The following is a 57,671-nucleotide window of genomic DNA, read 5'->3' as shown; positions in this document are numbered from 1 at the left end:
GCCACCAAAGTCATGCTGGCCGTCCATACAGAGGGACGGGCAGTCTGCGGATTGTTTACCCGCGACATCGCCGAGACCAAGGCAATGCAGGTCAATCAATACGCCAGGGAGAGCCAGCATCCGCTACTCTGTGAGATCGAGAAGGACGGTTAAACGCCGACCACTTGGGTATGAGGTGAAGCTATGTTAAACCGTGAGCTCGAAGTCACCCTCAATCTTGCCTTCAAGGAGGCACGTTCGAAGCGTCATGAGTTCATGACGGTCGAGCATCTCCTGCTGGCTCTATTGGATAACGAGGCTGCAGCGACTGTCTTGCGTGCCTGCGGCGCAAACCTCGATAAGCTCAAGCATGATCTGCAGGAGTTTATCGACTCCACCACACCGCTGATCCCCGTCCATGACGAGGACCGCGAGACCCAGCCTACGCTAGGGTTCCAGCGCGTTCTGCAACGCGCAGTTTTCCATGTGCAAAGCTCCGGCAAGCGTGAAGTCACCGGCGCCAATGTGCTGGTTGCAATTTTCAGTGAGCAGGAAAGCCAGGCCGTATTTTTGCTCAAGCAGCAAAGCGTGGCCCGGATTGATGTCGTCAACTACATTGCCCACGGGATCTCCAAAGTCCCAGGGCATGGCGAACACCCTTCTGAAGGTGAGCAAGATATGCAGGACGACGAGGGCGGTGAAGCATCTTCCTCAGGCAATCCTCTGGATGCCTATGCCAGCAATCTGAACGAGCTGGCGCGTCAGGGGCGTATCGATCCACTGGTCGGCCGCGAAAGCGAAGTCGAGCGTGTGGCTCAGATCCTGGCTCGTCGTCGCAAGAACAACCCCCTGCTGGTCGGTGAGGCGGGCGTAGGCAAGACCGCCATCGCTGAAGGCCTGGCCAAGCGCATCGTCGACAATCAGGTGCCTGACCTGCTTGCCAACAGCGTCGTGTATTCGCTTGATCTCGGTGCACTGCTGGCCGGTACTAAGTACCGCGGCGACTTCGAGAAGCGTTTCAAGGCGTTGCTCAATGAGCTGCGCAAACGTCCGCAGGCGATCCTTTTCATTGACGAGATTCACACCATCATCGGCGCCGGTGCAGCATCCGGTGGCGTGATGGATGCGTCGAATCTGCTCAAACCATTGCTGTCTTCCGGTGATATTCGCTGCATCGGTTCGACGACGTTCCAGGAATTTCGCGGAATTTTCGAAAAAGACCGTGCCTTGGCACGTCGCTTTCAGAAAGTCGATGTGTCGGAGCCCTCGGTCGAAGACACCATCGGCATCCTGCGTGGCCTGAAAAGCCGCTTCGAGCAACATCACAGCATCGAATATAGCGATGAGGCCCTGCGCGCTGCTGCAGAACTTGCGTCGCGCTACATCAATGACCGTCATATGCCTGATAAGGCAATCGATGTAATCGATGAGGCCGGTGCCTATCAGCGCCTGCAGCCGGTCGAGCAGCGCGTCAAGCGCATTGATGTGCCGCAGGTCGAAGACATCGTTGCGAAGATCGCGCGTATTCCCCCTAAGCACGTCAACAGTTCCGACAAGGAGCTGCTGCGTAACCTGGAGCGTGATCTCAAGCTCACCGTGTTTGGCCAGGATGCCGCGATTGACTCGCTGTCGACAGCGATCAAGCTCTCGCGAGCAGGTCTCAAGTCGCCAGACAAGCCGGTCGGCTCGTTCCTGTTCGCCGGCCCTACCGGTGTCGGCAAGACCGAAGCGGCGCGTCAGCTGGCCAAGGCTCTGGGTGTCGAACTGATACGTTTCGACATGTCCGAGTACATGGAGCGTCATACCGTGTCTCGTCTGATCGGTGCCCCTCCGGGGTATGTCGGGTTCGATCAGGGCGGCTTGCTGACAGAGGCCATCACTCGCCAGCCGCATTGCGTGCTGTTGCTCGATGAAATCGAAAAAGCGCACCCTGAGGTCTTCAACCTGCTGCTGCAGGTAATGGATCACGGTACGCTGACCGACAACAACGGGCGCAAGGCAGACTTCCGCAATGTGATCGTGATCATGACCACCAACGCCGGTGCCGAATCCGCTGCGCGGGCTTCGATTGGTTTCACGCATCAGGACCACTCGTCTGACGCGATGGAAGTGATCAAGAAGAGCTTCACGCCGGAATTTCGCAACCGTCTGGACACTATCATCCAGTTCGGTCGTCTGAGCCACGAAGTCATCAAGAGTGTGGTCGACAAGTTCCTCACCGAGCTTCAGGCGCAACTGGAAGACAAGCGCGTATTGCTCGAAGTCTCCGAAGCGGCGAGAAGCTGGCTGGCGCAGGGCGGTTACGACGCAGCGATGGGCGCGCGTCCGATGGCTCGTCTGATTCAGGACAAGATCAAGCGGCCTTTGGCTGAAGAGATCCTGTTCGGCGAATTGTCCGAGCACGGTGGTGTGGTGCATATCGACATCAGAGATGGCGAAATCACCTTCGACTTTGAAACTACGGCAGAGATGGCCTGACGTCGTTACCTGCTCCGTATCGTTGATTGATGCGGAGCAGGCGACCCAGGCGTCTGTTTCAGACAGACAAACAAAAACGCCCGGCTTATGCCGGGCGTTTTCGTCAATGCCTGATTAACGAGCGCGGTAGGTGATGCGCCCTTTGCTCAGGTCATAGGGCGTCAGTTCTACACGAACCTTGTCACCGGTCAGAATGCGGATGTAATTCTTGCGCATCTTGCCGGAGATATGCGCGGTTACGACGTGCCCGTTTTCCAACTCCACGCGGAACATGGTGTTGGGCAGGGTGTCGACGACAGTGCCTTCCATTTCGAAGCTGTCTTCTTTCGACATGCAGTAAAGCCCTCGGTATACAAATGAGTGGCCCGGTGCAAGTGGCGCCAGGCAAAAGCGGCGTGCATTGTGCCCGAAAAAACCTGTTTAAGCCAAGGGGTTCAATAAAGAGTGACCCATCTTTGATTGGTCAGCAGCTCGATAGGGCGATATTGGGTCTTGTAATTCATCTTTTTGCAGTTTTTTATCCAGTAACCGAGATACACCGCTTGCAGTTCAAGTCTGGCGGCTTCGGCTATCTGCCATAAAATGGCGTAGCGACCCAGGCTGCGGCGCTCTTCGTCAGGTTCGTAGAAGGTATAGACGGCAGAAAGCCCGTTGGGCAGCAGGTCTGTGACCGCAACGGCCAGCAAGCGCTGCTCGACGCGAAACTCGTAGAAGCGCGAAAAAGGCAGGTCTCGAATCAGAAATGTCGAAAATTGCTCGCGGCTGGGTGGGAACATGTCGCCGTCGGCGTGACGCTGCTCGATGTAGCGCTGATAAAGATCAAAGTATTCTTGAGTAAAAACCGGTTTGGCGCTGTGGACCTGAATGTCGGCATTACGTTTCAGGATGCGTTTTTGCTGCCTGTCTGGCACAAACAGCTTCACTGGAATGCGCGCAGGAACGCAGGCGCTGCAATTCTGGCAATGGGGGCGATAGAGATGATCGCCGCTGCGGCGAAACCCCATGTCGGACAGGTCAGCGTAGACCTGCACATCCATAGGCTGGCTGGGGTCCAGAAACAGGGTGGTCGCCTGCTCTTCGGGCAGATAACTGCAGGTGTGGGGTTGAGTGGCATAAAACTTCAGCCTTGCCAGCTCTGTCATGATCGCCGCCTAATGGTAAATCCATACCTGTGAGTGTATGCCAGCCTTTCAAACTCGCCTAGATAACCAGTCCGCGTCGGTCGGCTGGTCGAGGTGCTGCGCGAGGTAGTCTGCGAACTCCCTGCGTGGGATCGAGCGTGCGCCAAGGCTTTGCAGGTGCTGAGTCGGCATCTGGCAGTCGATCAGTACAAACCCCCAGTCAGTCAGGTGCTCTACCAGAGTGGCGAAGCCCACTTTCGAGGCATTGTCTGCGCGACTGAACATCGATTCTCCAAAAAACAGCCGCCCCATCGCCAAGCCGTACAGCCCCCCGACCAGTTCGCCCTGATCCCGGACTTCGACGCTGTGCGCGTACCCGCGACGATGCAGCTCAAGGTAGGCCTCCTGCATTGGGCCTGTGATCCAGGTTTCATTGGCGTAGCTGCGAGGCGCGGCGCACGCCTTGATCACGCTTGCGAAATCGTTGTCGAAGGTCACGCTGTAGCGAGACTGGCGCATCACTTTGGCGAGGCTGCGGGAGACGTGCAGCTCTTCAGGGAACAGCACCGTACGTGGGTCCGGCGACCACCACAAAATGGGCTGGCCGTCCTGAAACCAGGGGAAGCAGCCGTGCCGGTAGGCCTTGATCAGGCGGTCTGCCGATAAATCCCCGCCTGCGGCGAGCAGGCCGTCAGGTTCGCGAAGGGCTTTGTCCAGCGGAGGAAAATCGAGGCTGTTACGGTTTAACCAGGTCAGCATGGCATCACGACTTTGCGGAAGGGGAGGGCGCCCAGGCCTGTCGGTGCAACTCTAAGCGGCAGGCGTGGTCACAAGCGGTTGTCATTATGGCGCGTACGTAGCGCTTTCGGTAGGGCGCTGGCCCGACACAGGTGGCGCTATCGTGAAACTTGCAGGTTGTTGACACAATCACGTCATAAGCCTTTGTCACAAAACGGAATGCATGCTCAAATTGAACACTGCCGGCAAACATGAACGCTTATTCGGGCTTTCACGGGAACGGGATACATCCCAACCCGATTTGACGAGTTTTCGTACAGACCCCGGTATGTGTAAAGCCGTACAATGCCTTTTTTGGGCATTATCATTCAAGCGTCTGGCAAGCGGCCTTCCCGGTGCCTGCGATCCCTGTTCATTCGGGCGCAGGCATTGCTGTTCTGCCGACGTTTTTAGTCAATCAACGAGATGTTCGCGCTCCAGCGCAGGAAATAAAGCGTTTTGAAGAAATCCACACCAGCACCCAGCGCTGTCCCGCTTTGGCGGCAGCAACTGCACTATCGGCTCAAGGAAGGGGCTCTGATAGCCTTTGGCGCCCTTTGCCTGTACCTGATGATGGCGTTACTGACCTACGATCAGAGCGACCCTGGCTGGAGTCACACCAGCAGCAATGCTGCTCAGGTCCAGAATGCCGCTGGGCGCGCAGGGGCCTTCTGCGCCGATATCCTGTTCATGGTTCTGGGCTATTTCGCCTATATTTTTCCATTGCTGCTGGCCATCAAGGCCTGGCAGGTCTTCCGGCACCGCCATGAACCCTGGCAGTGGAGCGGCTGGCTATTCTCATGGCGCCTGATCGGGCTCGTTTTCCTGATTTTGGCGGGCGCAGCGCTGGCGCACATCCATTTTCATTTCTCGGCCGGTTTTCCAGGGTCTGCGGGTGGGGTGCTGGGTGAAGTACTGGGCGATCTGGCCAAAAAGGCCCTGAACATACAGGGCAGCACGCTGTTGTTCATTGCCCTGTTCCTGTTCGGTCTGACGGTATTTACCGACCTTTCCTGGTTCAAGGTCATGGACGTCACCGGCAAGATCACCCTTGACCTGTTCGAACTGTTTCAAGGTGCTGCGAACCGCTGGTGGACGGCCCGCGCCGAACGCAAGCAGATGGTTGCCCAGTTGCGCGAGGTCGATATGCGTGTAAATGACGTCGTGGCGCCTGTCGCCCCCGACCGTCGTGAGCAGGCCAAGGCCAAGGAGCGCCTGATAGAGCGCGAAGTGTCGTTGAGTAAGCACATGACCGAGCGCGAAAAGCACGTGCCTGCGGTCATAGCGCCAGCGCCGTCAAAGCCTGTCGAGCCCAGCAAGCGTGTACTCAAGGAAAAACAGGCGCCGCTGTTCGTAGACAGCGCCGTCGAAGGCACCTTGCCGCCGATTTCGATTCTCGATCCTGCAGAAAAGAAGCAGCTCAACTACTCGCCCGAGTCTCTGGCGGCGGTCGGGCATCTGCTGGAAATCAAGCTCAAGGAGTTTGGTGTCGAGGTGTCCGTGGACTCCATTCATCCAGGCCCGGTCATCACGCGTTACGAGATCCAGCCGGCTGCCGGCGTGAAGGTCAGCCGCATCTCCAATCTGGCCAAAGACCTTGCCCGTTCACTGGCCGTTACCAGCGTTCGTGTGGTCGAGGTAATCCCGGGCAAGACCACCGTGGGTATCGAGATTCCGAACGAAGACCGGCAGATCGTGCGTTTCTCCGAGGTCTTGTCCACGCCGGAGTACGATAACGCCAAGTCACCTGTGACCCTCGCTCTGGGGCATGACATCGGCGGCAAGCCGGTGATAACCGATCTGGCGAAAATGCCGCACCTGCTTGTTGCCGGTACGACCGGTTCCGGTAAGTCGGTGGGTGTGAACGCCATGATCCTGTCGATCCTGTTCAAGTCCGGCCCGGAAGACGCCAAACTGATCATGATCGACCCGAAAATGCTCGAGCTGTCGATCTACGAAGGCATTCCGCATTTGCTCTGCCCGGTCGTGACCGACATGAAGGACGCTGCCAACGCCTTGCGCTGGAGCGTTGCCGAGATGGAGCGACGTTACAAACTGATGGCCAAGATGGGTGTGCGTAACCTTTCTGGCTTCAACCAGAAGGTCAAGGATGCGCAGGATGCCGGCGAGCCGCTTGCCGACCCGCTGTACAAGCGCGAAAGCATTCACGATGAAGCGCCGTTGCTGACCAAGCTGCCGACCATCGTGGTGGTGGTGGACGAGTTTGCCGACATGATGATGATCGTCGGCAAGAAGGTTGAAGAGCTCATCGCACGTATCGCCCAGAAAGCCCGTGCAGCCGGCATTCACTTGATCCTCGCGACCCAGCGTCCATCTGTGGACGTCATTACCGGTCTGATCAAGGCCAACATTCCGACGCGAATGGCATTCCAGGTATCGAGCAAGATCGATTCGCGGACCATCATCGACCAGGGCGGTGCCGAGCAATTGCTGGGCCATGGTGACATGCTGTACATGCCCCCCGGCACCAGCCTGCCGATCCGTGTACACGGCGCGTTCGTTTCCGACGAAGAAGTGCATCGAGTCGTCGAGGCCTGGAAGCTGCGTGGCTCTCCGGAGTACAACGACGATATTCTCGCAGGCGTGGAAGAGGCCGGTAGCGGCTTTGACGGCGGCAGTGGCGAGGGCGGCGAAGACAGCGAGAGCGATGCCCTTTACGATGAAGCTGTCAAGTTCGTACTTGAAAGCCGTCGAGCTTCTATCTCGGCCGTGCAGCGCAAACTCAAGATTGGCTACAACCGCGCCGCCCGTATGATCGAGGCCATGGAAATGGCTGGCGTGGTGACATCGATGAACACCAACGGCTCGCGTGAAGTTATCGCACCTGCTCCTATGCGCGACTGAGTTGTACCATCCCGGATTACGGCTGCAGCGTGCATTGCGCGTTGCCGCATCATCTTCGACACAATGAGGAATCCCATGCGTCTTATCCGCATGCTGTTGGCCACCGCACTGACTTTTTCCGTAATCTCCGCCCACGCTGACAGCAAGGACGTGGCACGCTTGACTCAGCTGCTGGAGAAATCCCAGACCCTGACCGCGCGTTTCTCGCAACTGACTCTGGACGGTGGCGGTACGCAGTTGCAGGAGACCACAGGTGAAATGGCCTTGCAGCGTCCTGGCCTGTTCAACTGGCACACCGATGCACCACAAGAGCAACTGATGGTCTCCGACGGCAAGAAAGTATCGCTGTGGGACCCTGACCTGGAGCAGGTCACCATCAAGAAACTTGATCAGCGCCTGACCCAGACCCCGGCACTGCTGCTTTCAGGTGACGTGTCGAAGATCAGCGAAAGTTTTGATATCACTGCGAAAGAAGCGGGTGGCGTGATCGACTTCGTGCTCAAGCCCAAGACCAAGGACACGCTTTTCGACAGCCTGCGTCTGTCGTTTCGCAACGGCATCATCAACGACATGCAGTTAATTGACAGCGTAGGTCAGCGGACCAATATCCTGTTCACCGGCGTCAAGGCCAATGAGCCGATTGCCGCCAGCAAGTTTCAGTTCCAGATTCCCAAGGGCGCTGATGTCATTCAAGAGTAATAGGGCCTATTCCTGATCATGGATCTGTTCAGCCGCGAACCGATAGCTCAGCCCCTGGCTGCACGTTTGCGTGCTACCAACCTGGACGAGTACGTCGGTCAGGAGCATGTGCTCGCACACGGCAAGCCGCTGCGCGAAGCGCTTGAGCAGGGTGCATTGCACTCGATGATTTTCTGGGGGCCGCCGGGCGTGGGCAAGACTACCCTCGCAAGGCTCCTGGCCAAGGTTTCGGATGCTCATTTCGAGACTGTTTCTGCCGTACTGGCGGGGGTCAAGGAAATTCGTCAGGCGGTGGAAGTTGCCCGGCAACAGGCCGGGCAGTATGGCAAACGCACCATTCTGTTTGTCGATGAAGTACACCGTTTCAACAAATCTCAGCAGGATGCATTTCTTCCATACGTGGAAGACGGCACGCTGATTTTCATTGGTGCGACCACCGAAAACCCATCGTTCGAACTCAATAACGCGTTGTTGTCCCGAGCCCGCGTTTACGTACTCAAGAGCCTCGACGAGGCGGCGCTGCGCAAATTGGTAAATCGTGCCCTGACCGAAGAGCGCGGTCTGGGCCGGCGCAGGCTTACCCTGAGCGACGAAGGTTTCGCGATTCTGATGTCTGCTGCCGACGGTGACGGTCGGCGGATGCTCAACCTGCTGGAGAACGCCTCCGATCTGGCCGAAGATGGCAGCGAGATCGACATAGAATTGTTGCAAAGCCTGCTGGGCGACAGTCGGCGCCGTTTCGACAAGGGCGGTGAGGCTTTTTACGACCAGATATCGGCGCTGCACAAGTCGATACGTGGCTCTAATCCCGATGCGGCCCTGTACTGGTTCGCACGCATGATTGACGGTGGGTGCGACCCGTTGTATCTGGCTCGTCGCGTGGTACGCATGGCCAGCGAAGATATCGGCAACGCCGATCCGCGAGCGCTGCCGCTGTGCATGTCGGCCTGGGATGTTCAGGAACGCCTGGGCAGCCCTGAGGGCGAATTGGCCGTCGCGCAGGCGATCGTGTACCTCGCTTGCGCGCCCAAGAGCAATGCGGTTTACATGGCATTCAAGGCTGCAATGCGGGAGGCGGGCGAGCACGGGTCTCTGGAGGTTCCGCTGCATTTACGCAACGCACCGACCAAGCTGATGAAGCAGTTGGGTTACGGTGAAGAGTATCGTTATGCCCATGACGAGCCGGACGCCTACGCGGCAGGCGAAGACTATTTTCCGGACGATCTGGAGCCGCGTCAGTATTACCAGCCGGTGCCACGTGGCCTCGAGCTGAAAATCGGTGAAAAGCTCAGACATCTGAACGCGTTGGACAATGCGAGTCCTCGCAAGCGGAGAAAATGATGTTTCAAACCATTCTTGCTGTGTCGGTTGCCGGTATCGCTGGTACATTATTGCGCTTCGCCACCGGCACCTGGGTCAGCGCCAACTGGCCGCGGTATTTCTATGCTGCAACGCTGGCGGTCAATATCGTCGGCTGTTTGATCATTGGTGTGCTTTACGGCCTGTTCCTGTTGCGTCCGGAAGTACCCGTCGAAATTCGTGCCGGCCTTATCGTCGGCTTTGTTGGGGGTCTCACGACCTTTTCATCCTTTTCACTGGATACGTTGCGCCTGCTTGAAAGCGGGCAATTGCCGCTAGCCCTGGGCTATGCCGGTATCAGTGTATTCGGCGGGCTGCTCGCGACCTGGGTTGGCCTGTCCCTGACCAGACTTTGATAGACGAGAGAACGATATGCTCGATTCCAAACTGTTACGTACCCAGCTTCAGGACGTAGCGGATCGCCTGGCCTCCCGTGGCTTTACACTGGATGTGGCGCGCATTGAATCGCTGGAAGCCCAGCGCAAGGTGGTGCAGACCCGCACCGAACAGTTGCAGGCCGAGCGCAATGCCCGTTCCAAATCCATAGGCCAAGCCAAACAGCGCGGTGAAGACATCGCGCCGTTGATGGCGGATGTCGAGCGTATGGGTAACGAACTGAGCGAAGGCAAGGTCGAGCTGGACGCCATTCAGGCTGAACTGGATGCGCTGGTGCTCAATATCCCGAACCTGCCTCACGAATCGGTGCCGCTGGGCGCCGACGAAGAAGGCAATGTTGAAGTACGCCGCTGGGGCACGCCGACTGCCTTTGATTTCGAGGTCAAGGATCACGTTGCGCTAGGCGAAAAATTCGGCTGGCTGGACTTCGAGACTGCCGCCAAGTTGTCCGGTGCACGTTTCGCGCTGTTGCGTGGCCCGATTGCGCGCCTGCACCGTGCGCTGGCGCAGTTCATGCTCAACCTGCACATCAACGAGCATGGCTACGAAGAGGCCTACACGCCTTATCTGGTGCAGGCTCCCGCGCTGCAGGGCACAGGCCAGCTGCCGAAATTCGAGGAAGACCTGTTCAAGATTTCGCGCGAAGGCGAAGCCGACCTGTACCTCATCCCGACGGCTGAAGTGTCACTGACCAATATTGTGTCGGGCGAGATTCTTGATGCCAAACAGCTGCCGCTCAAGTTCGTGGCACACACACCTTGTTTCCGCAGTGAAGCAGGCGCATCGGGTCGCGACACGCGCGGGATGATCCGCCAGCATCAGTTCGACAAGGTCGAGATGGTCCAGATCGTCGCCCCGGACGATTCGATGGCCGCCCTGGAGTCGCTCACCGGCAATGCCGAGCGTGTTCTGCAACTGCTGGAGCTGCCTTATCGCACGCTGGCGCTGTGTACCGGCGATATGGGTTTCAGCGCGGTGAAGACCTACGATCTGGAAGTATGGATTCCTAGCCAGGACAAGTACCGCGAGATATCTTCGTGCTCCAACTGCGGCGATTTCCAGGCGCGTCGCATGCAGGCGCGCTGGCGCAACCCGGAAACCGGCAAGCCGGAACTGGTTCATACACTCAACGGTTCGGGGCTGGCGGTGGGGCGGACACTTGTTGCAGTGCTGGAAAACTATCAGCAGGCCGATGGTTCGATTCGCGTGCCGGAAGTTCTAAAGCCGTACATGGGCGGTATTGAGGTCATCGGTTAAATGGAATTTCTGCCGCTGTTCCATAACCTGCGTGGCAGCCGCGTGCTAGTGGTCGGCGGCGGCGAGATTGCCTTGCGCAAGTCTCGCCTGATCGCCGATGCCGGAGCCGTATTGCGCGTAGTCGCGCCGGAAGTAGAAACCCAGTTGCGCGAACTGGTGGCGCAAAGCGGTGGTGAACTGATCCTGCGTGGTTACAGTGAAAGCGACCTTGATGGCTGCGTGCTGATTATTGCCGCAACAGACGACGAGCCGCTCAACGCCCAGGTTTCCCACGATGCCCGGCTCCGTTGTGTTCCGGTCAATGTGGTGGATGCTCCGGCGTTGTGTACCGTGATCTTTCCGGCCATCGTCGACCGTTCGCCGCTGGTCATTGCAGTGTCCAGTGGTGGGGATGCGCCGGTCCTGGCGCGTCTGATACGGGCCAAGCTGGAAACCTGGATCCCCTCTACGTATGGTCAACTGGCCGGGCTCGCCGCGCGTTTTCGCCATCAGGTCAAAGGGCTGTTTCCCAACGTGCAACAGCGCCGGGCCTTCTGGGAAGAGGTTTTCCAGGGCGCCATCGCTGATCGCCAGCTGGCCGGGCAGGGCGCAGAGGCCGAGCGCATGCTGATCGCCAAGATCGCGGGTGAGCCGCCAGCGGAAACAGGTGAGGTCTATCTGGTCGGCGCCGGTCCAGGTGATCCAGATTTGTTGACGTTCCGTGCCTTGCGCCTGATGCAGCAAGCGGATGTGGTGCTGTATGACCGCCTGGTGGCGCCGACCATTCTTGATCTGTGCCGCCGCGATGCCGAGCGTGTTTACGTGGGTAAGCGTCGTGCAGAGCATGCGGTGCCTCAGGAGCAGATCAATCAGCAACTGGTTGCGCTGGCCAAGCAGGGCAAGCGGGTTGTGCGCCTCAAGGGCGGTGACCCGTTTATCTTTGGCCGTGGTGGCGAGGAAATCGAAGAGCTGGCAGCCCACGGGATCCCGTTTCAGGTGGTGCCGGGTATCACGGCTGCCAGCGGTTGTGCCGCGTACGCGGGTATCCCGCTGACGCACCGCGATCATGCCCAGTCTGTGCGCTTCATCACTGGCCATCTTAAGAATGGCACGACCGATCTGCCTTGGTCCGATCTGGTGGCGCCCGCTCAGACGCTGGTGTTTTACATGGGGCTTATCGGTTTGCCGATCATCTGCGAACAGCTGATAAAGCACGGGCGATCCGCCGACACCCCGGCGGCATTGGTCGAGCGCGGCACCACAGTCAATCAGCGCGTGTTCACGGGCACTCTGGCTGACTTGCCGCAAATGGTCGCCGAACATGAGGTTCACGCACCTACGCTGGTGATCATCGGTGAGGTGGTCAAGCTGCGTGAAAAGCTGGCCTGGTTCGAAGGCGCTCAAGCAACACTCTGAAGCTGAAGCGGATAGCCCGCCCGGGCTATCCGCTTTGCCAGCAGGCTACCTGCCTGCCTATCTTTCCCAGACACCCTTTCCAGACAGGCGTGTCCGGTCATGAGCATCTTGCAGGCTCAGCGCCGGCCCTTTGGGAATGATCCCGGTCGGGTTGATGGTGCGATGGCTTGCGTAGTAGTGACCTTTGATGTGTTCAAAGTCGACCGTCTCGGCAATGCCCGGCCACTGATACAGCTCGCGCAGCCAGTTGCTGAGGTTCGGATAGTCCGCAATACGTCGCAGATTGCATTTGAAGTGGCTGTAATACACCGCATCAAAGCGCACGATGCTAGTGAACAGGCGTACATCGGCCTCTGTCAGGTGTCCTCCGGCCAGATAGCGCTTCTCGCCCAATAGCTTTTCCAGTGCGTCCAGCTCGTTGAAGACATCGTCGAATGCCTCTTCATACGCACCTTGCGATGTCGCAAAGCCTGCCCGATACACGCCGTTGTTGACGTTCGGATAGATCTGCCCATTGAGTTCGTCGATGGTCGGCTTCAACGCTTGAGGATAAAAATCCAGCGTATTGCCGGTCAGTTCGTCGAAAGCCGAGTTGAACATGCGGATGATTTCTTCCGACTCATTGCTGACGATGCATTGCTGCTGCTTGTCCCATAACACGGGCACCGTCACGCGCCCGGTGTAGTTCGGATCGTCTGCGGTATAGCGTTGATGAAGGTACTGCAGCCCGTCCAGTGCATCGCCGCTGGAGCCTTTCTGCTGATCGAAGGTCCAGCCGTTTTCCAGCATCAGCCAACTGACCACGGAAACCTCGATAAGGCTTTCCAGCCCCTTGAGCTTGCGCACGATCAGCGTCCGGTGGGCCCAAGGGCAAGCCAGCGATACATAAAGATGGTAGCGGCCAGCTTCAGCGGCAAATCCACCTTTGCCGGAGGGGCCCGGTTGCCCATCCGCGGTTACCCAGTTACGACGCAGAGCTTTTTCGCGCTGGAATGCGCCGTCTTTACTGCTTTCGTACCACTGGTCTTGCCAGCGTCCTTCGACCAGAAGGCCCATGTCTGACTCCCATTACTGAATGATGAAACTTGGAGGTCAGTCAAGGCGCATAGGTTCGACCTGAAAAGCGCAGGATTATGAACGTTGGTTATCGTCATGGCCGATAGATCAGATGCTCTTGTCGCGGCGATCCCAAAACACCCGGGCTTGCTCAAACGCCTCTTCACGAGCGACGCCCAGACCGCGCAACGCGAGCGCCATGGTGGAGATCAAGGCCAACTGCGGGTAACTGTCCTCGATTTCGCCGCGCCACAATGCCAGCAGTTGTTGTGGATCAAGTGTGGCCGGTTTGACATGGCGGCGTGGGGAGAGGGCAGGCCACTCTTCGTCCCAAGGCTGCCCTGCGGTGGTGCCATACAGGTGGCTGATGGTGTCAGGGTTGATCTCGATTTCACCGCCGTCGCCCTTGACCACAATGGCGTTATCACCCAGCAGGCTGCTCGCATCTCGGTGCACGCTCTGGTAGCCCGGGTGAAAGATACTTTGCAGGCCGCAACGTGCCTGAAGCGGATTGAGAATGCGTGCCAGCGAATGAATCGGCGAGCGCAGCCCCAACGTGTTACGCAAGTCGATCATGCGTTGCAACTGCGGTGCCCAGTCCGCGAGCGGTATGAACGCCAGGTTGCCTTGTTCAAGCGAGCTGTCTACCGCTGCCCAGTTGCGGCACAGCGGTATATTCAGCAAACCCAGCAGCTGTTCGGTGTAAAGGCGCCCTGCGGTATGCGCACCACCACCATGCAGCAGGATTTTCACGCCGTTCTGCGCGAGGCATTTGGCTGCCAACAGGTACCACGGCAAATGGCGCTTCTTGCCGGCATAGGTTGGCCAGTCGATATCGACCTTGATGGGCGGGGCGTTCAAGCGTTCGCGCAGCGCTTCAGTAAAACCGGCCAGTTCCTCGGGGCTTTCTTCCTTGTGGCGCAGCAGCATCAGAAACGCGCCGAGTTGGGTGTCCTCGACCTTTTCATCGAGCAGCATACCCATTGCCTCGCGTGCTTCTTCGCGGGTCAGGTTACGCGCGCCGCGTTTTCCTTTGCCCAGAATGCGTACGAAAACAGCAAAAGGGTGTTCTTCCGGCGTTTCAGTCACCAGCGATGTGTAGTCGTTCATATGCAATTGGTCGGCTTTGGCAGGCCCGCCAGCTTGGCGGCGAGTTTGGCGGGAGTGCCGTTGAACAGGCGATTGAGGTGCAGGCTGTTGCCTTTTTCCGTGCCCAGCTTGAGGGCGGTGTATTTGATCAGCGGCCGGGTGGCCGGTGAAAGCTGAAACTCTTCATGAAAATCCCGCAACAACAGAAGAATTTCGATATGTTCGGGACTCAGAGCGATGCCTTCTTCGGCCCCCAGCGCATGAGCGACGTCCAGCGCCCAGTCGTTGAGGTCCTCAAGGAATCCATCCTTATCCAGTTTAATGCTGCGTCCGTCCACAATCAGCTGTTTCATAACCAGGTATTGACCTTGTCAAAGCGCAGCGACAGTTGCACGAAAGTCGGATAGTCGACGCTGCTGACCCCAGCAGGAAGCGACAGGTTGCGTGCCTTGATGTCTTCGTCGAGGGCAAACAACTTCAATGAGCCGATCACTGCCTGCAGAGCGTTCAGCGGCGCGCTGGAGGGCGTCAGCGCATAAGTGGCATCGCCACAGAGCAATACGCCGTCGTCATTGCCCAGCACGCGCAGGCAACTGTCCAGGCGGGTATCGGCAAACGGCGAGTGAGAGAGAACGTGCAATGTAGCCATCAGATCGTGATCACCTCGTCGTATCGATCAAAAAGCGCCGACAGCTCGGAGCGTGTCGACAATTGACTGATCTCATCGCTCAAGGCATCGGCAGCGATGCCTCGTTCTGCCAGGCTGTGGGCGCAGGCGTAAAGAGCTTCTACACCGAACATCGGCAAGGCTTTCAGGTTGGCGGTGAGGTCTTTTTGTTGTAGTGCCGTCGGCGATTGCTGTGGCACCAACTGAAATACGCCGTCATCCAGAAACAGCAGGCCGACCGGCAGATCGAATGCGCCACCCGCCAGCACGATGTCCAGCGCCTCTCTGGCGCCGGGGCCTGACCAGGGTGACTGACGGCTGACAATCAATAATGACCTGGGCATTTCACGGCCCTCCAAAACAGATCAGGCGATCAGCCGATTGCACTGCATCGTGCAACTGACCCAGGCCGGATAATTGCCAAGGCTCATGCAGGTTCGCCGCTGGCCGCTGGTAACGTTCGGCCTCTTGAGCATCGAGCACACCGCGGCGCAACGCTGCAGCAATGCATACCACGCCATCCAGATCATGCTCGACGATGAAATCACGCCATTGCAGCGCCATATCCTGTTCGTCCTGAGGCGTCACGGCATTGGCCGACGCGCTGTGTACGCCGTCCTGATAAAAAAACAACCGGACAATTTCGTGCCCGCCTGCAAGCACGGCGTTGGCAAACAGCAAGGCACGCCGCGAGGAGGGCGCATGGGCGGCGGAAAAAAGCGAGATGGCGAATTTCATGATCGGCTCTGCCAACGAAACATGCGTAATGATAAAGAATTCATGGCCGAGCGTGTGAGTTTGGCGTGCTCAGGAGAGACATTTGTATAGCGACCGGCCTGCTACATGGGCACATCGGCCTTTCACTGATTGATAACGGTTAGACATCAATCGATGAAAACATAGCACTTATCGTTTCAAAGTGTGTCCGGCAGACTCCTCGATCACAAGCGCTGACAAGCACTCTAATAAGATCGCTGGAGAACATTCATGCAAGGCTCTACCCCTCGACAAACCGCGTCTGCCCGATCCCGGGCCGGAGCAGTATTCCGCGTTACTTCAGGCAACTTTCTCGAGCAGTTCGATTTTTTCCTGTTCGGCTTTTACGCCACTCAAATTGCCTCTGCCTTCTTTCCCGCGAGCAGTGAATTCGCCTCACTGATGATGACGTTCGCGGTCTTCGGCGCGGGCTTCCTGATGCGTCCATTGGGTGCGGTGATTCTGGGTGCCTATATAGATGATGTCGGCCGCCGCAAAGGCTTGATCGTGACCCTGTCGATCATGGCCAGTGGCACGCTGCTGATTGTGCTGGTGCCCGGCTACGCGAGCATCGGACTCTGGGCGCCAGCGCTGGTTTTGCTGGGAAGGTTGCTGCAGGGGTTCTCCGCAGGGGCCGAGTTGGGCGGGGTGTCTGTCTACTTGGCCGAGATGGCCACACCGGGCCGCAAGGGGTTCTACACCAGTTGGCAGTCAGGCAGCCAGCAGGTGGCGATCGTCGTTGCTGCAGCGCTGGGTTACGGCCTCAACCAGTGGATGGCACCTGCCGCTGTTGCAGACTGGGGCTGGAGAATTCCATTCGCCATCGGTTGCCTGATCATTCCGTTCATTTTCATACTGCGCCGCAGCCTGCAGGAAACCGAAGAGTTTGCGACCCGTTCTCACCGTCCAACCATGCGGCAAGTGTTTGCGACGCTGTTGCAAAACTGGCGTGTGGTGATCGCAGGGATGCTGATGGTTGCAATGACCACCACCACGTTTTACCTGATCACTATCTACGCGCCGACCTTTGGCAAAACCGTGCTGAACCTGAGCACCTCCGATGCGCTGCTGGTGACCTTGCTGGTCGGTGTGTCCAATTTCATCTGGCTGCCCATTGGCGGCATGCTGAGCGACCGTTTCGGGCGCAAGCCATTGCTGGTGGCAATGACGTTGCTGACCATCGTCAGTGCCTACCCGGCGTTGTCCTTTCTCGCGCAGGCACCAAGCTTCGGTCATATGCTGGAAGTGCTGCTGTGGTTCTCGTGCCTTTACGGTTTGTATAACGGCGCAATGATTCCTGCGTTGACTGAAATCATGCCGGTAGAGGTTCGCGTAGCCGGGTTTTCTCTGGCCTACAGCCTGGCGACCGCCGTTTTTGGTGGCTTTACCCCGGCCATATCGACCTGGCTTATCCATTTGACCGGAGACAAGGCTGCGCCTGCCTACTGGATGACGTTTGCCGCGCTGTGCGCGCTGGGCGCAACCCTGGCGTTGTACCGGCACATTTCAGCTCGCCCGCAATTGGCTGTGTAATAAAGGAAAATGAATATGAAAATGTTGCATAAACACTCACTGGCACTGTTGTTTCTGGGCTGCATAGCTGCCAGCGCGGCGGCTCAGGCTGAAGAACTCAAGGTCATGACATCCGGTGGCTTTACCGCTGCTTACACGTTGCTTGGTCCTCAATACGCGGCGTCTTCGGGTGACACTCTGGACACCATTCTCGGCCCGTCAATGGGCAAGGCACCCGAGGCGATTCCAAACCGTCTGGCCCGAGGTGAGCATGCCGATGTGGTGATCATGGTCGGCTATGCGCTGGATGATCTGATCAAGCAGGGTAAAGTAGATCCGGCATCGCGGGTCGAACTGGCCGATTCACGTATCGGCATGGTCGTGAAGCAGGGCGCTGCCAAGCCTTCGATCGGAACCGATAGCGAACTGAAAGACACGCTGCTCAAAGCCCGCTCGGTTGCGTATTCTGACAGCGCCAGCGGCATGTACATCGAGAAGGAACTGTTCAAAAAGCTCGGCATTCAGCAACAGTTGGCGCCAAAGAGCAAAATGGTCGAGCGGATTCCAGTCGCCTCTGTGGTCGCGAAAGGCGACTACGAGCTGGGCTTTCAGCAGGTTGCCGAGTTGTTGCCGATTCCCGGTGTGACATTCGTGGCAAAGATCCCGGAAGACGTCCAGTCGGTTACGCGTTATGCCGCCGGCATTCCGGTCAATGCCGAGCATCCGAAGCAGGCGAAAGCGTTGCTGAAGTATCTGGCATCACCTGAAGCGCAGGCTGCCGTGCAGTCGACGGGGCTGGATTCAGTTCCCGATTGATCGAGACGGCATTTTTCGCACCAGTCGCTCCAGCTCCAGCGCAGCGGGCGTCAATGTTCGCCCGCGGCGCTTGATAAGCCCGACATTGCGGACCACCTCAGGTGCGACCAATGGCACGCTGACCAGAAACGGGTGAGCGGTCATTGGCATGGCGATCGACGGCACCGCTGCCACGCCAAGCCCGGCCTCCACGAGGCCGATCATGGTTGTGACATGCCGCGTTTCACAGATGCTTTCCTTGTGCGGTCGCGAAGATGCCAGCGCCTGATCCAGCACAAGCCGGTTACCCGACGTGATGTCCAGAGCAATGTAGTCGTGGCCATACATCTGTTCCCAGCTGACGCTTTCCTGACCGGCGAGCGGGTGATCGCGCCGGCAGGCCATCACGTAGCGCTCCTGCAGAAGCAGCTCGAACTCTACTTCCGGGGCCAGGTTGCCGCTGAAACTCACTCCGAAATCCGCCTCGCCAGAGGCAACTGCACTGTTTACCTCATTGGCGCTGGCGTCCATTACCCTGATTCTGATCTTCGGGAACAGCTCATGGAACGCGCTGATGACAGTAGGCATGAAGTAGTAGGCGGCTGACGGCACGCAGGCAATGGTGACGTTGCCCATCCTGGTCGAGCCGAGCTCGCCTATGGTCATCAAGGCAATATCCAGATCGTCCAGAATTCGCTCGACCTGCGGCAGAAAGGCACGGCCGACGGTGGTCAGGCTGACCTTGCGCGTGGTGCGTTCGAACAGTTTCACATTCAGCGCGGACTCAAGCTTTTCTATACGACGGCTGAGTGCAGGCTGGGTGATCTGCACGGTATCCGCTGCCTTGCGGAAGCTGCCGTTCTCGACCACCGCGCGAAATGCCTGGAGGTCGTTGAGGTCGAAATTGATGGGCATTGCCTGGCCAGGTTATTGATACGTGGGGGGCATCAATATATCAGACCGGGCCGGCCAGGCCTTGAAGCCGCGTAGTGCGTGTACCTGCTGCACCTCGATACGCCGGCTTCCAGTTCACGCCACCTGGCACATCGACCAAACCCCGGAAACGACAAAGCCCTGAATAATCAGGGCTTTGCGCTTTTTAATATGGCGGAGGCATAGAGATTCGAACCCTTATACAAGGTAGCCCCTATATCACTTTAGTTTTCAGGACTCAATCCCTTCACTTAGTTATGTGTAAAGCATAACAAAACCGGGCTTTTCAGGGAAGAGGAATTACTCTCCGCAGCATGCAGCCGGTTGCATGCTAACCATTAATCGAGAGGATCACGGAGGAAGCCCCTATACTCCCATGATGCAGCAGTACAGGCGTGAACGATACCTTCCCCGAATATTGCTCCCATGAATTGATGATAGATAACTAGTGGATTAATTTCATGAGCTAGAGTGCGCTAGGATTAGGGTATTTTCCCAGCTGCTGGTGGACAGACTTTGCGATGCTACCTAGACCAAGGTGTGATCGCCATCCGCCAGTCTGCTTCCAATTCGAGGGGTTACCATGGACATTTCAAAAGCTCGACTCGACAGTTTGGTGAGCCGACTTTCCGAAGGTTTAAACGTTGAAATCAAAACGTGGATTGATCCCAAGGCAGATGAAAGCGTCGCCAAGATCACCAAAGCCGTTATAGCCCTGTACAACCGCAATGGCGGTTATTTGATCATAGGGTTCGACAACAAAACCCTACTCCCAGATATGCAGGGGGCCTCGGATGATGTAAAGGCATCGTTTCACGTCGATGTAATTCAGGGCATCGTTTCAAAATATTCGTCAATTTCAATCGAGATAAAGGTAGGGTTCGTAGAGCTCCAAGGGCTGCTGTATCCGGTGATTGCTGTACCTCAAGGGGTAACGGTACCTGCAGCTGCAACGAAAGATCTGCATGGGCCGGATCGCAAAAAACCATTAATACGGGAAAATACTATCTACTTTCGCACCCTCGGTTCGAATGGCACCCCCAGTACGTCCGCAATCAAAGCAGCTGACTGGCGCGATCTTCTAGAGATCTGTTTTGATAATCGAGAGGCTGATATTGGCCGATTTCTCAGACGCCAGCTGGGTAACGAGGGAGCGAATAACTTCAGCTTGGCACTTAGAAGCTCAACCCTTGAAGATCGCGCGCGCTCAGTCCTCCAGGAAGGTGCACGTTCGCGCGAACTGTCAATCGAGACACGCAAACTGGATGCTTCTGCCCAAGTACTTTTGCAAAGGGGGATTTGGGAAGTCGGCTTGGTTTTCGATCCGCCCAAGGACATCGAGGACTCCACCAAGGACTTCTTGGCAAAGGTTGAATCCGCTAACCCTCAGTACACCACATGGCCTGCCTGGCTGGTGACTTCAGGCTTCCGCAATCCAGATGACCGGCCCTACAAGCGGGAAACTGCATGGGAATCCTTAGTCGTTAGTTCGAGTGGCGAGCACCTTGATTTTTATCGTATGCATGCGCAAGGACAGTTCTACCAATCACGAATATTGCGGGACGATCTGACTTCTAAGGTAAAACCATGTACTGCCTTAGATCCGCGCTTAGCAGTGTATTTTGTGGCCGAAGTCATCGCGGTGGGCCTTCGTTTCGCGGAAGCATTGGATTTCGGCGCTGATGCCAAGCTTGGCCTCATGTTTCGCTGGAACGGCTTGCGCGGACGCCATATTGATCATTGGGTTGATAACGGCTTCTATTCGCCACATCACGAAACCCGTGAAGACTCCATCGAAAGCTATGTCGAGGTGCCGGCTGATACTCCAGCTAGCAGTATTGCTCCTTACGCTCAGCGCGCTATCTCAAGGTTGTTTGGAAGCTTTGCTGGTTTCGAGCTGAAATCCGATGAGATTGAGATTGAGGTTAACCGACTGCTGAAACGTAATTGAAATGAACTCAGGGGCTGTATTCAAGCTTAAAGTTGAGCACGTGGATCCGAGCACGTGTAGTACGCTGAGGCAGGTGCCCAGCTTTGATGAATGGGTCTTGTTCCGCCATTCCTAGCGCATTATCTGGATGAGCTTCGCCCAGCGTCAATGACGAAAGTTGGCCGCTCCAGGCTCAACTGGTGGGTTCCTTGATCGACCTAGACGGCTGCGCTACATGCATCGGTTTGGCATCCATCAGCTTCAGCCCAGTGGTCGTCGAAACCCTCACCGACCACCCGAACGAGGCGCCAGCTTTTCAGTAGAGCCCGATTTTTTCCAACTACCCTGCGCTGAGTCTTGGTTCAAAATGAACGACTTAAAATTCGTTCAGTTAGGCATCATAAAGTCGGATTAGCGAAATATTGCGATACGTCATAGTAAGCCATCATTTGATGGTAGGATCCAATTTTTACCATGGAAGGACTAGGCGGATGAAGGCGCTTATTGACGTTGTACCGACTGCAGAGCAGCTTGCCCTTTTTTCTCGGGTCACCTCTGGGGTTGATGTAATCCGGGGTGCTGCAGGCAGCGGTAAGACGACTACCGCCTTGCTAAAGCTGCGTACCAGCGTGGCATTTTATCTTAACCGTGCTCGGCGTCAGGCTGAACCGCGGCCGGTGAAAGTCCTGGTGTTGACGTTCAATAGAACGCTACGAGGCTACATCAACGAACTGACACAAAGGCAGCTTGGCCGAGAACCGTTGATATCGCTCGAAATCGCCACCTTCAACAAATGGGCGCAGAATCTAACGGATACGCGCAACATCCTGGATCTTGACGAAGCGTCTGCGCATCTTGGTTCGCTGGCGACTCTGTCAGGCCTTGACTCTGAATTCGCAGTCGAAGAAGCCCAATATGTTCTGGGTCGATTCCCCATCGCTGATCTGGACGACTATCTTTCTGCGCGTCGAGATGGTCGCGGTGTGACGCCGCGCATGGAGAAACCTGCTAGACAGGTGCTTCTCGATCGCGTCATTCGCCCATACCTCAATTTCAAGCAGGAAAGCGGCAGGGTAGATTGGGGCGACTTGGCATGCGAGCTATCCAACACTCAGGTTGAACAGTATGACGTGATCGTTGTGGACGAAACTCAGGATTTTTCGGCCAACGAGATACGCGCTGTGCTCAATCAGCGTTCCGCAGATGCTTCCGTGACCTTCGTTCTAGATAGCGCGCAACGTATTTACGCCCGCAATTTTTCTTGGGTCGAGGTTGGGGTAAACCTGCGTCCGGAGAAAAGCCACACACTGCAGACCAATTACCGGAACACTCGCCAGATTGCTCGCTTCGCCAGCGCCATGCTCTCAGGCCTTCCAATCGATGACAATGGGACGATGCCCAATTATGCCAGTGCACGAGCAGATGGCTCTAAGCCGATCGTATTGAGGGGGTCGTATCTCAATCAGGTTCGTGGGGCCATTCAGTTTCTTCGGGGCATTGACCTCACTGAGCAATCTGTGGCGTTTTTACACTACAAGGGCTGGTTCAGGGATTTGATCCCAGCATTGAACCGAGCAGGCTTTCCATTCGTTAGTCTGACCGGTTCTCCAATCTGGCCGGAAGGCCCAGAAAACATCGCCTTGTGTACCCTTCATTCCAGCAAAGGGCTAGAGTTCGATCACGTCATCATGATTGGCTTGGACGGATCCGTACTCCGCGTGGAAGTGCCTGATGATGAGGATCAAATCGACGTGGCCGAGCACGAACCCTCCGCGCGCCTTCGCCGTCTGGTTGCCATGGGGGTGGGGCGGGCGCGAGAAAGCGTTTTGATTGGATTCAAGCCCTCCGATACGCCGGACATCATGCATTTTGTGGACGACGATTTATATGAAGGGAGAGACGTATGACCATCCAGCTCTTGACCGCAGAACGAGGTATCGAGTCCATACTCCATTTCACTAGCAATAGTGGGGCTCTAGGGGTTTTCGCCTCGCGCGCGCTCAAATCCCGCCAGCGTTTGAATGCAGATCAGCAGCTCAAGCATATCTTTCAGCCAAACGCACGGTTTCGAGACAAGGACGTAGCTTGGCTAGACTATGCGAATCTTTCTATCAGCCAAATCAACACCGCCTTTTTCAAAACCTGCTCGGGTAGCTGGCACAAGGAAAAAGATTTTTTCTGGTGCATCCTCGATTTCTCACCGAGCATCATGCTCCATGATGATGTCTGGTTCACTACGACCAACAATATCTATACGGGGGTCAAACGTGCGTGCGGGGTGGAGGGCTTGGAGGCTGTTTTTCAGCCGACGACCCATCAGTATCAAGCAAATTACGTACGTCGCCCTGCTGATCATCCGAGCAATCTCCCCACGTGCTACCAAGCCGAGATCCTGTACCCGCAAGAGCTTTCGACAGATTATTTGCAACGCATATACGTGCGTTGCGACAATGATACCGATGAGCTTGCAGGCCAGATGGCTGCAACGAGGCACCCCCAAGTGGAAGTCGTGGTTAGACCAGAGCTGTTTGAAGGTATCAGGTGAGCGAAGCAATGTCAGAAAATAGGCTGAAACGCACAATTTCCTCGGCGCTATGGGCGGCCTACGGTGACGCTCTAGGGTTCCCAACGGAGCTTGCTTCCGAAAACCTCGTCAAGGAACGATTGGGCCATCCACGTGCCACGCGCACTGAACAATGGAAACGTCTTGTTGGTGGGAGATTCGGTGCGCAGGTATCTCTGCCGGCCGGGGCATACTCCGACGATACTCAGCTTCGCCTATCAACGAGTCGCGCGATTTCTGGACAAGGCTACTTCGACGTTGAAGCATTCGCCAAGATCGAGCTACCTATCTGGCTGGTTTACGCATTGGGAGCCGGACGAGGAAGCAAAGCCGCAGCGAGTTCGCTTTGCAATAGAAGCACAAACTGGTTCAGCAATTTCTTCAAAGGGTATGAAAACGGCGGAGGTAACGGCGCAGCAATGCGTGTTCAACCTCATGTGTGGGCTGCCTCAGATCTCGGTAACAAGCCGTCGTATCTGGTCGATGTAATTCGCAACGCCGTTTGTACCCATGGACACATGCGCGGCATCGCGGGGGCCGTGGTGCACGCCGTATCCTTGGCCTACGTTCTGGAATTCAATCGAGTCCCGAGCGAGGTCGAGTGGCTACAGTTCACTGACGATATCAAAAGCATTCCTTCTCTGATCAGGAGTGATTCGGAGCTGGCGACTTTCTGGGCACCTACCTGGGAGAAGGCTAGTAATCAATCGCTCCAGAGCGCGATCGATAAGGTGGCTGCGGAATGGGAAACCTCGGTGCGCAGTGCTGTGAACTGGCTGGGGAACGGATCTTTGTCGCCGGCAGAGATTTATGTCTCAATCGTCTCCGGTGATAAGGGCCTGAGTAACGAAGAGCGAGGCTCTGGATTAAAGTGTGCGCTATTTGCCAACGTTGCAGCGCTTTTAGGCCAGCGTGTAGGGTCTCAGGAGATCATTGAACAGGTCGTGAATCTGTTTAACAGCGACACTGATACGATCGCCACGATGGCAGGCGCCCTGATCGGGGCTGCGCATCCGGAGTCCAAGTATTTAGGTGAGATCCAGGATGAAACGTACATACAATTCGAAGCGAAACGCCTTTACGCAATAAGCCAAGGCACGCGCGCCGAAAGCTTTACGTACCCTGACATGCTCTATTGGCAGGTGCCGAGGGCGGTAATTGATTCGCTAGCTGAAACTCTTACGGGCTTGGAGCTGCACGGCCTGGGCAAAGTAGTCCCACTCGGTAACGTCTACTCTGGCAAGCAAAAAGCTACTGCCTGGCAGTGGTTCTCTGGTAATTGGGGCCAGACTGTCCTGATCCGTCATCGCCTTGGCCTTACAGGCAGCGAGAATGTGCCTGCGGGAGATACCCGGCGCGCAACTCGCCCTTCGAGCAATACAGCCGATATGTTCGACGAACCCCAGCCCGCAGTAGAGAAAAAAGAAATGGCAGCGCTCGGGCGATTTAGCCATTCAGAGGCTGCTGTAATTAGCCCTGCAGTGAGGCGAGCGGATCCTGTTGGTGAAGTGCGGGCGCCTCAAGAGTCCGAGGTTCCTGCGCAGACTGACGAGCTCGAAAGCTGGGGGGAAGTGGATACACAGGCTCCCGACTTAGATGCCCTGACAAATGAGGCAATCAAGACATTTGACCCGACTATGATTGGTCAGCACCTGCTCGACTTGGCAGAGCTTCCCAATGGTGTGTATCTCTCCGTAGCTTACACTTCAATAATTGCCAAGGCCAGAATCGTCCGTCTTCGCCATAAGCGTAAGGAGCACTCTTAACGGTTATTTGGGGTATCTACGGCACCTATGGAATGCCGGACGCTCAGCATGGACTGGGCGTAGGTGCCTTACCGAAGCCAGCAATCGAGGCGGCCCGGCCGGTGGCTGGTGCCGTTTGCATTTGCAGGGCAGGGCAGGGATGGAAGGTTTTTTGTGCCGTTTTCTGCATCCGTATCGATTCAGGCTGCTGCCTTGGCGTTAGACACCGCTCTGGCTTAGGTTGCTGGTGAACCGTAGCATGTGCATGCTAGGTTGAACGAGTCTACGACCGGCCGCTGCTCGTACTCATCATTGGCCGAGACATGAGTACATGTTCGGCCCTAGCGAGAGGCTAGTGCTTGGGTACGTAGAGGATGTATAGCGCTGATGTGGCAAGGTGGATCGGGAGGAGTAGGGCGCTCTCGCGTGAGACCGCCCCATACAGCATTTGCTATTCGTAAAGCTTGGTACTGTTATAGAACGGATGGTCGTCATCATGGAAGTTCGTATAGAAAGGTATGCCGTCACATCTTAGGCTATCTCGCACGGTGAAGTAGGTGGCATTGACCTGAAACTCAATGGCCAAGGCCTGCGCAACCTTCTTGCAATAATGCTCCGCAAATCCCTCTGGAAATGAGTCGAAGTTGGCAATATCCAATAGATAGCGGCCTTCGGTGCTGACAATAACCCTGTTGGTAGCTAGCAACGCTCTGACCAGCTCCGAGCCGTTGTCTGGAATCCACACCCAGGATTTTCCGTACCCATCATCTCCATCCGCTTCTTGATGATCTACTGGCGCAAAGATCGTTTCGATGATGGCGTCGACCCTAGCGTTGATCTCGTTTGCGCGCTCCTCGGAAATAGAGAAGTAGGGCGCCAAGTCAATCGAGTGCTTGTTGATAAGATCTGACACTCGATTCGGATCTCGAATGTCACCCTGCTGTTCAACGGCGCATAGTGGTATCACAAAACGAAACATCGACCTATGGATGATCTCGGCGTCCACTAAGGTCAAGATGTCATGCACGATTCTCGGCACATCTTCCTGATCCTGTACTAATACGCCCATCCCGCTGACGCTCGTGTGTCCAAAGTCGAGCCCCGGTATTTCCCCTAAAGTTTCGACCAGGGAGCCCTGATCTTCTGGGTCAAAGTGGGACTGAGTACCTCGATAAGGCCAACGCCACTCACGCTCATGCGTCCAGTCAATAGTTCGGTCGTCCGCGATGCTATAGGCAACGTAGCGATACTGTTCTGCCAAGGGGAGACGGTCGATTTCAATGATCCTGAAAGGAGCGGTGTCTTGGCGCTCTCTGGCGTCCTGGCTTAAACCATAGATAACCGGACGAGCACCCAGACCGAACATTGCAGCCTTTGGAATCATGAAGGCGTATCGACCAACGTTTTCTCCGCGCGCTAGACGTTCGTTGCTCGATTGAACAAACGCAGCCAGCGGCATATCAGTGAAGCAGACCGCAGGAGAGCGACCGTAAATCGTTGGGCGTTCATTTCGGTACGACCAGGTTGCGAAGATCTTGTGGTGACGCAGCGCGCAGCGCATGAGGAACAAAGAATCTAGTACCTGAGACTCGGCGATATTGTTAAATCGGGCGTGTTCTGGAAAAAGGATGCCCTCAGAGCTCGCTTGGTCGACGTCCCTGAAAAAATGGATAAGGTAGTCAGAAAGATCAAATCTGATGTTATTCAGCATTGTGCATCCTGAGGTTATGCTTCGGTCAAACCAGCGTAGCAGAGGACTTGCTTACTGCAATAGATCCATTGCGACCTAAGGCACTGTTCAACCTCCAACGGTATCAAGCGGGCACGACGCCTACCGAATCTTGAATTATGAAAGCAGCCTAGGCTGAACGAGATGTGCTCAAGGAGGAAGTGCGGTCTATTCTTCCGTCATCGCTCCGCCACTACGTCACTTCGAAGTTCTCATTGACGCATTTGTCGTGCTTATCGAGCGTCTCGGAGACGTAGGCGTTCTGCCAAATTTTTCAAGAGCGTGGGCTTAATCATGCCCAGACAGGCGGGATAGGTGTTGAACTCGATATCAAGCTAAATGGTGTCCGAATCCGTTGGGGAACTCATTACACTCACCTAAAAAGTGGAGGTGGCACAAGTGCCCTAGCTGCTGTGAGGATTTTCTACCAATTCCTTATTTCGGCCCCCATCTCGACACCGATTTATCAAGTACAATCGAGCTTGGCTCCTGAGGCTGAATTCAAGCTTGGGGGATTTATCATCAAAAGTAATTATTATATTACCTAGTCAAGTACCCATTCTTCTTTTCAAAATGGCCAATCGTTAGTTTACGGGCCTCTAGGGCTGCATAAGGATGAAGTTGTGACTTACGAACCTACTCAGAAGGTTAATCCGTACCGTCTTACTGCCAAACAGCATACATTTCCTAAAACCAGCATCGCTCGTTTCGCCGGAAAGAAAGGCAACGTTGACCTGTTCCTAAAAGTTGCACACAAAGCAATCCGGGTAAAACCATCAAATGAGCTTTTCTGCGCTGCCAGAGTTTGGGATCACCAGGCGGAGACGGGCTTCATGAAACAGATCGAAGACAAATTTCAGGCACTTGCTGGTCGAATACTCGATGATGGGCTCGTGTCTTTTTGCGAAGCCGAAATAACCATCATGAATGAATTTTACTGTCTATGGAACATCCGCGCAATCCACAAGCAGAACAGGGTTAAGGATCAGGCCATCGACCAAAAGAATGTGGTCGGGCTTTTTCGTGTATATACCAAGGACGAACAGGAGTACTTGGAGCAGCAGGGCATCAGTACGATCCGAGAAGACTACACCATTGCCGGCAGGTTTCTGGCCAGTCCAAACATCAAATTGGAGCTTGTGAGGACGGCGAGCGCGATGGGGGGCTTTAACTGGAATATCCTGTGCGCAGAGGAAGGAGAATTCATTGTGCCGGACAACGCCAAGCGCATGCCAATAGTGCCGCTTAGTCCGACAGTGTGCCTGCGGTATGGGTCAACCAAGCCTCCGAAACCGCTGGAGCGGCTTAAGATTGAGGAGGTGGCGCGCGTCAACCGGGCTGCCATTGACGCCAGCCACGACTATTACTTTGCCCGCGACTTATCTCTTTGTCCCGGTGAGGGCTCATTCGGATAGCCGGCCGATATCGGTGTAAGCTCCCAGCATTTGATGACAAATGAAAGGCGGCGTGCTTAATCCGGCAGGTCGCAGGCATTAGGATGAGGTCGGACGACAAAGAAACGGCATAGCCGGTGGCTGGGTTTACGACGGCCGCACTTAACGGGGTAAGTCTTTGCGCCTGCCTGTTTGTGCTTAGACCGACGGCCAACCGGTTTAGCTTGCTCTTGGCCCAGGCATAGCTCACGGCTACAGGTTCACCAAGACGAATTGTGTAGAACTCATGGCGGCTGCTAGTGATAGCCTTGGAGCACCATTTAGCTGTTGAGAAACTAAAATGTTGATAGCCCCACAGCTGGACAGCAAAGTCATTTCTGTTCAGATCCAGATCGCTGAAGAGATGCTGAGGGTGGCACGGGACGAGCTTGAAAATGAGCGAGTACAGATGGCTGCGGCGCAGGCTGGTGAGTTGCGAGCTAAGGCCTTGATTGAGTGTCTTGAACGGACTGATGAGCGTCGAAACGTCTTGTGCCCATTTAATTCATTCCGAGATCGCTACCTCTCAGTCGGTTTTGGCGGGGTTCAAGCACAGGCGCTAGAGAAACATATGGACTACCTAGGCGTGGTGATTTCCCATGCTCGATCTAAAGAAGGTGAAGTATGCAGATTAGAGGAGATGGTGGCGCTGCTGGAGAAAGACATCAGTCAGTTGAAAATCGTTATAGGTCATGAGTTTAGTAATTTCTACCATTATTTCGCAACTAAGGGTATTTGGTGGGGGCAGAGTGCATTATGCAACCCAAGCCTTTAAAGTAAGGGACGCTACCTCTTGAATCCGCCGGACAAAGTTTGGTAGATGCCAAGCCCAATGTTTAGTCCGAAAAATTGCAGGCACCCACTGCGCTGTCTACTATGGATGGCATGGTTTAGGGTAGGCCGCCGCTCACTCTGTGGGCGGGAAGCGGATTTAACATCTTGAATCAACAGCCAGTTAATACAATGCCAAGTGCGCTCTGAGAAATGGTCAAGGTGCTTAAGGCAATTGCGCTTGCTCTGGGCACGTTGGTCTTCTCCTAGTCTTCGTTGCTGTCAGCGAGCGGCCCGTATTCTACGCTGCTAACAGCGTGCTATGAGTGCTGGATTACAGGCCAATGCGGGTAGCGGGTAAGCCGTAAACCACTAATGACTCGCACAGGAAACGATAACTACATCAGTGCCAATGCCTCTGCACCGTCGACCTCGGAATCCCCAGATCCCTCGCGACTTCCACCTGGGTTAACCCCCGTTTTTTCAGTTCCTGGACTTGCGAGCGCGTAAGGGCAGCCCGCGCGCTGGTCGGGTGAGGGCTATCGGTGTTTTGCGCTGACGCCGGCGGCACCGTATCGATCAGCCCAAGACGTTCCAACTCGTCAATTGCCTGCATCAGTACAGCTCTCGGCGTCTCGCCCAAATCAGAGGCCGCCGCAGCAGCCAGCAGGGCAGAAGGTGACAAGCCGAGCGCAAGAGCCAGGTCTCCAGCGACCTTCACTGTTGGGCTTGTTTTGCCAGCTTCGAGTTGACTGACGTGGGACGCAGCCACCGCGCCGCTGACCTCTTTCTGGTTAAGCCCTTTTGTCACGCGTATCCATCTTAACGCTGCAGCGAAGCCTTCATGTATAGACATTCTGCCGTCTCAAAAGCTGACGGTATGCCGCGTTTGCCTATGACCGAACAAATCTATATATTTACTCGATCGGACATACAGCCATCATTTGCGTGCCTTGTTGCGTCCTTGGTGATGCTAGGCCTTCGACGTCAAGACATCTGGCGAGACCTCATGCCGGATCTCTCAAGGCTGAAGCGACGATGCCACGCATAGAAACTCACAGCACAACGGAACAGGCACAAAGGAAGGCCAAATGTCAGATCTGAAGAAAATCAGCGTGACGATCAAGAATTATGAGGCTCACGCTTCCCAAGCCGCTGCGACTGTTTACAAAAAAGTCAGGCTCTTGGATGAGTCTGGCAGAATCTTTTATTACAAAGACCTGATCGTTCCGAAGTACTTGGAACGCAAGGGGGCAATGGCCCAAGATGTGCCGAGAACTTGGTTTATCAAACACATCGGTAAATCCGCAGTAGTGGTGGTTGCTTTTGAAACCAAAGGCCGGACGGTCGAATACGACCTTGATGAAGTCCGCGACCTTGCAAGATCCGGATTTGTGGCCGGAATCATGTACGGGGTTTTAGCGATCCCAGCTGGGTTCATTGCTGGTATCGCCACGTTCGGGTTAGGGCTGGCGATCATCCCCCTGGGCTTGTATTTTGCCTACCGGAACATTTTCAAAATTCCGGCAAGTTTGAGTCGCAAACGGCTCTTGGATGATTTGTCATCTCATGGTGTGAAAGTCGGTGAGGGCTGGGCGAAGTAGGGCTGGTCGGCACATTCACTGGCAGTGCCCAATGATACATACAATTTTGCCGCGGATAGGGTTAAGAAAAAGCTTAGGTAGACTTGGGCGTTCTAATATTGGGGGGGGCATTCGTGCTCTTGGATTGACCGAATGGGTCTGGTTGCTGGCCCTGCTGACGGAACTGGAGGAGCCTATCCGGCTCTGACCGGTTGGATTATGAAGAGCGCTGAAACGCCCTTCATTCTCGATTGACCCTCAGGCGTGCTGCTCTGATATGCCCCGTGCCGCGGCACCAAGGCTCCTCCGCGAATTCGAAATTAGCGTCTGATACCTACCCGCATTTCACTCCTCCCGCCAGTATCGCGTCACCGTCAATTTCCCGAGGCCGAGCATTCTTACAACATCTACATGCCTGTGCCCTGCAGCTTTGAGTTTCTGCACCTCCGCACGCGTGTTTGCTGACTTCTGTGAAACCGGATGATCTGACTTGGGGGAGTATTGAGAAATATCCACGTCCAGCAGCCCGAGAGACTCCAGTTCTCTAATGGCTTCGTTAAGAACCTCACGGGGCGTGATCTTGTCGTGCACCGCTAGAACCGTTGCCACGAACGACGTTGTATTCATCCGCATGGCTTGTGCGACCTGCCGCGTCGTCTCCAACGTTGCGCTGTTTTTGCCGGATTCCAACTGACTGATTCGGGCCTGACTAAGGCCAGTGGACACGTCCTGCTGCAGGAGCTTGTGGTGTGCTCTAACGAACTTCATCGCTGCTGCGAACGCTTGGTTTAGCGGCATCATGGGTGTTCTAGCGCAAACGAAATGATATGCCGCGTTTGCTAATACTCACTCAAATCTATATATTTAATTGATCGGGCTTGGTGGTGGGCTGCTACTGCTACAGCGATGTCCGGATGCCGCACTCGCTCCGGATTGGGCGCCGAGGCGATGGCTGAAACCGGATGGCCAAACATCAATTATCTGATAAATCGAATTTAAACACGTCTTCTGGTAGCGGCACATGAACATCTCTGTGCCATCGGTCAAGTGGGCTTGCCGACATATCACTGAGCATTGGGAGTGCTGATGAAGCTTAGGATCTACTCCGACCTGCACCATGAGTTCGTCCGCTTCGATCCGCCGGCGCTCGAAGCAGCGGTCGACCTTGTGATCTTAGGGGGTGACATCAACAAGAGGGCGAGGGGAGTGAACTGGGCTAATGATACGTTCGCCTGCCCAGTCGTGTACGTCTGTGGCAATCATGAGTTCTACGATGGGCACATTGATCGGACGCTAAAAAAGATGAAAGATTCAGCGGCCGGCCATGTGCACGTGCTCGAAAATGAAACCCTGGTGCATGGCAACGTCAGGATCTTAGGTACCACTGGATGGACAGACTTTTCATCAAGCGGCGACCAAATGGCGGCCTCCAGCATGGCTAGAGCATCTATGAACGACTTTAAATACATCCGCATCGAAAATTACCGACGCCTTCGCCCGGACGACCTGATCAGTCGAAACCACCGGGCAGAGAAATGGCTAACCGAGGAACTCTGCAAACCCTTCAACGGCAAAACGATCGTGGTCACTCACCACTCACCCTCACCAGCTGTGAGCGGATATAAGCATCAAGGGCATCTTACTGCAGCGTACACCAACGACTGGCCTCACCTCATAGAGCAAGCGGATCTCTGGGTGTTTGGACACACGCACGAAGCTGTAGACATCGAGCTGGCAGGCTGCCGAGTTGTCTCTAATCCGCGCGGATATCCCGGTGAGTCAACGGGCTTCGATCCCTTATTTGAAATAGAGATCTAAGGAGCGCCTGCATTTGAAATCAAACTTAACGGCAGCTCCTGGCGGCGCACCTTTACGATCCGAATCGCCGGAAAAGGTTGACCTGCCAGGGGAGGTTGTCCAGGCGATGTTGCATGACTGGGGCGTCTTGGTGGACGCCTATCTGGTGAATGCGGCCCGCGTTGGAACTCGCTACGCTGCAACGGTTTTTTGCGACCAGTCGGGAGCATTGCTAGACGGTATGACAGTAGCAACTCGCCCGGTGCGTCAGGTCGATGTCCGCGGAGGCTTCAGATTGCTCCAGACAGTTGATGGTAGGGATTACTACGTCCTTGTGACCGAGCAGGGAGCTGGGGGGCGAATACATGGCCACGGTAGTTGATTGGCCAGCAGAAGTGCACGCTGCGGCATCTATCAAATTCGTAGCACCGATAGGTGCTTTTTTGTGGAGGTCGAAGGTCGACCACCCCTGCCTAATCTGCCGGGTGTACATGGATCTGAGTGGTAGATTTCAAGATGGCGGTTTGATCCGGGCGTCCCAAACCATTGGGGGGGCCGGAGCAGCAGGCTGGACGATTGCGACTACTTTCTAGGGCAGTCATTACTTACTGATTGGAGATGAAGGCGATGCCGGTTTTGCATTGGGCAGGCTTCTGTTTGCTGGCTCAGTAGGCCACGACACTTTGCACTAGATACGCTCTTGGCGGGAAAGGTTGAGCGCTTGTATGGGGCTCGCTCCGTTGAAGAGCCTAGCGCGTGTTTCAGAAAGACTGAATGAAAGAAGGAGCGACGATGGAGGACTTTGATGTAGGTCAGATGATTGGCCCAAGCGCAGTCATTGCAGGAGGCCGAATCGAGCTTGATGAGGCGATTAGGATTACCGAAGAACAATTTCCAGGCCGAAGCTTTTGCATCTTAGGCGAGTGGGTGTGGCTTGACCTAGACGCACCTGATCTTGTTGTAGAAGAGCTGGCGGCCGAAGGGAAGAAGCCAATCATGCTGCTGGTCTTTGACACACTGTACGACAGCTCGACGATGAGCAAGTCGCGTTGGTTTCGTACGACGCCGATGATTAGTTTTACTGACGACATGTTTTTCCAAACTGAAAAAAAGCTTTATGTATTGCTTGGGAATGGGCGCCGGACGTGCATGTCTTTGTCAACTGTCGTGCGTTTATTTTGAAGCGAAGGGGGACGTGGGTGATGACTCTGCTCAGCGTTGATGACAAGGAGCTAACCAAATGATTGCGGCGGTGGTGCTCGATGCATTCGGGACGATCGTTCGGATCAAGCGCCCGACTAACCCTTACCGGCAGTTGATCAGGGAGGGCCGTCGACAAGGGGTTGTTCTAGGCTCAGAAAGCATCGGTCTTGTAATGACGACAAACCTGCCATTCGAAGAGATGGCGTCATTTATAGGCATCGAACTAACCCTGCAGCAGAGAGGGAAAATGAATCAGGCATTGGAGCGGGAGCTTGCGTCAATTCAGGCCTATTCCGATGCTGTTGAGGCAGTGTCACGCCTACGAGACGCAGGGCTGAAGCTCGGTATCTGCTCGAACCTAGCCGCCCCTTACGGCCCTGTTGTAAGAGGCCTGTTCCCGAACCTAGATGGGTACGCTTTTAGCTTCGAGCTTGGTGTTGTAAAGCCCGAACCCTCAATTTACCGATCGATTTGCAGCCAAATGGACGTCGAGCCAGGGCATGTATTTGGCGGCGAGCGGGGGCGGGTAGTGATGATTGGTGATTCCAAGAGATGCGACCAGGATGGCCCGAGGTTGGTCGGGATGATGGGGCTTCATCTAGATCGTAAACGTCAGGGGGCAATCAATGACCTTCGACAATTCGTCGAACTGGTGATAGACCACATTCGTTAATTCGGGGCGGTCGCTGATGTAGAACATAATGAAGAATGTCAGGAAAGTGGTGTAACCCCGCCAGAATGATGTACAGAAATCAGGCTTTGTCTGCACGGGGATTAGTGCATAGCTACCTGACATACGAACGCTGCCCTGTAACCACTGATCTGTTCGCGCATCACTAGGGAGATGAGGTACGTTCAGCTAGATAGCCTTTGTACTGCGGTTGAGACTGTGTGCCATCTAGTTTCTGGTAATCCAGGTCTTCATTGTCCAGCCCGTCCAGTCCCTGAATGCCACCTATTAGAGCCGGCCAGTCTTTGCGCTTGGCGGCAGCGACCACGGAGGGTTTAAAGTACTCATCCAGCGGCCGCCGGATTGGGTCTAGGATTTCTGCGCTCAGAGCCGCCAGATAGTCGTCTTTGGTGGTCTGGCACCAGTCGACGCTGAAGCCCGCTCGATAGCTGAGTTCCGTGAAGATAAGAAGAATGGTTCTGCCGTTGCCATCAAGGAAGGGGTGAGCCAAGGCGAGCAGGCCCATAACCTCACCAGGCCTGTCCTTAAACCGAGCGTGGTTGTTCGCCAAGGAAACTGCATAATCAGCGGCGCGGACGATATCTTCAGCGTCAGCAAATTCGGTGTAGCCTTGCTCACCTTTTCTCCCTTTGCTGATTCGCAGGTCAGGCGTCACTGCCATTCGATCTTGCCCAGCCCACGGGTAAATGTCCTGAAACAGTATTCGATGCACATCAAGGATGGATGCGTAATCGACGTCCTTGAGATGGGCAAGATGGCCAAGCGCCTGTTCGATGTTCGCTTCGAACGAGGAATGCTCTAGGCGCTTAACGGTGTTGAGATCGGTCAGCTGGAAGCGGTTTCGCAGATAACCAGCAGTCTCGAAATCACCGAAAGGGTCAAAATTCACGCCTTAAGCTTCTTCTTAGACTTGGATTTGCTCGCGCTTTTTTCCTTCAGGTATCGCACCTGCATCGAGAGCAGGTCGGATGTGCTCATCACACCTTTTCGCTTCAAATTCACCAGCAGCTGTTCAACAGTATCCAGAGCAACTGTGTCGCCGGACAAGGAAGTGATGCATCTAGCCATGCGGCTGACGCTGTCCCGCTTCGCAGTTACTTTGTGAACCTTAGCCAAATGGCGGACTTCACTGGCGACGCTTTTGGTAGCTGATCGAGTCATTAAGCGGCTCTCTTACTTGGTACAATATCATTCTACATTACTCCGAGATTTTTGGTGCCACTCCGCACGCAACGAGTTGCGGCCCAAGACGTCTAGGCCCTCTGATCGACCTCGCATAGGGTTGGTAATGCTCTGCATGACGATTCTCTATCTGATCGTTCGACCGAGTAAGGCCCAGCGAGGCGTTAGCGCTTAAGGTAGCCGTCCGATTGAAGGTTTTCCATGAGATGGACGATGCTTGATGTGCCCGTTATTGGGAGCACAATCGCGGAGTAATCCAAGAGCCATTTCAAAGCCTCCTGGGGCGTGACGGTGATTCCTCTACATGGTTGAGACGGATCGAGGGACTTCCCAGCTCCCAGTGGAGAGTAAGGTATGAAGGCAACACTCTTGCTCTCACACCAAGCCACTATTTCCGCCGATCCAGTTTGAAGGAGATTAAAGGGGTTCTGAACAGCCGCGATCGGGACAATCGAACTCGCTTCTTCGAACTGGACGATGCTTACTTGGACATTCCCAGAGCTTTGATTTTCCCCTCTTGCCGCATCCGCTCAAGCTCTCCAACCTGATCTGATAGAGGGATAGTGGGGGCTACCCTGTGTAAATAGTAAAGGTCAATCGCCTCTACATTGAGCCGTCTCAAACTCATCTCAACGCATTGACGCAGATAGGCCGGTGCACCGCATGGTGTCCAGCGTCCAGCGTCCAGCGTCCAGCGTCCAGGCCCTTGCCGCGTAAAGCCTCCTTTCGTCGCGATGATCAAGTCATCCGGATAGGGAAACAAAGCACTTCGAATCAATGGTTCCGCGACGTCGGGCCCGTATGCGTGGCTAGTGATGAACGGTTACGAGGCAGTTGTTTTTCCAAGGAGAGGCGAAGCTGCTTTTCAAGTTCGATCGCTGACATGGGGGGAGCGCTAGGCTCCAGGCGCCGGATCACTGCGGATGATCTTTGGAGCACGGTAGACGTTTCGGCCCGGTGTCACACAGCGAGGGCCCTTGCGCGAGAAGGCGGAACAGGTGCTCAGGGGCGTGCTTGTCCATATGCGGTACCTCATCTTCCCTGAGCGACTGATCAGCGTTGTGGGTTACTCAAGAGCAAGAGCCGCCAGATCAACCGCTCAGCATGCAATGTGTCAGGGGTGGGTCTAAGCTATCAATTTGCTACTAAGTCGCGCAGCGCCTGATAACGCTGTTTGTCTTCGGAATCAATTCAGGTTCATTACGGCGCACGGCAAGCGGGGGGAGGGGCGACACGCCTTCAACGTAAAACGCATATAAAACCACATGAAAGCATGGAGCTTATGAATGGCTGCAGTTCTAAACAACGGGGATGCACGTGTTGCCATCCTGGTAGATTGCGATAACGTTTCGCCTGAAGTCCTGGAGCATGCTCTTAAGGTCGTCGCGCAGTTTGGTCGCATCGTCCTGCGGCGTGGGTATGGCAATCACGGCACTCTCGCTAACAAATGGCAGGAGGCGCTGGTCAGATTGGCCTTCACGCCGTGTCTTCAGTACCAATATGCGTCGGGCAAAAATACCTCAGACATCGCATTGGCGCTAGACGCTTTGGAAGCGCTTTTCGACCATCGCGCCGACATGTTTTGCCTCGTGACCAGCGACTCAGACTTTGCCTACCTGTGCCGCAAACTGCGTGAAAGAGGTGCGTCCGTCTGCATCGTCGGAGAGCCGAAGACACCTGATGCCCTTCGCAATGCCAGTGATCAGTTCTTCGAGTGGCGCCGCAACGAGGAGCCGATCAAGATTGATCAGGCTGGCAAGGATGCGCTAGATATGCCGACTGCAAGGCCATCCTCTGTTCACGCGAAGAAGGACGGTTCTGATCATCCTGGAAAACCTGTCCTGCGTCGGCCTCGTTTCGTGATTGACGCCGTTTCACTGCTGGCCGAAGGCACCACGGAGGGGCGAGTAACTTTGAGTGGTTTGGGCTTCTACCTCAAGCGAACCAACCCAGCTTTTTCTCCTGCTGAGTATGGGCATTCCGGGCTGCTGGATATGGTGAAGACCTACGACCTGTTCGAAACACATCGCGAGGCTGGCGGGCATTGGACAGTGAGCCTAGTTGCGGAGGGAGGATCCGTGACGGAAAAATCACAAGGCTTTGGGAAGTAGCTGCGCAGCACCTTCGGTGATCCGTGTGAAGCCCTACCGCAAAAGCTATGCCGATCAGTGTTGACCGGCGGAGCCCCTTCCAGCGGGTTATTTGGCCATCGCCTTGATCATGTCTTTACAAGCCTCCATGGCGCCATCAACCGCTAGCTGCCGGGGCGTGATATTCAGGACATTGGCGGCTTCATCAATCAAGTCCCGCTGACGGGTGCCTGGAGTGATGGTGTAGACCTTGTTTGCGATCGCGCGTGGCGGATTAGTACGAGCCATTACTGATCCCCCTTCAATGCCCGAGCCGCCTTGGCAAGCATGGCTTTTTTGACGAAGTGATTGACGGAGATACGTTTGCCGTAGCAGCTCTCCATCAAGTCGAGTTGCGCATTGATCGACTGGGTTTGCTCCTCGTTGAAGACCACATGCAGCTTGCGCAACGTTCTGAACTGCCTAGAAAGCAGCGTAGCGGTGGCGGTTTCTTCCATCCCGGTGCTTGATGAGATGTAGGTATTTTGGGTTGTCATTGTACTGTTCCTTGGGCACTTAGGTGCCTGAGAGTGGGATGCATCACGGATGCATGATTTGGATTGCTTCAGTGCTGGTCTTATAGGTCGCGGCACAGATTTCGGATGACAACCAGCACCAGTGATGAGAACCTTGGTCACGTTTTGCGAAATCGACGAATTAACTGTCATACGATTTGGAATGTAATCATGAGTGAAGGAAAAATCAAGAAGGCCGTCAGCATCAGATTTGACCCTGTCGAGTACGCCAACTATGCGAGCATGGTTGAATACGCCGGGATTCCCGTCAGTGATGGCTTAAGGCTGCTTGTGGCACAGAAGGTAGCTGAGGCAGTAAATACTGATATGTCGGGCTTCAGCGTCTCATGCCAGTTCAAGTGGAAGACCGTGGATAGGGCATTTCCTGAGCACGTGGCCAATGTGCTGGTTGAGGTCACTCCCCCAGAAGCCATTTCGGTTGAAATGCTTCAGCGCTTCGTGTTCGTTTTGCCGGAGTTCTGGCGCGATGATGGATATGAGCATTTCAGAGTGGACTCGGCTTATTTTCATCGGGTGACCAGCACCGGCTACTTCAAAGACAGCAGTAAAGCGTCGAGAAACGTAACCAGCTTCCACTTAATCAACAGCAGTTGGAGAGGGGCTGTATATGACTACGGCAGTGGCTTCTCAAAAGCAGACATCGAATCTCAGATCCGTGAGGAGCTGACGGCGCACGTCACAGAAACGCTGCGGTGCTATCTGATTGGCCACTTGCCTGATTCCCGAGTGCTGCCGGAGGATCTTCATCAGGACATGATCAGCGTATTTGATCCGGCTCAACTTGCGAAAATGATGTCGCTTTGATGCGCTGGGTAAGGTGCGTTTGCACCTTGTTCGAGGGTTTTAAGCGCGCGAACATGGCCGACATCTGGTACTCGCGTGGGATGGCCATCTTAGGGGTGACCGTGTGCATCGGTGCCAGACCTGGAATAGCAGTCGGAACGACGTGGGTTTGGCCGTCCCCCTTAATGGAGTTTCATCTGCACTTAACGTGTGATGAGTGGCGTAATCCAACGGGGGGAAGCAGCATTCTTTGATGCATGCATCCCTATGGAACCAAAAATGAATTTACGCAGATTCAGGCAGCAGGCCTCGCTCGTTCATGCATAACAGCTTTGCTAACTTTAGAGTCCGATCATAAGCGCGACGTGTCGATTAGATGGCTTGATAAGTAAAATTAGCGCAACTTCTTTGTCGCTAATTTGACGCTGATTGCTGTCGGTTTTCAGTCGTTCGATTGGGTGCGTTGGAATATGTTTCACAGAAAGAACTCTAGCTGAGCTGGTTTTGTAACAAGTTGTGTCAATCCTGTTTTTGTTAAACCCTTGAAACATCAGGGCTGTGCATCCGTACAGTTGAAAAATTGGATCCAGCCGCAGCTGAGTGTGCAAGCTATTCGTGCGATAGCCACTTGCGGTCGCGCGTTGTTTTGAATATGTTGTATCTGTCCTTTACTGAAGGCACTAAATGTAGTGTTTTCGGGGCGGCCTCGAAACGGATTTTTTGGGGTTGTGCTAGGTGGCATTCGGTTGGGCCTTGGCTCATCGTAGTCACCATGGCCAGCGAAGAACGGGTGGTAATGTGCGGTTGAAGTGGCGTCCCAAGCTTGCCGATTAGGTTGTCCAGGCACTAGGGAGCGAGCATCTCAACGTTACCCCGATTCTCTTGAAATCTGACCTCAGCACATGTTGCGTAAATATTACTCACCAAAGCCATGAATCATTTTCGCCCTGTCTTATAAGTGGCGTGGTGGTGCATAAAACATAAACGTTTTTCAGTGTATGGAAGATGACGCTTAGCTATGGCCAGAGGGTTATTTTGCATATAGTGCATGGAGATTCGAGTGCCCGCTAAATTTACTTTTTTCCAGGTCGGTAACGGGGATATGACGCTTGTACGCTTGGCAGACTTCAATGTCACAAGCATTTTGATAGATTGTCACATCCGGGGAAAAGCTGACGACCCGAACGATGACACTCCCGATGTAGGAGGAGCACTGCGCGAACGGCTGTTACGGGATGAGAAGGATCGTCCGTACGTCGATGCCTTCATGCTGAGCCATCCGGACAAGGATCACTGCGGCGGGCTGAGCAAGCATTTCTGGCTGGGCCCTCCCGATCAGTATCCGGATGATAAAAAGGATCGCGGGGAAAAGCGCATCATCATTCGCGAGCTCTGGTCTTCGCCTTTGGTCTTTCGGCGTCGGTCGCCAAATCACACGCTGTGCGATGACGCGAGCGCTTTTAACAAAGAGGCGCGTCGGCGCGTCCAGCATTGGCGTGATCACCGCTGGGCAGTGAGTGGCAACCGCATCAAGATCATGGGTGAAGACGTTGATGGCAAAACTGACGATTTGCGCGCGATCCTGGTGAAGTCTGGCGAATGGTTCAGTGACATTGATGGGGCTTCTTCGTCAGTGTTCAGGGCCCATCTCCTGGCTCCTGCACCTCATGAAGATGATGCTGCGCTGGAGGAAGAGCTGACCAAGAACGAGTCGAGCATCGTCATGAACATGCACATCTCGCCGTCTCAATTCAGCACCAAGCGTACCCGGTTCTTCATAGGTGGTGATGCCGAAGTTCTCATCTGGGAGCGGATGTGGAAACGCTTTGAGGATGACCCAGAAACGCTCGATTACGACTTGCTCCTCGCTCCGCACCACTGCTCGTGGCACACCCTGTCTTGGGACAGCTGGTCGGACAAAGGCGAGGACGCCAAGGTTTCCCAGGCCGCGCGCAATGCTCTTGGCCAGGCAAAGCAGGGCGCGACGATTGTCTCCAGCAGCAAGAAGATCGTTGACGACTTCAACGATCCACCTTGCATACGCGCCAAACGTGAATACAGGTCGATTCTGCGCCCAGTGGATGGCTGGTTCGCCTGCGCGGAAGAGAATGGCTCCAAAGGCGTGCTCGAATTGGAGTCGGCCTCTGACGGTACGGTGGTCAAAGCTGCTGTAGCGGTTGCCGCAGCTGCGACCTCGGCTGCAGCTGCTGCGGCCCCTCGCGCAGGCGCTCCCAGGAAATGACCAGTTTCTATGCGGTCGGTGACCCAATGGGCGATCAGCCCGAGCCTGTTCATGCCAGCACCCGAGCGTTGGTGAAAGCATGCAAGGGGGCCTCGGGCGTCGAGTTTCTGGAGCTTCGGCAGGAAGCTGAGGCAGGGGGAGTAACTGAGTACGTCGTCATCGAGGCGGGCGATGGCACGATTGCCAAAGCTAACCTTGGGGGAATCCACCGCGTAGAGAAGTTAGCCATCGCTGTGAATCCACGGCTTCGTGTTCCGGTGACTGTGCATGCGCTTCGCAAGGATTTTCCTGCGCTGTCACATCTTCATGGCTCGGTGCCGGGTACGCCGAAGATCCTGTGCCTCTACGATGTGGAGTGGAGTGGCGTTGAGCGCATCTGGACGGCTGAACGGTTTCTTGAGCGTCTGTTCTGGTGGCTGCGTGAGTCATCGGAGCTGCGCCTACACCGTGAAGATCAACCGCTGGAGCAAATGTTCTACGCGAGCCCTTTCCAGCTCATCCTGCCAGCGCTAACTCCGGAGCAGCTGGCGAGTGACGATTGCAAACTGCACGTCCTGATGACAGACAAAAGCGACAAGATCACGCTACGTGCGGTCATGGATTCCAGTGGATCGACCCAGCAAAGCAATTACCGGTTACTCAATATCATGGTGCCGCCCGTTGAGCCAACGTCGGTGGCAATGTTTCCGCTCAACCTTGGGGAGTTGCATGACCAGTTGGTGGAGTGGGGCAGCGAGCTGTCTGCGCAACTTTCAAATGCTGTGCGTGAAGCAGCTTCTGGCGGGCTCAGTCGGACGGCTCAGAACGAAAACCAGGGCATCTTGATCCTGGCTTGGGTACCCAGACTTCGCAATGGCGAAGCGGATCGGATGGATGTCAAAGGTTACATGCTGGAGATCAATCTATTTGATCTGGCAGCCTCATTCGAGATGCTGGCACCGCCAAATGCGGACGGTGTTTGTTATCCCGCCGTCCATTTGGGAGGTTACACGGGGGATACATGGAAGGGGCTTAGCCTCAGGCCAGTGGAGGTGCGATCATCGCTGAACGCGGCGTTTGCCCGAGACCTCTCTGCTGTCGATCCTGACACTGCAACTTTCAAGGGTGTGTTGGCTGGTGTAGGTGCGCTAGGGGGGATGCTCGCTGACATCTGGGCTCGCTTGGCGTGGGGCACTTGGACGTATGTAGATCCGGATTTGCTCCTCCCCCACAACTTGGTCAGGCATGTCGCAAGCGACAGATTTGTTGGATTACGCAAAGCGGATGTGCTCCAGATGATGGTAGGCCAGATCTATTCGGGCGAGCCGATACCCGCTGCGATCTGCGATGGTATTCTCGCCGATGATCCCAGGATCGATGAGGCCATAGAGCACGCTGACCTTTTGATCGATTCTACCACGACGCTGGCTGTGCCTCGCGATCTGGCGCGACGGGATCATTCAGTTCGCATGGCCAGCGTGTTCCTCACCCCATCAGGGATGTCGAATGTCATCCTGCTAGAAGACTCGGCACGGTTGCAGCGTTTGGATGCCCTTGAAGGGCAGTATTACCGCGCGATATTGAACAGCCCTTGGGGTGAGGCCCATCTTGTTAACCACCTCGGCGATCGGTGGGTGGGCGGCGGGTGCCGGGATATTTCATTCCGCATGTCAAATGAAAACATCCATGTCCACGCGGGGCTAATTTCTCGGAGGCTGCGCAAGGTGGTAATCGGTGCAGAAGCCAAGATCCTGGTATCGACGTTGGATGATGAGTCGGGCAGTGTGGAATCCTACGAGGCCCAGGTGCATCCCGTCACCTGCGCAACGATTGGAGAATGGTCGGTAACGTACGACCGTGGCCTTGTCGACATGATCAAGGCTCAGCGGCTTGCGGCCCTTCCCAACGAAACCGGCGGATCCATTCTAGGTATCACTGATTTGAAGACGAAGACCATCGTTCTGGTCGATACCCTGCCACCTCCACCCGACAGCGAGTCGAGCCCCACTCACTTCATCCGGGGCAAGGAAGGTCAATTAGAAGCACTGAGGAAGGTGCACGATCTGACTGCTGGCATCGTTGACTATGTCGGTGACTGGCATTCCCACCCGAACGGTTGTTCCGTCAAGCAGAGCGCGGACGACCATGTCCTGTTTGCCACGCTGGTAAGCCGGATGCAGATAGAGGGTTTACCGGCACTGATGCTGATCGTTTCCGATGCTGACCTTGGCGTGTATGTGACTTGAGCCTTGGGGTAACGGTTTTTCACGTTGATTCGTTTTTGGCGCTCGGTGAAATTGCGCGACATGACTAAATTATCGAAGCGTGCTTGTTAGATTGATGTCCAGGTACCATGCACTGCGTGAGGGGTTAGTATGGATTTTAGCCAGGTTTTTGATGCGTATAAGTACAAGGCCAGGGTCAAGCCTGCTTTGCTGTTGGTGTTGCCGGTAGTAATCTACGTCATGGCTTTCTTTGAAGTTGCACGATCTTTGAACGGGGTGCTCGCAACCTTCTTGGTATCGTTCGGCGTGGTCGCATTTGCGGCGAGCCAGATGTCCAGCAAAGGCAATAAGCTCCAGGAGAAGCTGTTCAAGGCGTGGGGTGGTGCCCCAACCACCGTCGTGCTGAGGCACTCAGACGACACGGTGGAGCGGCCCACGAAAAAACGCTACATGCGGCGCCTAGCGGAGCTCATAAAGGATTTCACGATCATCACGGAAGAGGAAGAAAAAACTGACCCAAAGGCTGCAGATGATGTGTATCGGTCTGCTGCGAACTTCCTGCGTGAACAGACGAGAGATACGAAAAAATACGCCATGATATTCGACGAAAACGTGGAGTATGGATTCGCGCGGAATCTGACGGCGTGCAAGCCCGCAGGTGTCCTAATGGCTCTATCCTGTGTCGCGCTCTGCTTGGTGAGTCTGTATCACACGATAGGATTGCCGCTGCAAGAATTGAGCTTGGAGGCGTTGGCGAAACATCCAATCCTCCTCGCCGCGACAGGGGTCGAACTGGTCATCTTGCTCTGCTGGATCTTCCTGGTGAACCACGATTGGGTTCGGGTTAGAGGTTTTGCTTACGCACAGCGGTTGTTAGCTAGCTGCGAACAGGTCAGCTAGAGCATTCTGACCTCCGGACTCTACAGTTGACGCTCGGCTATAGAGTGGGCGAGAGCCGTTAGATGGCGAAACACTCAACGCCGTACTGACAAAAGATCAGAAGCTAGGTTGGCTGTGCCGTAACCCTTTAAGCTGGATGCCACGATCTGATTTTTAAAGAGTCACCGATGTCCCGTCTGGTCGAGTTTCGCGCGCTTGAACAAAAATTGGCTGCCCAATTGATTAAATTGGAAGCCTTGAAAGGTTCGTCTGAGCTTCAGAAAGAAATCGAGTTCGAGGGAAAGTTGCACGAGTTGGTGAGTCACTATGGCTTTAGTCTGCGCGACATCATCAACATTGCGCCATGCGGCCAGGCCTGGTGTTCACGAAAAAAAACAACGTCGATCCCGTCAGTTGAAGCAGTAAAAGAACCCGCACGACGACAGCTCCTCGCCCTAAGCGGTGCTGACGCCAGTGCGGGCGAAGGGGCAGATCGGCCTTCGGCGGCAAACCCGCCGTCTTCTCTTCGGCTACAAAACTAAAACTTCTACAGACGAAAAACTCGTTGCCAAGCACGGACGACTGATATGAATCAGTCCGTCCTGAGCTTGGAGGTAAAAATGGATTATCGTTTAGAGTCAGAAGTTTGGTGTGCCGTGCAGCGAAGCATGCCAAGTGATGCGTTTGTAGTACTGCTTTCCTTGGCATTTCAAAGCTATCGGAGTCGTCCGGGTTACGCTGAGCTTGAACGGATACATGTGGCGGTCGTCGGTGCTGAAGGGGTTGAAGCTCTAGGTGAGGCTTTCAGCCGGGCAGGGCTGTCAGGCTGGAAACGCGGAGATACTTTCGTTTCGATCAGGGCTCACCTGCGAGAGCATATTTACGGCGCTCTGCAGCAACATCTAATCTCGTCGTCTCTGGCGTCGGGCGCTGTGGAAGACAACAGGATGGCGCGTGACATGGGGCTGTGATTGGTAGCTGGCAATAAACACGGAATGAACTGTAACGTCCGCGTGTGCTGCTTTACTCGGACGGTTACGGAGCTGCTGCCCATCATTAATCAACCTACATGATCAGCAGGTCTAGGATAGCTACTCATTTAGCGAGCGACCAGCCATGCTGATAGAATGGTCTACGTTACTTATCCCAGATTTACGAGAGGCGGCATGAGCACAGAGCTTACAGAAGACGAGATGCGCCGGGCGCTGTTCGGTGAAATCGAGCCTGCTGAGCGGCCCATTACACAGCCGGAGCCAGTTATCCTGCCGAAAGTCGTGACGACAGACCACGTAAAGCCGATAAAGAAAAAGATCGTCGCCAAAGCATTCACACCAAGGTTGCGAGTCACCATGCGTGTCGGTAATGAGTTTGAAGGCAAAATGCACGAGCTGATTTATGAGGCTGACACGATGAGCTCGCTCCTTGCTGAGCAAGAAGCAACAAAGGCAGCCAAGAAGAAATTCCGGTATGTGGAAGTGCTGTCTGTCATATCGATGTAGCGGACTGTTTCGATACGGCACGTGCCGAGCCTGGAGAGTATACGCGGGCGTAAATCACACCTCGTATCGATGAGTCCTTTATACAAACCAGCGACGGTTGATAGCATTGGCGCCACGAGAACGCGACTTTTAAAGACAAAAAGCATTTTGCAAGGATTATCTATGGTATCGGAATTGGAAACAGTCGCTCTTTTTTGTCATAAGCTTGCTTATGAGACTGAAGATGAAAGTCCAATTTTGCGCGATGATCTAATCATGGGTGACTACAATCGCGATGTATTCAAACTGCTGATAGACAGGAGGGATGTGGACGCTATTCAGGAGAAGATCAATGAGTGCCTGCTAGTTGCGCTTGAAGCGATGGGCGGCCCTGACAAGCCTCTCGGACGCGAGCTTCAACATCTTTCCGCCGGTTTCTACGCCGCTCGAACAATGGACTCACTGGACGCCCCCTTGCGAGTGATCGAGGGCTATTTACGAGAGGTGCTGTAGTAACAGATGGCATGGACGAGCACCGGCCAGTTGGAGTGAAAACCCTTCAGCTTCCTACTTCATATTTCCTAGCCAAGCAATTGCTTATTCTGCTCTGGATGAAACGCATAGAATACCGGCTAATCAAGCAAGCTGATGAACGTCGTCGACTCAAGCCAATCTACGATCTGGCAAGCGCTTTATCAGTTTTTCGTGAGCACAGAGGTCGATCTTGAAACGTTTGATCATATGGCCAAGGCAAATAGGACGTCAGACTACAAAATAGCCACGACCCTCTTTTGCTGCGCTGGTATGATTAGGCAAAATGCAGCTTTACCTCAGCAAGGGTGCTGCGTTGTGGAATGGTTTCCCGATCAGCGTCGGCGCCGTTGAATGAGTTCACCCATCATAACCGAGAAACCGACGTCAGCTCTGGCGGCAATTGCGCTGCTGGACGTTCAGATACGTCCTTACGCTGGGTGTGCTGTGCAACGCTAAAGACTTTTATCGGCTGGCCGACAAATCTGACTGGCTGGCATTTAGGTTGTCTGGATGCATCCGATACATGGAACGTCGATGAAGCACAACTTCTATCTCTGCGCGCTTTCTCTTTACCTTTTCGCCTTAGGTGCCCAAGAAGCTCTGGCACGCGAACCTTACTCAAAGCGCGCAGATCTGCTCGCGGTTTATCAAGCTGCATCACTGAACGATGCGAGGCTTTCCGCTGCGCGGCATACCTATCAAGCTCAATTAGAAGCAACGCCACAGGCGCGTTCCGGGTTGCTGCCAAGCCTCACAGCAGGAGCGACGACGGAGGTGACTCAGTTGGATCGCGACGAGCCAGCGCTGTCGAGGGAGCGCAGCAGCACGACCTTTCGAGCCAACTTGAGCCAACCTCTATTTCGCATAGATCGCTGGTATCAACTTAAAGCTGCAGAATTCACGGTCAGCCAAGCGGCGCTTGAGCTTTCCGCGAAAGAGCAAGAGCTGATACTGACTGCCGCGCAAGCGTATTTCGAAACGCTACGTCAGCTTGATGCAAGAGCCGCCGCTGAGGCTGAGGAGGCAGCGCTTTTACGGCAAAGAGATCAAGCGCAGGGCCGTCTTGAGGATGGAGCCTCAAGTATTACTGACGTTTATGATGCTCAAGCTGCGTACGACAATGCCCGAGCTAATCGGCAGCTCATTCAACGCAAAGTTGATGATGCCTATGAGGCTCTTTATCGCCTTACCAAAAATTCCTATGACTCCCTCGATGGTATGGGTCACCAATTGCCGGTCATACCTCCAAACCCTAACAATCCGGTTCTTTGGGTGGATGCCGCGATAAAGCAAAACCTTCAGTTGCAGGCTGCCGAGCATGCGGTGAGCGCCGCTGAGCAGACTCTTCGCCAGCGTAAAGCGGGGCATGCTCCTACGGTTGATGCCGTGGTGTCGTACCGCACAGGCAATAATGATGGTTTTGGCTATAGTAATCCTGCGGAGTCCGGGACGGGCGGATACCGAGGCAATGTAGCCCAGAGCAGTATCGGTGTTGAGCTAAGCATCCCATTGTATTCTGGTGGAATGGTCAATTCGCAGGTTCGAGAATCGACGGAGCGTTTGTACCAAAGTCAGGATGAGCAAGAAGATCGACGTCGTGAGGTAGTGCTCAACACGAGAAATGCATTTCGGGGGATAAATTCAGACATCGAGCAGATAGCCGCCCGACGCCAGAGCATTCGATCCGGAAGAAAGTCGGTAGAGGCTAACAAGGTCGGAGTTGATATCGGCTCTAGAAACGTTGTCGATGTGTTGAACGCTGAGCGGCAATTGTATGCCGCCGTTCGAGATTATAACGACGCTCGCTATGACTACATTCTGGACAACCTGAAGCTCAAACAAGCAGCGGGTTCGCTCAGTCCAGACGATCTCAGGTCTTTATCCGCCTACCTGAATCACGACTATGATCCAAGCCGGGATTTCCTTCCTCCAGATATCTAAGCTCCTTTTCGGCTCACCGCCGTCGTACGAGTGGTCAGATATTACCCTTGCAGTAGGCTAAGATCAGTGGCGCCTGCACACAGCCGCCCCTCGTCCATACCTTTTTCCGTGCCACTAGCGCCCAAATTTTATGGACGTCGTCATTTTGGTATGCCTCGTAATATTTTGTATCGGTTCAGGTATCGTTCAGATATATTGCGCTGGCTAACCGCTAGTAATAGCTCTGGTGCGCACCACATCAATTTGCAGGGGTGCTTCATGACCGCCACTGAGCCAGCCGCAGCTTCCAATGACGCCGTACCAATAGATACCGGACTGGCATCGCTCGTGATGCTGGCTCGTTTTCATCAGGTGTCAGCATCCCCTGAGCAACTAGCCCACGAATTCTCCTCAGGCGAAGCTCTCCAGCCATCCGAGCTGCTTCTTGCTGCAAAAAAATTGGGCCTCAAGGCGAAGTTTGCAAAAGTGGCTATCGATAGGCTGGATCGCACGCCTTTACCTGCAATAGCACAGGGCGAAGACGGGAATTTTTTTATCGTTGCGCGTCTAGATCAGGGCAAGGTGCTCATTCATGACCCTCGATCTCAGCGCCCCGAGATCATAACGATTGAGGACTTGGCTGGTCGCTGGGCTGGCCAACTGCTCTTTATAAGAGCTGGTGCAGGAATCACTTGTGAGTCCTCTCGCTTCGATTTCACCTGGTTTATTCCAGCGGTTGTTAAATACCGAAAGCTTCTCGGCGAGGTACTGCTGATTTCTTTCGTTTTACAGATTTTCTCGCTTATCACCCCGCTTTTCTTTCAGGTCGTCATGGACAAGGTGCTGGTGCACCACGGATTGACCACGCTGGATGTGATCGCGATTGGTCTGGCGGGTGTGATGCTGTTCGAGTCTAGTCTATCGGGCTTGCGATCCTATGTGTTTGCCCATACCGCCAGCCGAATCGACGTCGAGTTAGGCTCCAAGTTATTCAGGCATCTGATCACACTGCCGCTTTCCTATTTTCAAGCGCGACGGGTAGGTGATTCGGTAGCAAGGATGCGAGAGCTCGAAAACATTCGGAGTTTTATCACAGGCAACGCCATTACCTTGCTTCTCGATGTTTTATTCTCTGCGGTCTTCATCGCTGTGATGTTCTACTACAGCGGCTGGCTGACGCTGATCGTTCTCTTGTCACTCCCGATGTACATCCTAGTTTCGGTTTGCATTACACCGTTATTGAGGGCGCGCCTGAATGACAGTTTTGCTCGGGGTGCGGAAAACCAAGCATTTCTAGTAGAGACGGTTAACGGTATCGACACCCTGAAATCGATGGCCGTTGAGCCTCAAGCTGTTCGGAAATGGGACAACCAGTTAGCGGGGTACGTGGCAGCAGGGTTTAAAACTCAGACCTTGTCAACCATCGCCAACGAGAGCGTGTCGTTGATTGGTAAATTAGTGACTGTGGCCACGCTTTGGTTGGGGGCCCGACTGGTCATCGACGGTCAGCTTTCAGTTGGGCAACTGATTGCCTTCAATATGCTTGCTGGGCGTGTTGCCCAGCCAATCATGCGCCTGGCTCAACTTTGGACAAACTTTCAGCAAACCGGCGTTTCTGTGCAGCGGCTGGGGGACATCCTTAACACCCGGACTGAATTGACCCAGGCAACTCGTAGTTCGCTCCCGCCCATAAAGGGGCGTATAGAGTTCGATGAGGTTCATTTTCGTTATCGCCCGGATGGCTCTGAAATTCTTCGGGGCATCAGCCTAGCTATCGAAGCTGGCGAAGTTATCGGTGTCGTTGGAAGATCTGGCTCGGGCAAAAGTACGCTGACAAGATTGCTTCAACGCCTCTATGTGCCTGAGCGGGGGCGTGTCCTAGTCGATGGAATGGACTTGGCGCTGGCGGATGTTTCTTCGTTGCGTCGACAGATTGGTGTAGTGCTGCAAGACAATATGCTGTTCAACCGTAGCATCCGGGAAAACATCGCCTTAAGTGACCCAGGCGTTCCACTGGAAGCCGTGATTGAAGTCGCACAGCTGGCCGGAGCGCATGATTTTATTCTTGAGCTTCCCGAGGGCTACGACACTATGGTTGGTGAGCACGGCGCCTCACTGTCGGGTGGACAGCGTCAGCGTATCGCTATTGCCCGGGCGCTTATGGGTAACCCTCGCATTCTTATTTTTGATGAAGCAACGAGTGCTTTGGATTACGAATCTGAGCGCATTGTTCAGCAGAATATGAAATCTATCTGCACGGGACGCTCTGTCATCATCATTGCACACCGCTTATCAGCTGTCCGCGATGCGAATCGGATTGTCGTCGTCGATCGAGGGCAAATCGTTGAACAGGGCACACACGCCGAGCTGCTGAACCATCAGGCCGGACACTACTCTCGTCTCCATCGCTTGCAACACGGAGGTGGTCATGGCTGACGTACAGAAATCGGGGTTGGGGCAGAGCTACCGAAGAGCTTGGCGTAACTCTTGGCGCCGACGTAAGGAAATGGATGCGCCTAAGCGTTTGGCGCATGAAGTTCAATTTCTGCCTGCTGCTCTTGAACTGCAAGATCAGCCGGTGCACCCAGCTCCTCGCATATTTATCTGGGCGATCATCCTCTTTGCCACTCTGTTATTGATATGGGCCTGCGTTGGTAAAATCGACATCGTAGCTACCGCAAATGGGAAAGTTATCCCAAGTGGCAAAACCAAGATCATTCAGTCGAGTGAGACTGCGGTAGTACGGGCGATCTACGTGAACGACGGGCAAGTGGTCAAAGCTGGCCAGCTTCTTCTTGAATTGGACTCTACGTCGGCGGACGCAGATGTTGGAAAAATTGAAAGCGATCTCCTCGCTGCTCGCATTGATAGTGCTCGCGCTGGGGCGATGCTAGATGCCATTAATGGTAACCATGCGCCGCGATCTCTCGCTGATACCATTCTCGGTGGTGATCCTGAGCATGTCCTAGCAGCCGAGCGATGGCTTCAGGGGCAATATCAGGAATACCGAAGTAACCTGGAACAGGGGGAAACGGAGATACTGCAGCGCCAAGCTGACATTCAAGCCGCTCGTGCGCAGGTGGCTAGTTTGCAAAAGACTTTGCCCATCGCCACAAAGCTTGCCCAAGACTACGAGCATCTACTGCAGAAGCAATATATCGCTCGCCACGCGTACTTGGAAAAAGAACAAGCTCGACTTGACTTAGAGCGTCAGCTTGCCGTTCAACAGATAAGTGTTTTGCAGTCAAATGCTGCGCGCCAACAAGCGGAGCGGAGAAGGGACGGTGTTGTCGCTCAGACCAGAAGAGCGATGCTTGATTTGTTGCAACAAGCGGATCAGAAGGTTGCTTCCTTGAGTCAGGAGTTATCGAAAGCTAGATATCAGGAAGATTTGACTACTGTCGAAGCCCCAGTAGATGGCACCGTACAGCAATTGAATATCCATACTGTTGGTGGTGTTGTTACGCCCGCTCAACCGTTGATGATGTTGGTGCCTTCGGATGTATCCGTTGAGGTCGAGGCTATGCTGGAAAATAAGGATGTCGGCTTTGTTCATGTAGGACAGGATGTGACAGTAAAAGTAGAGACTTTTACGTTCACAAAATATGGAACCATTGAAGGGGAGGTGGTTAGCGTTTCAAGAGATGCGATTGAGGATGAGAAACGTGGCCTTCTCTACAGCAGCAAAATTCGCTTGAAGCAGAATCATTTGTTAGTTGATGGGAAGCAATTTGAGTTGACTCCCGGGATGGCCGTTACGGCAGAAGTAAAGACTGATAAGCGTTTTATTATTGAATATTTTTTAAGCCCTTTAAAGCAGCATATGTCCGAATCTCTCCAGGAAAGATAGCTTTGGTTCTCTCGGTCATAAGCTAAAAGCAATGCGCCATTCAGCAGTCGTGTGAATGGCTACGCCCGCCATTAATTATATTTCTCGATTACATCTAGTCCTTTTAGGTTTATTTTAAAAGCGAGATTTTTCGCGCTCTCGATTTCACTGCTGCTCATGTTGCTTGATAATTTTTCCAGATGTTCATTTATGTAGGATCTTTCGGGATGCTTAAAAAGCACGCTTCGTAGTAAAGCGTAGCTAATGACAGCACTTCTTTGTACGCCATGCCCTTTCTCATAAGCAAAACCTAAATATTCAAACGCAAAACCTGTGTTGTCTTTGTCGCTAGATGCCAATTTATACAATGAAATTGCGCGCTGATAGTCTTGTTCAACGCCTAGCCCATTTTCATAGAATAATCCCAGCTGGGCCTGAGCTTCACTTGCACCCATATTTGCAAGTTGTTCCAGCAAGGCAGCAGATTGCACGTAGTCTTGCGGTGCTCCTCGACCATCCTTAAGCATCATTGCCAAACGGTACATTCCCATTGGAGACCTATGTGCTGCCGCCTTTCGGTAAAGTGCGATTGCAATTTTTTCGTCTTTTTTCACTCCGTTTCCGGTTTCATAAAGATCTCCTAAGGCTGCTTGAGCAAAATCTATGTCTTGATTGGCTGCTTCGGTGAACCACCTCGCAGCTTCTTCAGGATCTTTATTGACACCCATTCCTTCTAAGTAAAAAAATCCTATTTTAAAGCTTGCATAACCCCCTGCTTGTTTCGCCGCTCGTCTATACCACTGAAGAGACAACTTATAGTCGGGTTCAGTACCTATCCCTACTTCGTATATTTGCCCTAACATAAATTGAGCGTCTGCAATACCTTGCTCAGCACTCATTGTATACCAGCGTATGGCTTCGGACGGGTTTTTGGCTACCCCGAGTCCTTTGCTGTACGCATATCCAAGATTTAACTGAGCACCAGCATTTTTTTGTTCTGCGGCTAAACGAAATAGCTCGAATGCTTTAATTGTGTTCTTGATTACTCCAGTTCCCGTAGCATATTTAATTCCAAGCTCATTTTGCGCTCGTGCATCGTTCTTTTCGGCAGCTTGTTCCAGCAGTGCTAAAGCTTTCTTCGGGTCTTTCTGTACTCCAATACCTTTGTCGTACAGTATGGATAATGCGTGCATCGCCTCAGGTACACCCCCATCTGCTGCTTTCTTGTATTGTTTAGCAGCCTCGATATAGTCTTGTTTGATCCCCAAACCTTTTTCGTAAAAAAATCCTAGCTCACCTTCTGAAAATAAATCTCCTCGTTTAGCAGCTAAAGCATAAAGGCGAAATGCCTCGTCGTAATTTTGAGGAATTCCTTCACCTGCGAGGTAAAGACCTGCGAGATATCGGGCTGCCACTGCCGAACCATTTTTTACTTCCGGAGTTAAAAAGGTAATCGCTACTGCGTAGTCTTTTTTTTCAATTGCTTGAATTGCGTCATTTAACGATGCGCGAGCGCACACAGAGATGGAGAGGGTTGATAATGCCACCAAGTATAATAATCGTTTCACAGTTTTGGATCTCTGTAAGGTGTCTTAGGCCAATGATAGAGAGCGATTTTAGCTGAACAAAGCGATAGTAACATTTCAAAATTTTCTCTGCTATCTGGTTTTAGACGGTGTTAACGCCCTATGGTCGTCGCAGGTATATGGATAGAATATCGAAGAAACTAGACTGATAGGAATAGCTAATTGCCATTACTGGGTGTTTATATATTATTATAGGCCCGTGATCTCGTCCGTTGTGAGAAAGGTTTAGTGGGCATCCAATGGTTAACTCTCCAAAGGACTATCTATTCCCCAGATGCTTCACACGTCTCAAAGCTATAAATAAATTACGTTGGCTAAAAATTCAAAATTTGTAGCTCTCATATTTTGGGCGCTGCTTTATCTATTGCAGGGGTAGGTATGTCGGGTCGTCCAGGTTATTCAGTCGGTGCAAAAGTATCTTACAGTGAGAGCACAGGAATCACTATACATGGGGAGGCATCAGACGGCCATGGGATCGGAATTCAGACAGAAACCAGGCCGTTCGATGGGGCTGGCACTTCTGTAAAGTTAATGTTCCCAGCTGGGAAAGACACCAGCGTGGGGTTAGGTGTCGATAAATCCGGAAATCCTGATTCGGTATCAGTTAAGACTCCCAATGGGCAGTTAGACCTAACTAGGTTCAAAGACGACGGCGGTGGCGTCGGTTTTGGTATAGGATATCAAGATGCTAAGACGGGGGTTAAACAGCAGCTTAATTTAGAACCGGATGGCAATGGGAACTATAATGTAGATTTCCCAAATGGTGATGGGTCGACGACTTCTGGAAAGTTTTTTAAAAGCGAAGATGGTTACGGTTTTGGGGGGAGTTTTACCGATGGGAAAGGCTTTACATTTAATCTTGATACAAAAGGAGGGAGCTTTAAGTTCGATAAGTCAACGACAGATGGCCAAGATGGCAATACAAAAACAGAGTCTGGAAGTTTTGAGTTTGGTATTCAGGATGGTTTTTTCAAGCTTGGCGGGCAGTACGATGGCGAGGGTGGGGGAACTTCTCAAAGTATTGAAGATATAATGTACCCATTGCACATTTTTCCAGATGGTTTCTTTGAAAAAGTCCCTGACGGTCAGGTCGAAAAGATCGAAGACTCTTTTGGAGATGCTGAGACAACCGCTAGCCCCCTGATATTAGATCTGGATGGTGATGGAGTTGAGACGCTTTCTACCGATGCTGGAGTTCACTTTGACCACGATGGTAATGGATTCTTAGAAAGCACGGGATGGGTTGGCGTAGATGACGGCCTATTGGTTTATGATAGAAATCGCGATGGGAAGATTGATTCTGGCTCTGAGCTTTTTGGAAATAAGACGAGCATTTCAGTAGATAAGAAAGCCGCAAATGGATTTTTGGCATTATCTGAGTTTGATAGTAACAAAGATGGTGTTTTTGATTCTCATGATAATGCCTTTTCGGAGCTTAATGTATGGGTTGATAAGAACTCTGACGGTGTGGTTAGTGAGGGCGAGCTATTAACTCTTACTCAAGCAAAAGTTGCCTCAATCAACTTGTCTTACTCCGATTCTAGTAAGCCAGACGCTAGCGGAAATGCACCTCAGAGTATGCTTGATTCTAATGGTAATGATCATCGTCAATTAGGAAGTTATACTCGAATTGACGGTTCTGTTGCTGCAATAGAAGATGTCTGGTTTGATGTTAATGCTACAGATACTGCCGATAATTTTAGTGTTGAAGTCCCGCGTGAAATAGTATCTTTACCTAACGTTGATGGTTTCGGGAATGTCAATGATCTGCAGCAGGCAATGGGTCGTGACAAAATCCTTGTTACTTTGGTCGAGTCGTTCAGAAATGAGCAAGATACATCTGTTAGGCAGAAGCTGATTCTAGATATTATATATCATTGGGCTGGTGTCCAGGATCTCGATCCTGCAAGCCGCGGAAGTATGATTGGCGATGCACGTAAGCTTTTTGCTTTAGAGGCTTTTTTAGGGGAAAAATACTTTACCAGTGGAGGCTCCCCCGACCCAATGGGGCCAGTGGCAGTGTCGAAGTTGAACGAAGCATTTGACAGTTTAGCTACTGCTGTTTACGGCAAAATAATGCTACAAACTCATTTGGCATCATTACTTGACGGACTGGACGGAACCTATACTGAAGATGGAGTTCAATGGAATGTTTCATCTGTTGTTGTTAAGCTTAAAACTCAATTTGATGTGGATCACGAGAAAGGTCAGCTACTTATCGCAGAGCTTTCTAATGCATTGATTGGTTCTGGTGACTTTGGTCAAATTTTATTAAAAGAGCTTAGGGGCTCCGGGAAAGAGGGTGGGGATGGTTTTTTAAATTTGCTCTCTATTATTGGGATCGGAAACTTCGGTGGCTTTGGCAATGATTTTTTGAATGGGACTTTATCTGATGATCATCTCATGGGCATGTCAGGTAATGACAATATTTTTGGTGGTGAAGGAGATGATGATTTATATGGTGGCTTGGGTGATGACTATCTCTTAGGTGGTAGTGGCTCAGATACCTATCATTTTAATGTTGGGGACGGTAAAGATACAATTCTTAATATGGATTCCGATCCTGTAGGTGAGAGGCTAGATAGGATTCTATTTGGTGCCGGAATTTCACAAGGCGATATTCTGGTTAAACGTAGTGACTACGATCTAATTCTTTTTGTAAAGAGTGCGCAAGATAGAATCACAGTTCAGGGTTATTTTAATGATCTAGCGCCAGATGGTATCAACTACTCATTAGATAGAATTCAGTTTGAGGACGGGAGTTTTTGGACGGCTGAACAAGTTCGTTCCATGTCTGGGCAAACCACCGAAGGTAACGACCAACTCTGGGGGGATATTGGCGACAACGTAATCAGTGGGGGGATGGGGGATGATTTACTTTATGGTCTCGCCGGAGACGACATTCTGAAAGGGGATGCGGGCAACGACTTTCTGTATGGCGCTAAGGGGACGGACTCCTTGTCGGGTGGCGGTGGTCAGGACAACCTTTCTGGCGGCGCCGGAGCCGATTTTCTCGCGGGTGGCGACGGAAACGACTATTTGTCTGGCGATGCCGGCGATGACGTACTCGACGGCGGCGCAGGCAATGATACGCTTTCAGGCGGTGAAGATTCGGACACTTACCGTTTCAGTCGTGGTTGGGGTCAGGACACGATCGGCAACTATGACGCCGGCACCAACAAGTCTGATGCCATTGAGTTTGCATCTGACATCTTGCCTGGCGATATCGTCATTACCCGTTCCGCCGATGATTTGGTTCTTGCGCTGAACGGAAGCACCGACAAAATAACCGTCTCTAGTTATTTTATTAGTGATGGTGATAGTGCTTACAAGCTTGAGGAGATTCGTTTTGCCGATGGTACGAACTGGTCGATGGATCAGGTCAAGTCGATGGCATTGCTGTCGACCGAGGGCAACGACTCCATTCGGGGCTATGCCACGGATGACACCCTGAGTGGCGGTCTCGGTGACGACTTGCTGTATGGCTTTGCGGGTAACGACATCCTGAAGGGGGACGCTGGTAACGACATTCTCTATGGCGCTGAGGGGGTTGACTCCCTGTCGGGTGGCGATGGTCAGGACAACCTGTATGGCGGCGCCGGGGCCGATTTGCTGGCGGGCGATAGTGGAAACGACTACTTGTCTGGCGATGCCGGGGCCGATTTGCTGGCGGGCGGTAGTGGAAACGACTACCTGTATGGCGATGCCGGCGATGACGTACTGGACGGCGGTGCGGGCAATGACGCGCTTTCGGGCGGTGAAGGGGCGGACACTTACCGCTTCAGTCGCG

General features: G+C 53.8%; 52 protein-coding genes and 1 pseudogene (2 of these 53 cut by a window edge). 33 read left to right on the top strand and 20 right to left on the bottom strand.

Features of this window, described 5'->3' with window-relative positions; all coding sequences use genetic code 11:
- Together clpS and clpA are read left to right on the top strand one after the other, a co-directional pair.
- Positions 1-153: the 3' end of an ATP-dependent Clp protease adapter ClpS gene (gene clpS / locus POR16_RS14450; RefSeq protein WP_004884680.1), read on the top strand. 210 nt of this gene lie to the left of the window's left edge; the window shows 153 of its 363 coding nt (coding positions 211-363); the start codon falls outside the window, past its left edge; the stop codon is at positions 151-153.
- Positions 154-183: 30 nt separating this feature from the next.
- Positions 184-2,457 carry an ATP-dependent Clp protease ATP-binding subunit ClpA gene (gene clpA / locus POR16_RS14445; protein WP_024670029.1) on the top strand — a complete coding sequence of 758 codons (2,274 nt, stop codon included), beginning with the start codon at positions 184-186 and terminating at the stop codon, positions 2,455-2,457.
- Between the two features lie 114 nt (positions 2,458-2,571).
- Here clpA and infA read toward each other — a convergent pair whose 3' ends face one another.
- The 3 genes from infA to aat form a co-directional block, all read right to left on the bottom strand.
- Positions 2,572-2,790 (bottom strand): translation initiation factor IF-1, encoded by a 219-nt coding sequence (gene infA / locus POR16_RS14440; protein ID WP_002553999.1) that lies wholly within the window; start codon positions 2,788-2,790, stop codon positions 2,572-2,574.
- Positions 2,791-2,891: 101 nt separating this feature from the next.
- A complete protein-coding gene (locus tag POR16_RS14435; protein ID WP_005892717.1) occupies positions 2,892-3,599 on the bottom strand; it encodes an arginyltransferase in 708 nt (235 codons plus the stop codon).
- A 48-nt stretch (positions 3,600-3,647) separates the two neighbouring features.
- Positions 3,648-4,337, bottom strand: coding sequence for a leucyl/phenylalanyl-tRNA--protein transferase (gene aat, locus POR16_RS14430; RefSeq protein ID WP_005892720.1), 690 nt, complete (start codon positions 4,335-4,337; stop codon positions 3,648-3,650).
- Positions 4,338-4,814: 477 nt separating this feature from the next.
- Here aat and ftsK point away from each other — a divergent pair, with 477 nt between their 5' ends.
- The 6 genes from ftsK to cysG all read left to right on the top strand — a co-directional run bounded on the left by ftsK (position 4,815) and on the right by cysG (position 12,326).
- Entirely contained in the window at positions 4,815-7,220 is a 2,406-nt protein-coding gene (gene ftsK / locus POR16_RS14425) for a DNA translocase FtsK (protein WP_024670027.1), read from the top strand.
- 75 nt (positions 7,221-7,295) lie between these two features.
- A complete protein-coding gene (gene lolA, locus POR16_RS14420) occupies positions 7,296-7,919 on the top strand; it encodes an outer membrane lipoprotein periplasmic chaperone LolA (RefSeq protein ID WP_005892726.1) in 624 nt (207 codons plus the stop codon).
- Between the two features lie 18 nt (positions 7,920-7,937).
- Positions 7,938-9,260, top strand: a complete 1,323-nt coding sequence (locus POR16_RS14415; protein ID WP_005892728.1) for a replication-associated recombination protein A — start codon at positions 7,938-7,940, stop codon at positions 9,258-9,260.
- The gene (crcB, locus tag POR16_RS14410) at positions 9,260-9,634 is read left to right on the top strand and encodes a fluoride efflux transporter CrcB (protein ID WP_005892730.1); all 375 of its coding nucleotides are present in this window, start codon (positions 9,260-9,262) and stop codon (positions 9,632-9,634) included. Before POR16_RS14415 ends, crcB begins: the two co-directional genes overlap by 1 nt.
- Positions 9,635-9,650: 16 nt before the next feature.
- On the top strand, positions 9,651-10,931 hold the full coding sequence (gene serS / locus POR16_RS14405; protein WP_005892733.1) for a serine--tRNA ligase: 1,281 nt from the start codon (positions 9,651-9,653) through the stop codon (positions 10,929-10,931).
- Positions 10,932-12,326 carry a siroheme synthase CysG gene (gene cysG, locus POR16_RS14400; protein WP_024689660.1) on the top strand — a complete coding sequence of 465 codons (1,395 nt, stop codon included), beginning with the start codon at positions 10,932-10,934 and terminating at the stop codon, positions 12,324-12,326. It begins immediately after the preceding gene.
- A 57-nt stretch (positions 12,327-12,383) separates the two neighbouring features.
- On the opposite strand, the gene POR16_RS14395 is transcribed toward cysG, so the two are convergent.
- From POR16_RS14395 to tusD, 6 genes are all read right to left on the bottom strand, one after another.
- A complete protein-coding gene (locus tag POR16_RS14395; RefSeq protein ID WP_005892735.1) occupies positions 12,384-13,382 on the bottom strand; it encodes a glutathione S-transferase family protein in 999 nt (332 codons plus the stop codon).
- 108 nt (positions 13,383-13,490) lie between these two features.
- Positions 13,491-14,492: a glycosyl transferase family protein gene (locus POR16_RS14390; protein ID WP_005892738.1), complete on the bottom strand. Its 1,002-nt coding sequence runs from the start codon at positions 14,490-14,492 to the stop codon at positions 13,491-13,493.
- Positions 14,489-14,824, bottom strand: a complete 336-nt coding sequence (locus tag POR16_RS14385) for a TusE/DsrC/DsvC family sulfur relay protein (protein ID WP_005892740.1) — start codon at positions 14,822-14,824, stop codon at positions 14,489-14,491. The genes POR16_RS14390 and POR16_RS14385 overlap by 4 nt, the downstream gene beginning before the upstream one ends.
- Positions 14,821-15,120 (bottom strand): sulfurtransferase complex subunit TusB, encoded by a 300-nt coding sequence (gene tusB, locus POR16_RS14380; RefSeq protein ID WP_005892742.1) that lies wholly within the window; start codon positions 15,118-15,120, stop codon positions 14,821-14,823. Before tusB ends, POR16_RS14385 begins: the two co-directional genes overlap by 4 nt.
- On the bottom strand, positions 15,120-15,482 hold the full coding sequence (gene tusC / locus POR16_RS14375; protein ID WP_005892744.1) for a sulfurtransferase complex subunit TusC: 363 nt from the start codon (positions 15,480-15,482) through the stop codon (positions 15,120-15,122). Before tusC ends, tusB begins: the two co-directional genes overlap by 1 nt.
- A 1-nt stretch (position 15,483) precedes the next feature.
- The gene (gene tusD / locus POR16_RS14370) at positions 15,484-15,876 is read right to left on the bottom strand and encodes a sulfurtransferase complex subunit TusD (protein WP_005892746.1); all 393 of its coding nucleotides are present in this window, start codon (positions 15,874-15,876) and stop codon (positions 15,484-15,486) included.
- A gap of 249 nt (positions 15,877-16,125) precedes the next feature.
- Between tusD and tcuC the strand changes: the two genes are divergently transcribed.
- On the top strand, positions 16,126-17,427 hold the full coding sequence (gene tcuC, locus POR16_RS14365; protein ID WP_024689656.1) for an MFS transporter: 1,302 nt from the start codon (positions 16,126-16,128) through the stop codon (positions 17,425-17,427).
- A gap of 15 nt (positions 17,428-17,442) precedes the next feature.
- The gene (locus POR16_RS14360) at positions 17,443-18,222 is read left to right on the top strand and encodes a substrate-binding domain-containing protein (protein ID WP_005892752.1); all 780 of its coding nucleotides are present in this window, start codon (positions 17,443-17,445) and stop codon (positions 18,220-18,222) included.
- On the opposite strand, the gene POR16_RS14355 is transcribed toward POR16_RS14360, so the two are convergent.
- Positions 18,208-19,116, bottom strand: coding sequence for a LysR family transcriptional regulator (locus POR16_RS14355; RefSeq protein WP_005892755.1), 909 nt, complete (start codon positions 19,114-19,116; stop codon positions 18,208-18,210). The two genes, POR16_RS14360 and POR16_RS14355, sit on opposite strands and share 15 nt — an antisense overlap.
- Positions 19,117-19,717: 601 nt before the next feature.
- Between POR16_RS14355 and POR16_RS14350 the strand changes: the two genes are divergently transcribed.
- From POR16_RS14350 to POR16_RS14335, 4 genes are all read left to right on the top strand, one after another.
- A complete protein-coding gene (locus POR16_RS14350) occupies positions 19,718-21,085 on the top strand; it encodes an AlbA family DNA-binding domain-containing protein (RefSeq protein WP_005892758.1) in 1,368 nt (455 codons plus the stop codon).
- Between the two features lie 470 nt (positions 21,086-21,555).
- Positions 21,556-22,971: an AAA family ATPase gene (locus POR16_RS14345; protein ID WP_005892763.1), complete on the top strand. Its 1,416-nt coding sequence runs from the start codon at positions 21,556-21,558 to the stop codon at positions 22,969-22,971.
- A complete protein-coding gene (locus POR16_RS14340; RefSeq protein WP_005892765.1) occupies positions 22,968-23,609 on the top strand; it encodes a DarT ssDNA thymidine ADP-ribosyltransferase family protein in 642 nt (213 codons plus the stop codon). Before POR16_RS14345 ends, POR16_RS14340 begins: the two co-directional genes overlap by 4 nt.
- The gene (locus POR16_RS14335; protein ID WP_234887613.1) at positions 23,606-25,393 is read left to right on the top strand and encodes an ADP-ribosylglycohydrolase family protein; all 1,788 of its coding nucleotides are present in this window, start codon (positions 23,606-23,608) and stop codon (positions 25,391-25,393) included. Before POR16_RS14340 ends, POR16_RS14335 begins: the two co-directional genes overlap by 4 nt.
- 430 nt (positions 25,394-25,823) lie before the next feature.
- On the opposite strand, the gene POR16_RS14330 is transcribed toward POR16_RS14335, so the two are convergent.
- Positions 25,824-27,083: a DUF4427 domain-containing protein gene (locus tag POR16_RS14330; RefSeq protein ID WP_005892769.1), complete on the bottom strand. Its 1,260-nt coding sequence runs from the start codon at positions 27,081-27,083 to the stop codon at positions 25,824-25,826.
- Between the two features lie 641 nt (positions 27,084-27,724).
- On the opposite strand from POR16_RS14330, the gene POR16_RS14325 reads away from it, so the two are divergent.
- Both POR16_RS14325 and POR16_RS14320 read left to right on the top strand, forming a co-directional pair.
- Positions 27,725-28,516: a hypothetical protein gene (locus tag POR16_RS14325; RefSeq protein WP_005892770.1), complete on the top strand. Its 792-nt coding sequence runs from the start codon at positions 27,725-27,727 to the stop codon at positions 28,514-28,516.
- A 319-nt stretch (positions 28,517-28,835) separates the two neighbouring features.
- The gene (locus tag POR16_RS14320; RefSeq protein WP_005892771.1) at positions 28,836-29,309 is read left to right on the top strand and encodes a hypothetical protein; all 474 of its coding nucleotides are present in this window, start codon (positions 28,836-28,838) and stop codon (positions 29,307-29,309) included.
- A gap of 399 nt (positions 29,310-29,708) precedes the next feature.
- Here the strand turns inward: POR16_RS14320 and POR16_RS14315 are convergent, their stop codons facing one another.
- A complete protein-coding gene (locus POR16_RS14315; protein ID WP_005892772.1) occupies positions 29,709-30,161 on the bottom strand; it encodes a helix-turn-helix domain-containing protein in 453 nt (150 codons plus the stop codon).
- 235 nt (positions 30,162-30,396) lie between these two features.
- Here POR16_RS14315 and POR16_RS14310 point away from each other — a divergent pair, with 235 nt between their 5' ends.
- Complete coding sequence (locus tag POR16_RS14310) at positions 30,397-30,909, top strand: hypothetical protein (RefSeq protein ID WP_005892773.1); 513 nt, start codon at positions 30,397-30,399, stop codon at positions 30,907-30,909.
- A gap of 324 nt (positions 30,910-31,233) precedes the next feature.
- Here POR16_RS14310 and POR16_RS14305 read toward each other — a convergent pair whose 3' ends face one another.
- Positions 31,234-31,689: a helix-turn-helix domain-containing protein gene (locus POR16_RS14305; RefSeq protein WP_051126731.1), complete on the bottom strand. Its 456-nt coding sequence runs from the start codon at positions 31,687-31,689 to the stop codon at positions 31,234-31,236.
- Between the two features lie 285 nt (positions 31,690-31,974).
- Between POR16_RS14305 and POR16_RS14300 the strand changes: the two genes are divergently transcribed.
- From POR16_RS14300 to POR16_RS14290, 3 genes are all read left to right on the top strand, one after another.
- On the top strand, positions 31,975-32,706 hold the full coding sequence (locus POR16_RS14300; RefSeq protein ID WP_005892775.1) for a metallophosphoesterase: 732 nt from the start codon (positions 31,975-31,977) through the stop codon (positions 32,704-32,706).
- A 753-nt stretch (positions 32,707-33,459) separates the two neighbouring features.
- The gene (locus POR16_RS14295) at positions 33,460-33,867 is read left to right on the top strand and encodes a DUF6957 family protein (RefSeq protein ID WP_234887612.1); all 408 of its coding nucleotides are present in this window, start codon (positions 33,460-33,462) and stop codon (positions 33,865-33,867) included.
- 58 nt (positions 33,868-33,925) lie between these two features.
- Positions 33,926-34,561 (top strand): HAD family hydrolase, encoded by a 636-nt coding sequence (locus tag POR16_RS14290; RefSeq protein ID WP_005892781.1) that lies wholly within the window; start codon positions 33,926-33,928, stop codon positions 34,559-34,561.
- 163 nt (positions 34,562-34,724) lie between these two features.
- On the opposite strand, the gene POR16_RS14285 is transcribed toward POR16_RS14290, so the two are convergent.
- The 4 genes from POR16_RS14285 to POR16_RS27090 form a co-directional block, all read right to left on the bottom strand.
- Positions 34,725-35,468, bottom strand: coding sequence for a Fic/DOC family protein (locus POR16_RS14285; RefSeq protein ID WP_005892782.1), 744 nt, complete (start codon positions 35,466-35,468; stop codon positions 34,725-34,727).
- Positions 35,465-35,740 (bottom strand): hypothetical protein, encoded by a 276-nt coding sequence (locus tag POR16_RS14280; protein ID WP_005892783.1) that lies wholly within the window; start codon positions 35,738-35,740, stop codon positions 35,465-35,467. Before POR16_RS14280 ends, POR16_RS14285 begins: the two co-directional genes overlap by 4 nt.
- Positions 35,741-35,925: 185 nt before the next feature.
- The gene (locus tag POR16_RS27095) at positions 35,926-36,204 is read right to left on the bottom strand and encodes an aldo-keto reductase family protein (RefSeq protein ID WP_420220140.1); all 279 of its coding nucleotides are present in this window, start codon (positions 36,202-36,204) and stop codon (positions 35,926-35,928) included.
- Between the two features lie 38 nt (positions 36,205-36,242).
- The gene (locus POR16_RS27090; RefSeq protein WP_420220139.1) at positions 36,243-36,524 is read right to left on the bottom strand and encodes an aldo/keto reductase; all 282 of its coding nucleotides are present in this window, start codon (positions 36,522-36,524) and stop codon (positions 36,243-36,245) included.
- A 523-nt stretch (positions 36,525-37,047) separates the two neighbouring features.
- Here POR16_RS27090 and POR16_RS14265 point away from each other — a divergent pair.
- Complete coding sequence (locus tag POR16_RS14265) at positions 37,048-37,872, top strand: NYN domain-containing protein (RefSeq protein WP_005892784.1); 825 nt, start codon at positions 37,048-37,050, stop codon at positions 37,870-37,872.
- A gap of 87 nt (positions 37,873-37,959) precedes the next feature.
- Here the strand turns inward: POR16_RS14265 and POR16_RS14260 are convergent, their stop codons facing one another.
- The gene (locus POR16_RS14260; RefSeq protein ID WP_005892785.1) at positions 37,960-38,139 is read right to left on the bottom strand and encodes a hypothetical protein; all 180 of its coding nucleotides are present in this window, start codon (positions 38,137-38,139) and stop codon (positions 37,960-37,962) included.
- Positions 38,139-38,387, bottom strand: a complete 249-nt coding sequence (locus POR16_RS14255) for a hypothetical protein (protein ID WP_005892786.1) — start codon at positions 38,385-38,387, stop codon at positions 38,139-38,141. Before POR16_RS14255 ends, POR16_RS14260 begins: the two co-directional genes overlap by 1 nt.
- 189 nt (positions 38,388-38,576) lie before the next feature.
- On the opposite strand from POR16_RS14255, the gene POR16_RS14250 reads away from it, so the two are divergent.
- The 11 genes and pseudogenes from POR16_RS14250 (at position 38,577) to POR16_RS14200 (ending at position 52,316) form a co-directional block, all read left to right on the top strand.
- A complete protein-coding gene (locus POR16_RS14250; RefSeq protein WP_005892787.1) occupies positions 38,577-39,230 on the top strand; it encodes a hypothetical protein in 654 nt (217 codons plus the stop codon).
- A gap of 1,039 nt (positions 39,231-40,269) precedes the next feature.
- Positions 40,270-41,451, top strand: a complete 1,182-nt coding sequence (locus tag POR16_RS14245) for a ComEC/Rec2 family competence protein (protein ID WP_042932488.1) — start codon at positions 40,270-40,272, stop codon at positions 41,449-41,451.
- A complete protein-coding gene (locus POR16_RS14240; protein WP_005892790.1) occupies positions 41,448-43,676 on the top strand; it encodes a Mov34/MPN/PAD-1 family protein in 2,229 nt (742 codons plus the stop codon). The genes POR16_RS14245 and POR16_RS14240 overlap by 4 nt, the downstream gene beginning before the upstream one ends.
- Before the next feature lie 129 nt (positions 43,677-43,805).
- Entirely contained in the window at positions 43,806-44,555 is a 750-nt protein-coding gene (locus POR16_RS14235; RefSeq protein WP_005892792.1) for a hypothetical protein, read from the top strand.
- 167 nt (positions 44,556-44,722) lie between these two features.
- Positions 44,723-44,957, top strand: a pseudogene (locus POR16_RS14230) (transcriptional regulator); the annotation flags it as partial.
- Positions 44,958-45,121: 164 nt separating this feature from the next.
- Positions 45,122-45,505: a hypothetical protein gene (locus POR16_RS14225; protein WP_005892795.1), complete on the top strand. Its 384-nt coding sequence runs from the start codon at positions 45,122-45,124 to the stop codon at positions 45,503-45,505.
- Between the two features lie 195 nt (positions 45,506-45,700).
- Positions 45,701-46,033: a hypothetical protein gene (locus POR16_RS14220; protein WP_005892796.1), complete on the top strand. Its 333-nt coding sequence runs from the start codon at positions 45,701-45,703 to the stop codon at positions 46,031-46,033.
- A gap of 162 nt (positions 46,034-46,195) precedes the next feature.
- Positions 46,196-46,525: a hypothetical protein gene (locus POR16_RS14215; RefSeq protein ID WP_003349059.1), complete on the top strand. Its 330-nt coding sequence runs from the start codon at positions 46,196-46,198 to the stop codon at positions 46,523-46,525.
- Between the two features lie 555 nt (positions 46,526-47,080).
- Entirely contained in the window at positions 47,081-48,487 is a 1,407-nt protein-coding gene (locus POR16_RS14210; RefSeq protein WP_004665124.1) for a TolC family outer membrane protein, read from the top strand.
- Positions 48,488-48,745: 258 nt separating this feature from the next.
- Positions 48,746-50,902, top strand: a complete 2,157-nt coding sequence (locus POR16_RS14205) for a type I secretion system permease/ATPase (RefSeq protein WP_122381256.1) — start codon at positions 48,746-48,748, stop codon at positions 50,900-50,902.
- A complete protein-coding gene (locus POR16_RS14200; RefSeq protein WP_004665126.1) occupies positions 50,895-52,316 on the top strand; it encodes an HlyD family type I secretion periplasmic adaptor subunit in 1,422 nt (473 codons plus the stop codon). The genes POR16_RS14205 and POR16_RS14200 overlap by 8 nt, the downstream gene beginning before the upstream one ends.
- Positions 52,317-52,387: 71 nt before the next feature.
- Here the strand turns inward: POR16_RS14200 and POR16_RS14195 are convergent, their stop codons facing one another.
- Positions 52,388-53,842, bottom strand: coding sequence for a tetratricopeptide repeat protein (locus tag POR16_RS14195; protein ID WP_234778644.1), 1,455 nt, complete (start codon positions 53,840-53,842; stop codon positions 52,388-52,390).
- A 417-nt stretch (positions 53,843-54,259) separates the two neighbouring features.
- On the opposite strand from POR16_RS14195, the gene POR16_RS26810 reads away from it, so the two are divergent.
- Positions 54,260-57,671 carry the 5' end (the start) of a calcium-binding protein gene (locus tag POR16_RS26810; RefSeq protein ID WP_154897059.1) on the top strand. The gene runs 12,074 nt beyond the window's last position, so only the first 3,412 of its 15,486 coding nucleotides appear in the window; the start codon lies at positions 54,260-54,262; the stop codon falls past the right edge of the window.

The organism is Pseudomonas coronafaciens pv. oryzae str. 1_6, assembly GCF_000156995.2.
GTDB lineage: Bacteria > Pseudomonadota > Gammaproteobacteria > Pseudomonadales > Pseudomonadaceae > Aquipseudomonas > Aquipseudomonas tremae.
The sequence above is the reverse complement of the archived record's forward strand: the minus strand, read 5'-3'. Positions and strand labels throughout refer to the sequence as shown.

Excerpts from the sequence above, each read along its gene's own strand:
- POR16_RS14355 (WP_005892755.1), bottom strand. The coding sequence starts at position 19,116 with ATGCCCATCAATTTCGACCTCAACGACCTCCAGGCATTTCGCGCGGTG.
- POR16_RS14290 (WP_005892781.1), top strand. The coding sequence starts at position 33,926 with ATGATTGCGGCGGTGGTGCTCGATGCATTCGGGACGATCGTTCGGATC.
- POR16_RS14305 (WP_051126731.1), bottom strand. The coding sequence starts at position 31,689 with ATGATGCCGCTAAACCAAGCGTTCGCAGCAGCGATGAAGTTCGTTAGA.
- POR16_RS14210 (WP_004665124.1), top strand. The coding sequence starts at position 47,081 with ATGAAGCACAACTTCTATCTCTGCGCGCTTTCTCTTTACCTTTTCGCC.
- tcuC (WP_024689656.1), top strand. The coding sequence starts at position 16,126 with ATGCAAGGCTCTACCCCTCGACAAACCGCGTCTGCCCGATCCCGGGCC.
- POR16_RS14350 (WP_005892758.1), top strand. The coding sequence starts at position 19,718 with ATGGACATTTCAAAAGCTCGACTCGACAGTTTGGTGAGCCGACTTTCC.
- POR16_RS14395 (WP_005892735.1), bottom strand. The coding sequence starts at position 13,382 with ATGGGCCTTCTGGTCGAAGGACGCTGGCAAGACCAGTGGTACGAAAGC.
- POR16_RS14265 (WP_005892784.1), top strand. The coding sequence starts at position 37,048 with ATGGCTGCAGTTCTAAACAACGGGGATGCACGTGTTGCCATCCTGGTA.
- POR16_RS14360 (WP_005892752.1), top strand. The coding sequence starts at position 17,443 with ATGAAAATGTTGCATAAACACTCACTGGCACTGTTGTTTCTGGGCTGC.
- POR16_RS14300 (WP_005892775.1), top strand. The coding sequence starts at position 31,975 with ATGAAGCTTAGGATCTACTCCGACCTGCACCATGAGTTCGTCCGCTTC.
- aat (WP_005892720.1), bottom strand. The coding sequence starts at position 4,337 with ATGCTGACCTGGTTAAACCGTAACAGCCTCGATTTTCCTCCGCTGGAC.
- POR16_RS14200 (WP_004665126.1), top strand. The coding sequence starts at position 50,895 with ATGGCTGACGTACAGAAATCGGGGTTGGGGCAGAGCTACCGAAGAGCT.
- POR16_RS14255 (WP_005892786.1), bottom strand. The coding sequence starts at position 38,387 with ATGACAACCCAAAATACCTACATCTCATCAAGCACCGGGATGGAAGAA.
- POR16_RS14390 (WP_005892738.1), bottom strand. The coding sequence starts at position 14,492 with ATGAACGACTACACATCGCTGGTGACTGAAACGCCGGAAGAACACCCT.
- POR16_RS14215 (WP_003349059.1), top strand. The coding sequence starts at position 46,196 with ATGGTATCGGAATTGGAAACAGTCGCTCTTTTTTGTCATAAGCTTGCT.
- POR16_RS14205 (WP_122381256.1), top strand. The coding sequence starts at position 48,746 with ATGACCGCCACTGAGCCAGCCGCAGCTTCCAATGACGCCGTACCAATA.
- POR16_RS14235 (WP_005892792.1), top strand. The coding sequence starts at position 43,806 with ATGGATTTTAGCCAGGTTTTTGATGCGTATAAGTACAAGGCCAGGGTC.
- POR16_RS14280 (WP_005892783.1), bottom strand. The coding sequence starts at position 35,740 with ATGACTCGATCAGCTACCAAAAGCGTCGCCAGTGAAGTCCGCCATTTG.
- POR16_RS14250 (WP_005892787.1), top strand. The coding sequence starts at position 38,577 with ATGAGTGAAGGAAAAATCAAGAAGGCCGTCAGCATCAGATTTGACCCT.
- infA (WP_002553999.1), bottom strand. The coding sequence starts at position 2,790 with ATGTCGAAAGAAGACAGCTTCGAAATGGAAGGCACTGTCGTCGACACC.
- POR16_RS14330 (WP_005892769.1), bottom strand. The coding sequence starts at position 27,083 with ATGCTGAATAACATCAGATTTGATCTTTCTGACTACCTTATCCATTTT.
- lolA (WP_005892726.1), top strand. The coding sequence starts at position 7,296 with ATGCGTCTTATCCGCATGCTGTTGGCCACCGCACTGACTTTTTCCGTA.
- tusC (WP_005892744.1), bottom strand. The coding sequence starts at position 15,482 with ATGCCCAGGTCATTATTGATTGTCAGCCGTCAGTCACCCTGGTCAGGC.
- POR16_RS14225 (WP_005892795.1), top strand. The coding sequence starts at position 45,122 with ATGAATCAGTCCGTCCTGAGCTTGGAGGTAAAAATGGATTATCGTTTA.
- POR16_RS14385 (WP_005892740.1), bottom strand. The coding sequence starts at position 14,824 with ATGAAACAGCTGATTGTGGACGGACGCAGCATTAAACTGGATAAGGAT.
- POR16_RS14315 (WP_005892772.1), bottom strand. The coding sequence starts at position 30,161 with ATGTCTATACATGAAGGCTTCGCTGCAGCGTTAAGATGGATACGCGTG.
- POR16_RS14295 (WP_234887612.1), top strand. The coding sequence starts at position 33,460 with ATGAAAGAAGGAGCGACGATGGAGGACTTTGATGTAGGTCAGATGATT.
- POR16_RS14260 (WP_005892785.1), bottom strand. The coding sequence starts at position 38,139 with ATGGCTCGTACTAATCCGCCACGCGCGATCGCAAACAAGGTCTACACC.
- POR16_RS14220 (WP_005892796.1), top strand. The coding sequence starts at position 45,701 with ATGAGCACAGAGCTTACAGAAGACGAGATGCGCCGGGCGCTGTTCGGT.
- POR16_RS14340 (WP_005892765.1), top strand. The coding sequence starts at position 22,968 with ATGACCATCCAGCTCTTGACCGCAGAACGAGGTATCGAGTCCATACTC.
- tusB (WP_005892742.1), bottom strand. The coding sequence starts at position 15,120 with ATGGCTACATTGCACGTTCTCTCTCACTCGCCGTTTGCCGATACCCGC.
- POR16_RS14415 (WP_005892728.1), top strand. The coding sequence starts at position 7,938 with ATGGATCTGTTCAGCCGCGAACCGATAGCTCAGCCCCTGGCTGCACGT.
- POR16_RS14345 (WP_005892763.1), top strand. The coding sequence starts at position 21,556 with ATGAAGGCGCTTATTGACGTTGTACCGACTGCAGAGCAGCTTGCCCTT.
- tusD (WP_005892746.1), bottom strand. The coding sequence starts at position 15,876 with ATGAAATTCGCCATCTCGCTTTTTTCCGCCGCCCATGCGCCCTCCTCG.
- clpA (WP_024670029.1), top strand. The coding sequence starts at position 184 with ATGTTAAACCGTGAGCTCGAAGTCACCCTCAATCTTGCCTTCAAGGAG.
- POR16_RS14320 (WP_005892771.1), top strand. The coding sequence starts at position 28,836 with ATGTTGATAGCCCCACAGCTGGACAGCAAAGTCATTTCTGTTCAGATC.
- POR16_RS14240 (WP_005892790.1), top strand. The coding sequence starts at position 41,448 with ATGACCAGTTTCTATGCGGTCGGTGACCCAATGGGCGATCAGCCCGAG.
- crcB (WP_005892730.1), top strand. The coding sequence starts at position 9,260 with ATGTTTCAAACCATTCTTGCTGTGTCGGTTGCCGGTATCGCTGGTACA.
- POR16_RS14435 (WP_005892717.1), bottom strand. The coding sequence starts at position 3,599 with ATGACAGAGCTGGCAAGGCTGAAGTTTTATGCCACTCAACCCCACACC.
- serS (WP_005892733.1), top strand. The coding sequence starts at position 9,651 with ATGCTCGATTCCAAACTGTTACGTACCCAGCTTCAGGACGTAGCGGAT.
- cysG (WP_024689660.1), top strand. The coding sequence starts at position 10,932 with ATGGAATTTCTGCCGCTGTTCCATAACCTGCGTGGCAGCCGCGTGCTA.
- POR16_RS14310 (WP_005892773.1), top strand. The coding sequence starts at position 30,397 with ATGTCAGATCTGAAGAAAATCAGCGTGACGATCAAGAATTATGAGGCT.